The organism is Fusobacterium necrogenes (assembly GCF_900450765.1).
Lineage (GTDB): Bacteria > Fusobacteriota > Fusobacteriia > Fusobacteriales > Fusobacteriaceae > Fusobacterium_A > Fusobacterium_A necrogenes.
In genome coordinates this window covers 749,730-807,400 of sequence record NZ_UGGU01000003.1, presented here as the reverse complement: position 1 = coordinate 807,400, position 57,671 = coordinate 749,730, and the positions used below count along the sequence as shown (strand labels likewise).

At 28.7% G+C, this 57,671-nt stretch carries 50 protein-coding genes (2 of these 50 cut by a window edge); 17 read left to right on the top strand and 33 right to left on the bottom strand.

The features are described from left to right. The 10 genes from DYA59_RS04055 to DYA59_RS04010 all read left to right on the top strand — a co-directional run. Positions 1-381, top strand: the 3' portion of a protein-coding gene (locus DYA59_RS04055; protein WP_115269641.1) for an autotransporter outer membrane beta-barrel domain-containing protein. It extends 525 nt beyond the left edge of the window; the window shows 381 of its 906 coding nt (coding positions 526-906); the start codon falls outside the window, past its left edge; the stop codon is at positions 379-381. A gap of 106 nt (positions 382-487) precedes the next feature. After that, positions 488-670, top strand: a complete 183-nt coding sequence (locus DYA59_RS04050) for a hypothetical protein (RefSeq protein ID WP_115269639.1) — start codon at positions 488-490, stop codon at positions 668-670. 40 nt (positions 671-710) lie between these two features. Next, positions 711-1,571: a deoxyribonuclease IV gene (nfo, locus tag DYA59_RS04045; RefSeq protein ID WP_115269637.1), complete on the top strand. Its 861-nt coding sequence runs from the start codon at positions 711-713 to the stop codon at positions 1,569-1,571. A 23-nt stretch (positions 1,572-1,594) separates the two neighbouring features. Beyond that, a complete protein-coding gene (locus DYA59_RS04040; protein WP_115269635.1) occupies positions 1,595-2,101 on the top strand; it encodes a nitroreductase family protein in 507 nt (168 codons plus the stop codon). A 315-nt stretch (positions 2,102-2,416) separates the two neighbouring features. Then, a complete protein-coding gene (gene argC, locus DYA59_RS04035; RefSeq protein WP_115269633.1) occupies positions 2,417-3,454 on the top strand; it encodes an N-acetyl-gamma-glutamyl-phosphate reductase in 1,038 nt (345 codons plus the stop codon). Between the two features lie 17 nt (positions 3,455-3,471). Next, entirely contained in the window at positions 3,472-3,969 is a 498-nt protein-coding gene (locus DYA59_RS04030) for a GNAT family N-acetyltransferase (protein WP_115269631.1), read from the top strand. A gap of 10 nt (positions 3,970-3,979) precedes the next feature. Continuing rightward, positions 3,980-4,789, top strand: a complete 810-nt coding sequence (gene argB / locus DYA59_RS04025; protein WP_115269629.1) for an acetylglutamate kinase — start codon at positions 3,980-3,982, stop codon at positions 4,787-4,789. An 18-nt stretch (positions 4,790-4,807) separates the two neighbouring features. Further along, positions 4,808-5,980 carry an aspartate aminotransferase family protein gene (locus DYA59_RS04020; RefSeq protein ID WP_115269627.1) on the top strand — a complete coding sequence of 391 codons (1,173 nt, stop codon included), beginning with the start codon at positions 4,808-4,810 and terminating at the stop codon, positions 5,978-5,980. A gap of 18 nt (positions 5,981-5,998) precedes the next feature. Then, complete coding sequence (argF, locus tag DYA59_RS04015) at positions 5,999-6,985, top strand: ornithine carbamoyltransferase (RefSeq protein WP_115269625.1); 987 nt, start codon at positions 5,999-6,001, stop codon at positions 6,983-6,985. A gap of 81 nt (positions 6,986-7,066) precedes the next feature. Further along, positions 7,067-7,399: a cupin domain-containing protein gene (locus DYA59_RS04010; RefSeq protein WP_115269623.1), complete on the top strand. Its 333-nt coding sequence runs from the start codon at positions 7,067-7,069 to the stop codon at positions 7,397-7,399. Positions 7,400-7,439: 40 nt separating this feature from the next. Here DYA59_RS04010 and DYA59_RS04005 read toward each other — a convergent pair whose 3' ends face one another. Then, entirely contained in the window at positions 7,440-10,445 is a 3,006-nt protein-coding gene (locus DYA59_RS04005) for an autotransporter domain-containing protein (protein WP_172606949.1), read from the bottom strand. Between the two features lie 193 nt (positions 10,446-10,638). On the opposite strand from DYA59_RS04005, the gene DYA59_RS04000 reads away from it, so the two are divergent. Continuing rightward, entirely contained in the window at positions 10,639-12,210 is a 1,572-nt protein-coding gene (locus DYA59_RS04000) for a hypothetical protein (protein ID WP_115269619.1), read from the top strand. After that, positions 12,211-12,885: a LytTR family transcriptional regulator DNA-binding domain-containing protein gene (locus DYA59_RS03995; RefSeq protein ID WP_115269617.1), complete on the top strand. Its 675-nt coding sequence runs from the start codon at positions 12,211-12,213 to the stop codon at positions 12,883-12,885. 44 nt (positions 12,886-12,929) lie between these two features. Here DYA59_RS03995 and DYA59_RS03990 read toward each other — a convergent pair whose 3' ends face one another. Beyond that, positions 12,930-13,478 (bottom strand): hypothetical protein, encoded by a 549-nt coding sequence (locus DYA59_RS03990; RefSeq protein WP_115269615.1) that lies wholly within the window; start codon positions 13,476-13,478, stop codon positions 12,930-12,932. A gap of 115 nt (positions 13,479-13,593) precedes the next feature. On the opposite strand from DYA59_RS03990, the gene DYA59_RS03985 reads away from it, so the two are divergent. From DYA59_RS03985 to DYA59_RS03975, 3 genes are all read left to right on the top strand, one after another. Then, entirely contained in the window at positions 13,594-14,274 is a 681-nt protein-coding gene (locus DYA59_RS03985; protein WP_115269613.1) for a pseudouridine synthase, read from the top strand. A 129-nt stretch (positions 14,275-14,403) separates the two neighbouring features. After that, positions 14,404-15,390 (top strand): tyrosine-type recombinase/integrase, encoded by a 987-nt coding sequence (locus DYA59_RS03980; RefSeq protein WP_115269611.1) that lies wholly within the window; start codon positions 14,404-14,406, stop codon positions 15,388-15,390. A gap of 473 nt (positions 15,391-15,863) precedes the next feature. Beyond that, complete coding sequence (locus DYA59_RS03975; RefSeq protein ID WP_115269609.1) at positions 15,864-17,072, top strand: ATP-binding protein; 1,209 nt, start codon at positions 15,864-15,866, stop codon at positions 17,070-17,072. Positions 17,073-17,092: 20 nt separating this feature from the next. Here DYA59_RS03975 and nagA read toward each other — a convergent pair whose 3' ends face one another. The 27 genes from nagA to DYA59_RS03840 all read right to left on the bottom strand — a co-directional run bounded on the left by nagA (position 17,093) and on the right by DYA59_RS03840 (position 43,468). Continuing rightward, positions 17,093-18,232 (bottom strand): N-acetylglucosamine-6-phosphate deacetylase, encoded by a 1,140-nt coding sequence (gene nagA / locus DYA59_RS03970; protein WP_115269607.1) that lies wholly within the window; start codon positions 18,230-18,232, stop codon positions 17,093-17,095. A gap of 66 nt (positions 18,233-18,298) precedes the next feature. Further along, positions 18,299-19,126, bottom strand: a complete 828-nt coding sequence (gene nagB, locus DYA59_RS03965) for a glucosamine-6-phosphate deaminase (RefSeq protein WP_115269605.1) — start codon at positions 19,124-19,126, stop codon at positions 18,299-18,301. A 15-nt stretch (positions 19,127-19,141) separates the two neighbouring features. Continuing rightward, a complete protein-coding gene (locus DYA59_RS03960; RefSeq protein WP_115269603.1) occupies positions 19,142-19,996 on the bottom strand; it encodes a MurR/RpiR family transcriptional regulator in 855 nt (284 codons plus the stop codon). 12 nt (positions 19,997-20,008) lie between these two features. Further along, positions 20,009-20,920, bottom strand: a complete 912-nt coding sequence (locus DYA59_RS03955; protein ID WP_115269601.1) for a TIGR01212 family radical SAM protein — start codon at positions 20,918-20,920, stop codon at positions 20,009-20,011. A 173-nt stretch (positions 20,921-21,093) separates the two neighbouring features. Further along, positions 21,094-21,552 (bottom strand): putative periplasmic lipoprotein, encoded by a 459-nt coding sequence (locus DYA59_RS03950; protein ID WP_115269599.1) that lies wholly within the window; start codon positions 21,550-21,552, stop codon positions 21,094-21,096. Between the two features lie 7 nt (positions 21,553-21,559). Continuing rightward, entirely contained in the window at positions 21,560-22,273 is a 714-nt protein-coding gene (locus tag DYA59_RS03945) for a 2-phosphosulfolactate phosphatase (RefSeq protein WP_115269597.1), read from the bottom strand. A 141-nt stretch (positions 22,274-22,414) separates the two neighbouring features. Next, positions 22,415-23,140, bottom strand: coding sequence for a basic amino acid ABC transporter substrate-binding protein (locus tag DYA59_RS03940; protein WP_115269595.1), 726 nt, complete (start codon positions 23,138-23,140; stop codon positions 22,415-22,417). 198 nt (positions 23,141-23,338) lie between these two features. Further along, positions 23,339-24,067: an amino acid ABC transporter ATP-binding protein gene (locus DYA59_RS03935; RefSeq protein ID WP_115269593.1), complete on the bottom strand. Its 729-nt coding sequence runs from the start codon at positions 24,065-24,067 to the stop codon at positions 23,339-23,341. After that, positions 24,060-24,770, bottom strand: a complete 711-nt coding sequence (locus tag DYA59_RS03930; protein WP_115269591.1) for an amino acid ABC transporter permease — start codon at positions 24,768-24,770, stop codon at positions 24,060-24,062. Before DYA59_RS03930 ends, DYA59_RS03935 begins: the two co-directional genes overlap by 8 nt. 342 nt (positions 24,771-25,112) lie before the next feature. Next, on the bottom strand, positions 25,113-26,309 hold the full coding sequence (locus DYA59_RS03925; protein WP_115269589.1) for a pyridoxal phosphate-dependent aminotransferase: 1,197 nt from the start codon (positions 26,307-26,309) through the stop codon (positions 25,113-25,115). A gap of 106 nt (positions 26,310-26,415) precedes the next feature. Next, complete coding sequence (locus tag DYA59_RS03920; RefSeq protein WP_115269587.1) at positions 26,416-27,174, bottom strand: cobalt-precorrin-6A reductase; 759 nt, start codon at positions 27,172-27,174, stop codon at positions 26,416-26,418. Continuing rightward, the gene (gene cobJ, locus DYA59_RS03915) at positions 27,171-27,902 is read right to left on the bottom strand and encodes a precorrin-3B C(17)-methyltransferase (protein WP_115269585.1); all 732 of its coding nucleotides are present in this window, start codon (positions 27,900-27,902) and stop codon (positions 27,171-27,173) included. The genes DYA59_RS03920 and cobJ overlap by 4 nt, the downstream gene beginning before the upstream one ends. Then, a complete protein-coding gene (gene cbiG, locus DYA59_RS03910) occupies positions 27,895-28,881 on the bottom strand; it encodes a cobalt-precorrin 5A hydrolase (protein ID WP_115269583.1) in 987 nt (328 codons plus the stop codon). The genes cobJ and cbiG overlap by 8 nt, the downstream gene beginning before the upstream one ends. 24 nt (positions 28,882-28,905) lie before the next feature. Continuing rightward, positions 28,906-29,652: a DUF5710 domain-containing protein gene (locus DYA59_RS03905; RefSeq protein WP_115269581.1), complete on the bottom strand. Its 747-nt coding sequence runs from the start codon at positions 29,650-29,652 to the stop codon at positions 28,906-28,908. A 63-nt stretch (positions 29,653-29,715) separates the two neighbouring features. Beyond that, positions 29,716-30,474 (bottom strand): precorrin-4 C(11)-methyltransferase, encoded by a 759-nt coding sequence (cobM, locus tag DYA59_RS03900; protein ID WP_115269579.1) that lies wholly within the window; start codon positions 30,472-30,474, stop codon positions 29,716-29,718. Then, positions 30,453-31,181 carry a precorrin-2 C(20)-methyltransferase gene (gene cobI, locus DYA59_RS03895; RefSeq protein WP_115269577.1) on the bottom strand — a complete coding sequence of 243 codons (729 nt, stop codon included), beginning with the start codon at positions 31,179-31,181 and terminating at the stop codon, positions 30,453-30,455. The genes cobM and cobI overlap by 22 nt, the downstream gene beginning before the upstream one ends. A gap of 38 nt (positions 31,182-31,219) precedes the next feature. Beyond that, positions 31,220-31,780 (bottom strand): precorrin-6Y C5,15-methyltransferase (decarboxylating) subunit CbiT, encoded by a 561-nt coding sequence (gene cbiT / locus DYA59_RS03890; protein ID WP_115269575.1) that lies wholly within the window; start codon positions 31,778-31,780, stop codon positions 31,220-31,222. A 225-nt stretch (positions 31,781-32,005) separates the two neighbouring features. Beyond that, positions 32,006-32,635 carry a precorrin-6y C5,15-methyltransferase (decarboxylating) subunit CbiE gene (gene cbiE, locus DYA59_RS03885; protein ID WP_115269573.1) on the bottom strand — a complete coding sequence of 210 codons (630 nt, stop codon included), beginning with the start codon at positions 32,633-32,635 and terminating at the stop codon, positions 32,006-32,008. After that, on the bottom strand, positions 32,622-33,746 hold the full coding sequence (gene cbiD, locus DYA59_RS03880) for a cobalt-precorrin-5B (C(1))-methyltransferase CbiD (protein ID WP_115269571.1): 1,125 nt from the start codon (positions 33,744-33,746) through the stop codon (positions 32,622-32,624). The genes cbiE and cbiD overlap by 14 nt, the downstream gene beginning before the upstream one ends. Beyond that, positions 33,747-34,394 carry a precorrin-8X methylmutase gene (locus tag DYA59_RS03875; RefSeq protein WP_115269569.1) on the bottom strand — a complete coding sequence of 216 codons (648 nt, stop codon included), beginning with the start codon at positions 34,392-34,394 and terminating at the stop codon, positions 33,747-33,749. A 4-nt stretch (positions 34,395-34,398) separates the two neighbouring features. After that, positions 34,399-35,709 carry a cobyrinate a,c-diamide synthase gene (locus tag DYA59_RS03870; protein ID WP_115269567.1) on the bottom strand — a complete coding sequence of 437 codons (1,311 nt, stop codon included), beginning with the start codon at positions 35,707-35,709 and terminating at the stop codon, positions 34,399-34,401. Further along, the gene (cobD, locus tag DYA59_RS03865; RefSeq protein WP_115269565.1) at positions 35,706-36,764 is read right to left on the bottom strand and encodes a threonine-phosphate decarboxylase CobD; all 1,059 of its coding nucleotides are present in this window, start codon (positions 36,762-36,764) and stop codon (positions 35,706-35,708) included. The genes DYA59_RS03870 and cobD overlap by 4 nt, the downstream gene beginning before the upstream one ends. Then, the gene (gene cbiB / locus DYA59_RS03860; RefSeq protein WP_115269563.1) at positions 36,736-37,722 is read right to left on the bottom strand and encodes an adenosylcobinamide-phosphate synthase CbiB; all 987 of its coding nucleotides are present in this window, start codon (positions 37,720-37,722) and stop codon (positions 36,736-36,738) included. The genes cobD and cbiB overlap by 29 nt, the downstream gene beginning before the upstream one ends. Before the next feature lies 1 nt (position 37,723). Next, complete coding sequence (locus tag DYA59_RS03855) at positions 37,724-39,205, bottom strand: cobyric acid synthase (RefSeq protein ID WP_115269561.1); 1,482 nt, start codon at positions 39,203-39,205, stop codon at positions 37,724-37,726. An 86-nt stretch (positions 39,206-39,291) separates the two neighbouring features. Beyond that, a complete protein-coding gene (locus DYA59_RS03850) occupies positions 39,292-40,848 on the bottom strand; it encodes an ATP-dependent helicase (RefSeq protein WP_245943714.1) in 1,557 nt (518 codons plus the stop codon). 23 nt (positions 40,849-40,871) lie between these two features. Then, positions 40,872-41,828, bottom strand: a complete 957-nt coding sequence (locus tag DYA59_RS03845; protein WP_115269559.1) for a Gfo/Idh/MocA family protein — start codon at positions 41,826-41,828, stop codon at positions 40,872-40,874. 119 nt (positions 41,829-41,947) lie between these two features. Then, entirely contained in the window at positions 41,948-43,468 is a 1,521-nt protein-coding gene (locus tag DYA59_RS03840) for an ABC transporter permease (protein WP_115269557.1), read from the bottom strand. 141 nt (positions 43,469-43,609) lie between these two features. Between DYA59_RS03840 and DYA59_RS03835 the strand changes: the two genes are divergently transcribed. Together DYA59_RS03835 and DYA59_RS03830 are read left to right on the top strand one after the other, a co-directional pair. Next, positions 43,610-44,605, top strand: coding sequence for a DNA polymerase III subunit delta (locus DYA59_RS03835; RefSeq protein ID WP_115269555.1), 996 nt, complete (start codon positions 43,610-43,612; stop codon positions 44,603-44,605). Between the two features lie 195 nt (positions 44,606-44,800). Continuing rightward, the gene (locus DYA59_RS03830) at positions 44,801-45,592 is read left to right on the top strand and encodes a glucosaminidase domain-containing protein (RefSeq protein ID WP_115269553.1); all 792 of its coding nucleotides are present in this window, start codon (positions 44,801-44,803) and stop codon (positions 45,590-45,592) included. A 96-nt stretch (positions 45,593-45,688) separates the two neighbouring features. On the opposite strand, the gene DYA59_RS03825 is transcribed toward DYA59_RS03830, so the two are convergent. The 4 genes from DYA59_RS03825 to DYA59_RS03810 form a co-directional block, all read right to left on the bottom strand. Beyond that, on the bottom strand, positions 45,689-46,471 hold the full coding sequence (locus DYA59_RS03825) for an alpha/beta fold hydrolase (protein ID WP_115269551.1): 783 nt from the start codon (positions 46,469-46,471) through the stop codon (positions 45,689-45,691). A 55-nt stretch (positions 46,472-46,526) separates the two neighbouring features. Continuing rightward, on the bottom strand, positions 46,527-47,858 hold the full coding sequence (locus DYA59_RS03820; RefSeq protein ID WP_115269549.1) for a WG repeat-containing protein: 1,332 nt from the start codon (positions 47,856-47,858) through the stop codon (positions 46,527-46,529). A 137-nt stretch (positions 47,859-47,995) separates the two neighbouring features. After that, a complete protein-coding gene (locus DYA59_RS03815) occupies positions 47,996-48,421 on the bottom strand; it encodes a hypothetical protein (protein ID WP_115269547.1) in 426 nt (141 codons plus the stop codon). Next, positions 48,342-57,671, bottom strand: partial view of a hemagglutinin repeat-containing protein gene (locus DYA59_RS03810; protein WP_172606948.1) — the 3' portion only. 1,815 nt of this gene lie beyond the right edge of the window; 9,330 of the gene's 11,145 nt are visible here — the last part of the coding sequence; its start codon lies beyond the right edge, outside the window; its stop codon occupies positions 48,342-48,344. The genes DYA59_RS03815 and DYA59_RS03810 overlap by 80 nt, the downstream gene beginning before the upstream one ends.

The following is a 57,671-nucleotide window of genomic DNA, read 5'->3' as shown; positions in this document are numbered from 1 at the left end:
AGCAGAAAAACTATATTTTATCCTTATATTTCTTTAGATTGGAATCAATATACCACAAAGGCACATAATAATATAAAAGATAATGATGATAGAATTGGAAGTGGAGCTTTAGGACTAACTTATGTCAAAGAATTTAAAGAAAAATTTTTATTTACTCTTTCTGGAGAATGGGACTATGATTTTTCTAATAGAAAAAGTATTAGGCTTAATAATAATAGAAAAATAAAAGAACTAGAGGTAGGAAGAGATACTGGAGTATTTAATGTAAAGCTTGGATATTATGTATACCCAGATCTTTTATTAAGTTTAGGTTATAATAGTTTTTGGAATAAAGAATATTACTATGATATGCTTACTTTAACTTTAACTCATAATTTTTAACTTGACAAAAGAATATCTCACTGTTATAATGAGATACAACCCTTGGGAAGCTGCCTATATGGACTAGGTGGCTTTTCTTTTTTTATACTAAATGGAGGTAAATATTATGACATTATTTGAAAAATTTAAAGATAAAACTCTTTTTGTAACTGTTCAAAATGGGACTTTATTTCCAACTTATAAAGGAATTATTCTTTCTCAAATTGGTAATTTTATTGAATTTGAAACTGAAAATAATACTATTTGGTTAAATTGTAACTTTATTATTAAATTTATAGAAATAGAATAAGAAAATAAAAAGTTATAATTTTTTTAAGGAGAATTATTTAATGGAAAATAAAAAAATAAATAAATTTATTGGGGCACATGTAACAACTACAGGTGGAGTATTTAATGCACCAATCAATGCTAATAAAATAGGTGCAAAAGCTTTTGCACTGTTTACAAAAAATCAAAGAAGATGGGAAGCAAAACCATTAACAGATGAAGATATAATGGAGTTTAAAAACAATCTTCAAAAATATGGTTACTCTCCAGATTATATATTACCTCATGATAGTTATCTTATCAATCTAGGTGCTGAAGATATGGAGAAAAGAGAAAAATCTCTAAATGCTTTTATAGATGAGATAAAAAGATGTGAACAACTTGGCCTTAAGTATCTTAATATGCATCCAGGTAGTCATCTCAATGAGATAAGTGAAGAAAAATGTATAGAAAATATAGCGAACTCTATAAATAAAGCTTTAGCTGCTACAAAAAATGTAATGGTAGTATTAGAAAATACAGCTGGTCAAGGTTCTAATATAGGATATGACTTTGCTCATATAGGAAAAATTATAGAAAATATAGAAGATAAGACTAGAATAGGAGTTTGCCTAGATACTTGTCATACTTTAGCTGCTGGATATGAACTAAAAGATGAATTTGGATATAATAAAACAATGAAAGAATTTGAAAAATATATTGGTTTTAAATATCTAAAAGGAATACATTTAAATGATGCTAAATTTAACACTGGAAGCAAAAAAGATAGGCATGATAGTATAGGAAAAGGAGTTTTAGGAGAGGAATTCTTTATTAGATTTATGAACGATAGTAGGTTTGATAATATGCCAATTATTCTAGAAACTATTGACGATAGTATCTGGAAAGAGGAAATAGAATATCTGTATAGCTTAATAAAATAAAAATATAGAAAAAGGAGTATATTATGAATTTTTTATCAAGAAGAAGTATCAGAAAGTATCAGAATAGAGAAATTGAAAAAGAAATTATTGAAGAACTGATGAAAACTGCGGTTGTATCACCAAGTGGTAGAAATGGAAGACCTTACGAATTTATTGTTATTACGGATAAAGAAAAAATAAAAAAGTTAGCTTACTCTAAAGAAAATGGGGCTCAATTTGCTGAAAATGCTCCTCTTATGATATTGACAATATGGCATGAACATCCAACAGGAGAAGATGATGCTTGTATTGCTAGTACAATTATTCAATTAAAAGCTCATGAGTTAGGGCTTGGATCATGTTGGATACAAACTAAAGGAAGATTTGATGCTAATGGGAAATCTTGTCATGATAATATTAAAAAGATTTTAAATATACCTGATGATATATATATTAGTAATCTTATAGCATTAGGTTATCCAGCAGAAGAAAAGCCAGCTTATACAGAGAAAGATATGAATATGAATAAAGTACATTATAATAAATGGTAATAAAATGTGATATTAATCAAAAAAAATATAAAAAATATTGACATACAGATTTTTTTTTGTTATACTTCAATAAATGAAAAAGATGAGGAGGTGAATATGATGATTAAATTTTTAAAAAGGACAAGTTATACAAGGGTAAATAAATTGAATAATTTTGTCGTGACTGATTTAATCATCATATAGCCTATTTATATATTATAATAATTAGATTTTGTCAATGACTGTTTTAGTTATTGACTTTTTTATTTAACAAAAAGCTCTATGGGATAAATCCATAGAGTTTTTTTATATATAAAACAGGAGGAAAAGTATAAAATGATAAAAGTAGGAATAATAGGGGTAACAGGATATGCAGGACAACAATTACTAGCTCTTTTAATAAGACATAAAGAAGTAAAAATAGAATTCATATCTTCAAATTCTTACCATGAAAAAAATGTTTCTGAGGTATATTGTAATTATAAAAAATATTTTGATAAAAAAATGATATCACAGAAAGAGGCAGAAAAATCCTTAAAGGAGATAGATGTTTTATTTATAGCTTTACCACATGGTCTATCTGAAAATATAACAAAATTAGCTCTAGAAAATGAAGTGAAAGTTATAGATTTAGGGGCTGATTTTAGATTGGACTCTTCAGCTGAATATGAGAAATGGTATGGAGTTAAACACCTATATCCTAAAATAAATCAAGAAGCTATATATGGCTTACCTGAACTCAATAGTGAAAAAATTAAAATTAGTAGACTAATAGCATCTCCAGGTTGTTATCCAACATCTATAATTTTAGCCTTAGCTCCTTTACTTAGCAGACAACTTGTCATTGAAAACAGTATAATAATAGATTCTAAATCTGGAGTTTCAGGTGCTGGAAGAAGCTTAAAAATAGAATCGTTATTTGCAGAAGTAAATGAGAATTTTAAAGCTTACAGCTTATTTAAGCATAGACATACACCTGAAATTGAGCAAGAATTAGGAAAAATAGCTAAAAATGATGTAAGTATTCTCTTTACTCCTCATCTCATTCCTATAAATAGAGGGATTCTTTCAACAATATATATAGATTTAAAGCAAAAACTAAGTGAAGAAGAAATTTATAGTATATATAACGAGTTTTATAAAGATGCTTATTTTATAAGAATTAATAATACTCTTCCAGAGATAAAAAATGTAAAAAATACTAATATCTGTGAAATTGGAATAAGGGTAGATATTGAAAGAAAAAAAGTAATCATAGTGTCAGTCATAGATAATTTGATTAAAGGTGCTGGTGGACAAGCAATACAATCAATGAATATAATGTTTGGTCTAGATGAAAAAGAAGGACTTGAATATTTATCTATGTATTTATAAGGAGATGAAATAGAAAAATGATAAGAAAAGTAAAACTTACAGATGCTGAAAACATTGTAAATATATATAATTACTATATAAAAGAAACAACAGTGACATTTGAAATAGAAGAACTTACTATAAAAGACATGGAAATGAGAATAGAAAAAACCCTTGACTCAGGTTATCCTTTTATTGTCTATGAAGAAGATGGAAAAATAAAGGGATATGCTTATGTAAAAAAATGGAGAGAAAGAGCTTCTTATAAAAATACCTTAGAAACAAGTGTTTATGTAGATAATAATATGAAAAATAATGGAATAGGAAGAATTTTATATAAAGCTTTGATCAAAGAGTGTAAAGATATAGGTGTGCATGTATTAATTGGAGTTTTGTCAGATACAAACTTTATCAGTAAAAAATTTCATGAGAATATTGGCTTTAAGAAAACTGGACACTTTAGAGAAGTTGCTAATAAGTTTAATAAATTTATTGACGTAGAATTTTGGTCTTTAATATTAAAAGAAGCTAGATAGGAGGCAAAAAGTGAGAGAAAATTTAATAGTTGTTAAATATGGTGGAAATGCTATGACAAATATAGAGAAAAAAAAGGAATTCCTTAAAGATATTGCTAAATTAACCAAAAGTGGAAAAAAGTTAATAATAGTACATGGTGGAGGACCTGAAATAAATAATATGCTAAAAAAAATAGGAAAAGAAAGCTATTTTATACAAGGAAATAGAGTAAGTGATAAAGAAATTGTAGAAATAGCAGAAATGGTATTAGCTGGAAAAGTCAATAAAGGAATTGTAGGAGAATTAAATAATCTAGGTATAAAAGCTGTTGGCTTAAGTGGAAAAGATGCTGGACTCATAAAAGCTCAAAAAAAATACTTAAACATAGATGGAAACAATATAGATGTAGGTTTTGTAGGAAAAATTACTAAAATAAATGGAAATATTTTAAAATTATTATTAGGAAATGGATACTTACCAGTTATATCTACTATTGGCTTAGATGATAATGGAAATACATATAATATAAATGCTGATTATGTAGCTGGAGAAATAGCTGGAAAATTAAAAGCAGAAAAGCTTTTATTTTTTACAGATGTAGATGGAATTTATACAAATTTTGAAGATAAAAATACATTGATTAACGAAATTGAAAAAAATGAGATTCTAAAACTTATAGATTCTGGAAATATAAATGGTGGAATGCTACCAAAAGTAAATGCTTGTTTAGAAACCTTAGATAAAGGAGTATCTGAAGTAGTTATTTTAAATGGAGAAATTGAAAGTATCATAGATAAATATTTTTCAAATGAAAAAGTTGGTACAACAATAAAAGGATAAAATTAAGGAGGAAATAAATTGTTATTAAATGTATATAGTAGATTAAATGTAAATTTTGTAAGTGGAAATGGAGTATATCTATATGATGAGAAAGGAGAAGAGTATCTAGATTTTATATCAGGAATAGCAGTAAATTGTCTAGGACATGCACATCCTACTATATCAAAAGCTCTTAAGGAACAAGGAGAAAAATTAATACATATATCTAACTTATATTATAGTGAGGCTCAAAATAAATTGATGAAAAAATTATTAAATGCTAGCCAATTTGATAGTGTTTTCTTTTGTAATAGTGGAACAGAAGCTAATGAACTAGCAATAAAAATAGCAAGAAAATATGGGAATATGATATCTTCAGAAAAAACAGAGATTATTTATATGAAAAATTCTTTTCATGGAAGAAGTACTGGATCTCTTGCTATAACTGGCCAAAAAAAATATCAAGACCCTTTTAGACCTCTCATACCAAATACAGTAGAAGTTATATTTAATGATATTGATGATTTAAAGAAAAAGATGAGCGAAAAAACTTGTGCTATCATATTAGAACCTATTCAAGGAGAAGGAGGTTTAAAAGAAGTAACTCCAGAGTTTATAAAATTAGCTGAAGAATTATGTAAAAAATATAATTCATTACTAATATTTGATGAAATACAATGTGGTATGGGAAGAACAGGTACTCTATTTGCACATGAACAATTAGGAATAATACCAGATGTTGTAACTATTGCAAAAGCTTTAGGAGGAGGAGTTCCAATAGGTGCTTGCCTAACTAGAGGAAAAACAAGTGAAGTATTAGTTCCAGGAGACCATGGGTCAACTTATGGAGGAAATCCTTTAGTATGTGGAGTGGCTTATGCCGTTTTAACTGAACTAATAGATAATAAAATTATAGATGGGGTAGAGCCAAGGGCTAATTATATAAAAGTAAAATTATCAATGCTTAAAGAAAAATACCCTATTATTGAGGAAATAAGAGGAAAGGGACTTCTAATTGGTATAAAATTTAATAAAAAATTGCCAAATAAGGAGGTTATTAATGAAGCGTTTAATAATAAGTTTCTTTTGGTAGCAGCTGGAGAAAATGTAGTTAGATTTTTTCCGCCTTTAAATGTAACATTTGAAGAGCTAGATAAAGGAATAAAAAAACTTGAAACGGTACTGGAGATTTTATGTAATTCCAATAATTGAAACAAAGGAGAGATAAGTATGCTAAAGAATAAGTCTTTTTTAAAAATAATGGATTTTAGTAAGGAAGAATTGGAATATCTTTTAGAACTTTCTAAGAGTTTAAAGGAAGCAAAGAAAAATAAATGTGAAGAAAAAAAATTAGTTGGAAAAAATATAGCTCTTATTTTTGAGAAAACATCTACAAGAACAAGATGTGCTTATGAAGTTGCTGCCTTTGATCAAGGAGCTAATGTATCATATATAGGACCAACTGTATCTCATATTGGCGATAAAGAATCTGTTGAAGATACAGCAAGAGTTTTAGGTAGTTTTTATGATGCTATACAATATAGAGGTTATGGACAAGATATAGTAGAGACTCTTTCAAAATACTCTGGAGTTCCAGTTTGGAATGGTTTAACTGATGAATATCATCCAACACAAGTTTTAGCTGACTTACTTACAATTCAGGAACATAAAGGAAGATTAAAAGGGATAAAATTAGCATATGTAGGTGATGGAAGAAATAATGTTTCAAATTCTTTAATGATAGGAGCAGCGAAGTTTGGAATGGATTTTAGAATAGCCACTCCAAAAGAACTTTTTCCAAATGAAAATTTAATAGAATTAGCTAAAAAATTAGCAGATCAATCTGGTGGAAAAATTACTATTACTGAAGATCCAATAGAGGGAGTAAAGGATTGTGATGCTATTTATACAGATGTATGGGTATCTATGGGGGAACCAGAAAATATTTGGGAGGAAAGAATAAATAAATTAAAACCATATCAAGTTAATAAAAAATTAGTTAAAAATGCTAATAAAGATTTTATATTTATGCATTGTTTACCAGCTTTTCATGATTTAAAAACAAAGATTGGGGAAAAAATGTTTTCTAAATTTGGTTTAGAAGAGATGGAAGTTACTAATGAAATATTTGAAGGGAAAAATTCAGTTGTTTTCGATGAAGCAGAAAATAGATTACATACAATAAAAGCTGTTATGGTAGCAACTATGTCAGACTAGCTTGTAACATATGTTACTGAAAAAATTTTCTATATGTGATAGTATGAAAATAAAAAGACTTATTTTAGGAGGAAAATAATTATGGAAAAAATTATTAAAAATATAGAAATCTCTAAATCAAGTAGTTTAAAGTCACAAATAGAATATAAAAAAGACTCTATAGAACAACTTATTTTAGCGAAAAATCAAGGAGTTACTATGATTTTATTTTCATTTGATAGAGGGAAAGAGATTCCTAGCCATATAGCTCCAGGAGATGCTTTCGTAAATTGTTTAGAAGGAAAAGGAAAAATTATCTTAAATGGGGTAGAACATATTTTGAATGAAGGGGATTATATTGTGATGCCAGCTAAGGAGCCTCATTCAGTATATGCTCTAGAAAAATTTAAAATGTTACTTACCATTGTAATTTAAAAATAGGGTTGTCGGCCCTATTTTTGAATTACAATGTTTTTTAGAAACGATATTGTAATTGTGTCATGAATATAGTATCAGCCTTTTTATAATCATCCAGTCTTAAGTCAATGTTAAATGATAATTCAAATTTATTGCTTAATTTTTTCCCTACTCCAACTCCTAACCAAGTTGTATTTTGTATTTGCTCTATTCCTTTAAATCTGTGTATGTTTTTACCATCAGTAAAACGTCCTTGGAAACTTAAATCTCTATTACCTATATTTAATTGATGTGTTAAATGACCTGTGAAAGTATAACTTGAAACATTAACCTCTCCCTGTAGTCCAAAATTTAAATTTTGTTTTAGATATTCTTTATTATTTGCTACAATTCCCCAACTTGCTCCATTTTCACTAAATTCTCCTCTTTTTAAATAATCCATAGAATATCCTACAAAAGGAGTTAAATATTTATAATGTTTTCCAAATTCAATATATGATGATAACATTACATCATCATGATTAATCTTTCCTGCTTCTATCTTTCCTTCTCTTGTTAAAAGACTACGTTCAACAGTAGTATCAAAGCTAGTAATTCCAATACGCCCTAAAGCATAAAAATTATTGTCTAAATACTTTTTCCCATATAAAGATAACCCAATCGAATCACTCTTATATCTTCCAGCATATTTTTCAAAATTAGCAGAACCATTTGAAAAAGATATCGCTACTCCTGCTTGAGAATTTCCTATTCTCTTGTCTATTCCGAATTGTCCTCCGTTTATTTTTGTTTTAGCAGAAGCAAAACCATCATCTTTTAATTTTCCATCAGATCCTTGGAAAGAAGCCCACCCTTGCCACTCATAGTCACTATTATAGAAATCTTTTAATGTAGATAGATGATTTGAAATTCCTCTATTTATATTTTGAGATTGAATAAAAGTTAATGCTTGTGCTGAAGCATATATTTCTCCTGAAACAATTTCAGTAGTTTTCTTTACTTCATCTACAGACATAGAAACTATTGTTTTCCCAAGCTCTTTATCATTTTCACTAAGTTTTCCAGAGATAGATTTCTCATCTAATTCTTCTAAAGTAGCTTCTATTTTTTTAGCAGTATCTATTGAGTTTTCTTTGGCATCTCCTAAATAATTTACAACATTTTCCCTAGATATTGTTGCTACTAATCTATTATCCTCTTTATCTATATCTACTTTTCTCATTCCATTTATTCCAATAGATTTTACTTCTCCTTCTATATTTTTAGCTACTAAAATTTCTTTTTCTTCTCCTTTTGGAAGTGGATATTCTTTAGAATAAATATTTACTTCTATACTATCAATATTTGCCTTTCCCAATACATTTAAATGAGAACCATCATTTATATAGAGCTTTCCTCCTTTATTTTCAAAGTTTCCAACATAAGCTTCTTTTCCTTTTAATTCTACTTTCCCCTTATTTGAAAGAGTTTTATACTCTTTAGAAAAATCTCCATAGTCATATTGATAATAACCTACTACTGAATTATTATGTAAAACTAATTTTCCATTTTCTTCTACATCTATTCCATCTCTATGTCTTTTATATATTTCTAAACTTCCATTTTCAACTTTACTTTTACCAGTATATTCATTATTTCCTGTTAAAACTAGAGTTCCTTCTCCACTCTTTTTTAATCCAATATCACCATATATATTATTTTCAAAATATGAAGTTGTACCTGATGGAATATTAGCAGTAAAATAATATTTTTTTTCTTGAGAATCCCAGTTTTTTGAATCAAGTTTTACTAAGTCATACCAAAAAGCTCCTGGTCCTTTTAAAGCTCTTTCAATATTTAGAACTCCCCAGCCATATCTATTCGATGGTGTAGAATAAAGATATCTAATATTTTCATCTAAAGAATCACCTTCACCCACCTTATTAGTAGTAGTAAAAAGTGTTATTCTTACATCATTATTTGTCATCCAATCAAATTTACTTCCTACTTTAACAGCAGCATTACTAACTCTAGGAGCAGCAAAAGAAGATCCTATTCTTCCTTTTATATTTCCTTCAGCAGAAGCGGCTATACTCCATTTACTGACTGCACCTGAATATGCTAAATGTTTAGGATAATCATTATTATTATTTGTTCCATCTATACCAACTACTGATATCCATCCTTTTTCTAATGTACTTCTTATTAATGGAGCTGCACTCTGTAATTGTCCATTTAAAATGGTTTGATTATTAGCATCATAGTTTCCATTTGCCCAAACAAAGAGAGCATTTTTCTCATTTATAGATTTCTCATAAAATTCCAAAGATTTCTCTCCAGACTTTATTATATCTCTTATATCTCCTAATGATACTTCACTAAAAGATGATATAATCTTATATTTTCTATCAGAAGAATTATTAAAAGTATACTTTTCTTCATTTGCATTAAGACTAGCTCCCCACGATTGATTGAATACTTTCAATCTTTTTTTTCTATCAGTATCATTTTTTTCCATTTCAGCCATTATTTTTTCATAATCACTTAAGCTAAATTTTATAATATTTTGTCCATCTTTTTTTTCACCTAAGCTAGACGCTATAACTTTAGGTGTAATACCTTGAAGAAAAATATCTAAAACCTCTTCTCCATGAGTTGTATAAGTAGACTTTAAGTTTTCAAGAACTTCTATTTTTCCATATTTTTCTTTTAACTTTTCTTTGTTCTGAATAAAGTTACTATCTAAAATCCCAACAACTAAATCTTGCCCACTTAAATCTTCTTGTGGGACAACTATATCATCATATACTAAATTTTCTGGTAATTTAGATATTTTTAAAATCTTATCATTTTTATTAATATTTTTAATATTTTCTATTCTTTCTCCATTATTAATATTTGAGCTAGAATTTTCATTGCTAAGATCAGCTTTAAAATTTTTACTACCTGAAAAACTAGTTTTTATAGGTTCTGTATCTCCACGAACATTTCCAGAGACTCCTCCACCTCCGCCACAACTTGTCATTAGTATGACTAAAAATATTTGAAATAGTGGATTTTTTATATATTTTTTATTAACTTTCAAAATTACCTCCAAGATCAGACTTTTTATCATCTCATTATAGCCTAAAAATTATTTTTTTTTCTAATTTTACTTAAAATCTTAATTTTTATACATAAAATTCGACTTTTTATGATTTTATTATAAAAAAACTTGATTATTTATTTAGAATCATTTACAATTTATTAAAATATTATCAAAGGAGGAAAATTTTATTGTGAACTCTCAAGTTTCAAAATATGCTTTTAAAAATTTTATTATTCTTTTAGTTGTAACTATAATTTTTTCAGTTTTTAGCTTACAACTTGCTAAGGAAAAAAAAGATTTCATCTATGTTGTTCCTAAAATAAAGAATTTCGAAGTTCTAAATACTAATATAGGGGATTATTCTCTTGAATCCCTTGACAATAATAATTCTAATCAAAAAATTGAGAAAGTGAATTTTCTTAATGGAAGTATTTTCTATAATGTTCCAAATGGAAATTACAAAGTTAAAGGATCATACCTGGAAGGAAGTGATGAAAAATTCTTAGAGAAAAAAAAGGATTGGGAGAAAGTCTATCTTGACTTAGAGGGAGTAAATTTTACAAATTTAGAAGAAAGATTTCTTAATTTTTTAACTATCTGTCTTATCGTATTTAACATATATCTCTATTTAAATACAAGAGAGAAGTTACCTAAAAAAAGTATACTGAATTTTACTTTTGTATTGTTAACGCTCAAAACTTTTTCTAGTTTAAGAATAGATCCCAGTAATAATTTACTTATTTTATTTGATTTTTTAGTAACACGTATACTTTTTTTCTCTCTTATCTACTATTTTTTTAAAAATATATATCCACCTAAATTTAAAAAATTAAAAAAATTTATTTGGATACTACTAGGAATAATTTATTTATATAATGTTATTATATCTCTAATTATTTATTCTCCACAATTTCTAGTATATTTACTAGAAGAACATTCAGCTATATTATCTTTTATTTCAACATTAAGAAAAAATATTGATTTGAGTAGAACTCTATTTTTACTTTTTGCTTTAGCGTTTTTTAATCAAATAAAGAGAATAAAAATAGAAGCTTTAGTTAATTGGTTTATAATATGGGGAACATACTTTTTACTTGAATTTTTTAAAGAACTTTTCCCTAAAGCAGAGAACTTAATTTATTTTATAGATTTGATGTCTATCTTTTGTGTATACTGGGCACTAGTTTTCTATAATTTTAAAGTTTATAATAAAAATGTAATGAGAACTATCTTATATACTATTACTATCACTCTTAGTTATATTTCGTTTTTTTATTTTAAAAGTATAACTGAAGCTTGTACTCTTATTGCTTCAATAATTATCTTGGACTTCTATGCTAATACTATAAATAAGATTATATATGCTGAAACTAAAAATATCGATATAATTTATAATCGACTTTGTTTAGTTCAAGATATTTCAACTTTTGAAAAATTATTATCTGAAGAAATTAGAAAACAGGTTAACTTAAAGGAGTGTTTAGTAAAAATTTTAATTGATAAGAAAGAATTTCTAAATTTTGTTACTAAGGAAACTAATGATACTAATATCATTCCTAACGACTTACTGAAAAGTGATTATTATGATTTTGCTTACAAAATAGGCTTTAATAAAAATAAAGAAATTGCTCTCGTTTTTATTAAAGAAGGTGAGAATTCACTCACAATAGCTGAACAAAATTTTTTACTTGAACTTTGTAATAAAATTGCTAATATTATTAATAAATTAAGATTAGAAGCTCTTTATAGGGAGTTGAAGTAAATGAAAATTGGAATTAATGTAGAAAATAACTTAAAAATTATATTAGAAGAGATCTTTAACTATGAATTCATTGATTTAAGGGAAAGTTTTATAATATCAGCAGATTTAAAAATAGTTATAATAGATTTTGAAGCAAATAATTTTTATGAATATTTATTAGAATATAGAAAAAATAATCTTAAGATAATTGTCCTGTTAGGAGAAAAAGATATAAAAGAGATGAGAAAACTTTTCCTGAGTGGACTTATAGATGATTGCTTTGCTAAAAAAGATATATTTCAACTTGAAGAAAGTATAATTAATTTAGAAACAAAAACTGAAAATGTTAAAGAATTTTGTTTAACAGATACTTTTAAAAAAGGCTTTTATAATATCTCTGAAATAAACTTTATTACATATTCAAGTGTCAGTAGACGTACAGAGTTCCATTTAAATAATTCAGAAATTTTTGATATAAAGAAAAATTTTTCTGAAATTGAAGAAAAATTAGTAAAAATTGAAGTATTTTTTAAATTAGATAGAGGAACAATTATTAATTTAGAAGCAATTAAAATTTTAGATTATAAGGAAGAGGTAATTATTTTTAAAGATAAAAGTTTTCTCTATACAAGTAAGGCAAAGTTAAAAATGCTAGAAGTAAAATATCTATCTTTAAAAAATAAGTTTTTTATATGAATAATTATGAAAAAGACTGTTACAATAGAAGTTTGTAACAGTCTTTATATATTAATTAATAATTTTCTTAATGCTTTATTCAATTCTTTATCAGATTCAATTTTTTTTACCTTTCCTAATAACCAATTTAGTTCTTGTACATTTAGTGAAAGATTTTTCATAAGATAACTTTCTAGTATTTCTATCTCTTGAGGCAAAAGTAGCTTACGATTACTTTGATTAATTTCTGCTACGCTCCCTTTTCCTTCTAAAAAAGCTATTATCTTATTCCAGTTACTATATAGATCTATTTTTCTAAGTAGCATTATAGTTCTATAGTCCAATTGTGGAATTTCAGAATATCCCTTTCTTTTAAGAAATAATTTTATCTCATCATCTTTTTGTGTACTAATTAATATTTCACCAGCTTTTTTAGCATTCATTATTTTTGGAAGCTTACTATCTTTTCTCTTATTCCTAAGATATTTAGAAAGTGGGATCAATTGTACTACTTTAAAAAATTCCATAAAAAATTCATTATTAGTATACCCTTCTGGAATAATATTATTTTCAATTAACTCTATCATTTCATCTATTTTTTTAAACTCAATCATTTTTTACTCCTTTTCTATGCTATAATAATTATAACATTTAATTAATCAAAAGTAAATTTGAAACTTCTTAAGATATATGGTAATATTAAAGTGAAAAGCAAATAATGGAGGAAAAATGAGATTAGATAAGTTTTTAACAGAGTGTGGATTAGGGAGTAGAAGAGATGTAAAAAAACTCTTAGATAGTGGAAAAATAAAAGTAAATAACATTACAATAAAAAATCCTCAGACTAATATAAAAGAAAATATAGATAAAATATCATATGGTGAAAATATATTAGAATATAAAAAATTTAGATATTATATAATGAATAAAAAAGAAGGATATATTACAGCTACCGAGGATCCTAAAGAAAAAACTGTAATGGAATTACTTCCAGAGTGGGTAATAAAAAAGGAATTAGCTCCAGTAGGGAGATTAGATAAGGATACTGAAGGGTTGTTATTATTTACTAACGATGGTAAATTAGCTCACTCTTTACTATCTCCAAAAAAGCATGTAGATAAAACTTACTATGCTAAGTTAGAAAAGACTATAGGAGAAGAGGCGATTAAAAAATTAGAAGAGGGAATAGATATAGGAGGATATATCACTCAACCAGCAAAAGCAAAGATTACTGGAGAAAAGGAGATAGAGCTTACAATTAGGGAAGGAAAATTCCATCAAGTGAAAAAAATGTTAGAAGCTGTAAACAATAAAGTAATCTACCTTAAAAGATTAACTTTTGGAAAATTAGAATTAAAAGATATGGAATCAGGAGAAGTAAGAGAGGTTAATTTAGATGATATTGTCTAAATTTTCTTATTACTTAAAAAATTAAAATTTTTTATAAATTTTAGTAATAGTTTTAGTCGAAAAGTTTTTTATTTCTTTTCAAAGCTATATGTTTTATAAAAAATATTTTAGGACTTTTTAGGAGAAGATATGGATATTATAAAAAAAGAGGAAACAAGATTAGATACACCTCGTAGAAAAAAAAGAGAGAAAGAAAATAGAAAAAGTATTTTTGAAATCTATCGTTCTCAAAAAACTATAAAGGATTATCTTTTTTATCTTAAAGATTTTTTACAATACATCTATGAAGGTGAGAATATCAGATCAGATGAATTAATCGATTTAATGAAAAATATAGAAAAGCAAGATGTAGAAGATTATCTTACGCATTTAATAGAGGATCGAAAAATGAAAAAAACATCTGTAAATAAAGTTATTTCTGCTTTAAAATCTTTATATAAAGAGATGGAAAAAAATGGATATCCTAATCCATTTAAATATATAGAACTATTTAAAATCTCTAGAAACATTGATAATATATTAAAACTTTCTGCCGAAGACATAAAAAATATTATAGGACAATATATTGTAAAAGGAGAAAAAGAATATAGAAATATAATTATACTTTATACACTTTTTTATACAGGAATGAGAAGTTCTGAATTAATAAATTTAAAGTTTAAGCATCTACTTAGTAGAGAAGGAAGTTATTTTATAAAATTAGAAGAAACTAAAAGTGGTAAAGAACAATATAAATCTATATATCCAACATTAGTAGAAAAGTTACTAGAATATAAAAAATATAAACAGCTATTTTTTTCTATTTCTGATGAAGTTATCGAAGAACAATATATCTTTAATAGTTCTATTGAAAAAAATACAAAATTATCATATAGAGCCCTTTATGATATAATCCAAAATTTTGGAAAAATTATAGGAAAAGATATTAGCCCACACAATATACGTCATGCTGTAGCAACAGAACTTTCCTTAAATGGAGCAGACATATTAGAGATAAGAGATTTCCTTGGACACTCTGATACAAGAGTCACAGAGATATATATTAATGCTAAATCTGTATTAGAGAAAAGAGTTTTAGAAAAACTTCCTGTTTTAGAAAAAAATAATAATAAATAATCTGATAATATTTATTATAAAATATATAATTAATCTTCAAGCATTTCAATTGATATATAATAAATAACTTGAGCTTTATAAAAGTTATTATAAAAAAATTAATATTATTATAAGATAATTTTTAGCAAATTTAATTATTAAAAAATTAATTAATCCAAATATAATTAACATTATATGTGGATTAATTATTATAATTTATAAAATAAAAATTATTTTAAGTAATTTTAGGGAGAAAAACTATTAAACTACTATTCAGAATTTTAATTTTCATCATATTTTGGAGACACATCTTCTATCAAAACTCTTTCTCTTTCATCATTTTTTACTAATCTAAAATTCTATTAGAAGCTCAACATTTTCTATCAGTTGTATCTGATAAAATTTAAGACTTTTATATTTTTATCAGTTATAACTGATAAATTTCTTGAAAAAACTATTTTTATCAGTTATAATTGATAGAAGAGGTGATATAAATGATTGAAAGAAAAAATTATCTCGATAGAATAAAGCCTTTTATTGATAAAGATATTATAAAAGTTTTAACTGGTATAAGAAGATGTGGAAAATCTGTTATGTTAAAACTAATTAAAGAGGAGTTAGTTAAAAATGGTAGAAGTAAAGAGCAGTTTATAACTTTGAATTTTGAAAATTTAAAAAATAAACCTTATTGTACTGCCCAAGCTCTTAATGATTACATTATAGAAAGAGCAAAACCAAATCAAAAAAACTATATATTTCTTGACGAAATACAAGAGGTAGAGGAATGGGAAAAATGTATAAACTCCCTAAGAGTAGATGAAGACTACGATTTTGATATCTATATAACAGGTTCTAATGCCAAATTACTTTCTGGAGAGTTAGCTACATATTTAGCTGGTAGGTATGTAGAGTTTATAATTTATCCATTCTCTTTTCAAGAGTTTATAGAGAGTTTAAAACTATTTCAAGAAAATATTACACCACAAGAAGCTTTTAAAAAGTATATAAAATATGGAGGAATGCCCTTTCTTAATAATCTAAATTATAGTTTAGAGGCAAGTATGCAATATCTAAAAGATTTATATTCATCTATTATTTTAAAGGATATCACTCAAAGAAATAATATAAGAGATACTGATCTACTTGAAAGAATTATATTATATATTCTAATGAATGTAGGGAATACTTTTTCAGCTACATCCATATCTAAATTTTTTAAAAGTGAAAACAGAAAAGCTTCTCCAGAAACAATTTTAAATTATATTAGAGCTTGTGAAGAAGCTATGCTCATATATAAAGTTCAAAGAGATGATTTGATAGGAAAGAAAATTTTAAATATAAATGAAAAATATTATATAGCAGACCATGGCATACGTCAAGCCATCTTTGAAAGTAATGAAAGAGATATCAATCAAATTTTTGAAAATATTATATTCTTGGAATTACTGAGAAAAGGTTATAGTGTAAAGGTTGGAAAACTCAACGACTTAGAAATTGATTTTATCGCTACCAAAAATGAAGAGAGAGTATATATTCAAGTAGCTTATCTTTTAGCTTCTCCAGAAACAATTGAAAGAGAGTTTGGAGTCTTAGAGAAAATTCAAGATAATTTTCCTAAGTATGTTATCTCTATGGATATGTTTGACATGTCAAGGAACGGAATTAAGCATTTTAATATAATAGATTTTTTATTAGATAAATAGGGAGCCTCTGCTCCCTTATTTTAATACTCTATTCCCTTAGCAATTACCTTCTTCAAATTCAAATGTTTATCTAGGAAAACTATATCAGCAAAATATTCTGGTTGAAGTTTTCCATATCTATCATCTATCTTTACAGCTTTAGCTGGATATAGAGTTGCCATTCTTATAGCTTCTTCCAATGTAATATCACAGTGTTTTACTAAGTTTTTTACTCCCATATCCATAGTTAATGCAGAACCACCAAGTGTTCCATCCTCTCCAAAACATTTTCCATCTTTGTAATATACCTTATTGCCTTCAAAATAGAAGTATTCCATATCAGTTCCAACAGGAGAAACAGCATCTGTCACTAAAAATAATCTCTCTCCCATAATTTTTATAGCTGACTTTATAGCTGAATAGTGGCAATGAAAACCATCAACTATTATACCAGCACAGATATCGCTATCAAATATAGCTCCCACTGCTCCTGGATTTCTATGGTTAAATGATGACATTCCATTATATAGATGTGTAGCTAAAGTTACTCCATACCCCTCTTTTTCTTTTAATTCTTCATAAGTTCCATTAGTATGACCTAAAGCTACATTGATTCCAGCTTTATGAAGTTTTGAAATTACTTTTTTATCAGTTTTTTCTGGAGCTAAAGTGATTATTCTTACATTTTCCTTTCCAGCTTCTATTATTCTATCTATAATCTTATCTTCAGTTGCTCTTATAAATTTTGGATTATGTATTCCTTTCTTTTCAACATTGATATATGGTCCCTCTATATGTAAACCTACTACTCCATATTTTTCTTTATCTACATTTTCCACTAAAGATATAGCTTTTAATATATTTTCATCACTTGTAGTAATAAGAGTAGGAGTAAATGATGTACAACCAAATTTTAAATTTGTTTTATACATAATCTCTAATGTTTTTTCACTAATATCATCATTAAACAGTACTCCACCACAACCATTCAATTGTAAATCTATAAATCCAGGGGTAACATAACACCCCTTAGCATCTATAACTTCAATATTTCTGTACTCTTTCTCTAATTCACTTGCATCTAATATATCTACTATTTTTTCATTTTCAAATACTAATACTCTATCTTTATAGAATCTATTTCCTATAAATAACTCTCCATTTACTATCGCTTTTTTCATCTTACCTCCTTACAAAACAGGGAGCCACATTAATAAATGCAACTCCCCAGTTGATTTTAATATCTATTATTTATTCTCTGCATATAAATCTGCTAATAATTTTTCTGAATCTAAGTTATCTTTTTCGATATCTTTGAAATATCTATATGTACTAACTTTTAATTCTGAACAAGCAGCTTCGTCAGAAACTATTATACCACTTCTGTGAAGTTGAAGAGCTGATATTGTCCACATATGGTTTACTCCCTCTTCTACTCCATGTTGAAGAGCTCTTGATTTATTAGCTCCAGTTACCATTATTAATACTTCTTTAGCATCTAATATAGTTCCTACTCCAACTGTTAAAGCAAGTCTTGGAACTTTATTTATATCTCCTCCAAAAAATCTTGAATTAGCTATTATTGTATCCATTGTTAATTCTTTATCTCTAGTTCTTGAAGATAGAGAGGAACCTGGCTCATTAAATGCTATATGTCCATCTGGTCCTATTCCTCCTAAGAACAAATGAATTCCACCATAAGATTTTATTTTCTCCTCATATCTTTGACACTCAGCTTTATAATTTTTTGCCATTCCATCTAATATGTTAATATTTTCTTTCGGAATGTTAATATGGTCAAAGAAATTATGGTGCATATAGTAGTGGTAGCTTTGATCATTATCTGGAGTTAGACCTACATATTCATCCATATTAAATGTAACTACATTCTCAAAAGATACAATTCTATCTTTATTTAATTGAATTAGTCTTTTATACATTTCTAATGGAGTTCCTCCAGTTGGCAGCCCTAAAACGAATGGTCTTTCTTTAGTAGGTTTAAATTCATTAATTTTTTTTGCCACATATGCTGCTGCCCAATCTCCCACATTTTTATCAGTAATGATTACTCTCATTTCTTCCTCCTTAATTTATTTTATTTTGAATCCTTGAACTAACTCAATAGCATCAAAGATATAATTTTGCATATTTTTATTTTCTAACATTAATTTTACATACAACATATCTATTACAGTAAGTTGTGAAATTCTAGGATATAAAGGTGTTGATCTAGAATTACTTTTCATCTCCACTGTATTTAATTTTATATCTGCTAAATCTCTTATTGGATTAGGTGCCATACTTGTCATAGATATAACTTTTACTCCTCTACTTTTAGCTACTTCTACCACATGATACATCTCTTTTGTTTTTCCACTATGTGATATAACAAATAATACATCTTTTTCTCCCATAGTACTTAGACAACTAAGTTGCATATGTGTATCTAACTCTATCATAGCATACTTACCTAATTCTAATAATTTATAGAAAAAATCTTTTGCTACAATTCCAGAAAATCCTATTCCAGCAAGCATTATTTTCCTAGCTTTTGATAACATAACTACAGCTTTTTCTAATTCTTCAAAATCTGCAATTTCATGTGTTTCATTAATAGCTGTAATATTTTCATTAGCTATTTTTCGACCTATGATCTCAAAGTTATCTTCTGGCTTTATTTCTTCATGCATAATATTGATGTGAGATTCTGCTTTTCTATTTCCCAAATCTTGACTTAGAGATAATTTAAAATCTGGAAATCCTCTAAATCCAAGTCTTTTAGCAAATCTTACAACACTAGCCTGACTTGTTTTAGTTACATTAGCTAACTCATAAGTATTTAACTCCTTTATTTTTTCTGGATTATTTAATACATATTCCCCAACTTTTCTTTCAGTAGAACTTATATTATCTAACATACTATTAATTTTTATCAGTACCCCCATAAATAAATCCTCCTACTCTTTTTTTTGAACTCCTTGAATAATATTTTCTTCCTTCATAAATTTATCAATGCTATTCAAAACATCTCTTTTATTTAAGCTCCAAAGAGGTCCTATTAAATTATTTTTATTGCCATCACCCGTTACTCTATGTATAACTATATTATACGATAAATTTGCCAAAATTTTAACTATTTTTTTCACATATTCATATTTTTTTTGTAATTTTATTTCACCTTTTTGATAAAATTCCTCCAATATAGTGTTTTTAAGCACATGTAAAAGATGAATCTTTACTCCCCAAGTTCCACATTTTTCAGAAAATATAGCAGTTTCAAGAGCATCATCCTCTTTTTCATAAGGGAGTCCTACAATAATATGTGTGACAAATTTTATATTTCTTTTATTTAACTCTTCAGTAGCTTTCACATAAGTTTTCAATGGGTATTGCCTATTTATTCTCTTAGCCACCTCTTCATTTATTGTCTGTAATCCTAATTCTACCCAAAGAAAATATTTTTTATTCAATTCATCTAATAATTCTAAAACATCTTCTCCTAAGCAATCTGGTCTAGTAGCAATAGCTAATCCCATAACTCTAGGGTGTGAAAGAGCTTTTGTGTAAATCTCTCTCAAATACTTCACATCACCATAAGTATTAGTAAAATTTTGAAAATATGCTACTACCTCTCCCTCTGGGAATTTTTTCTCAATGAGCTTTAGTTGTTCCTCTATTTGGTTATATATATCATCTCCGCGTTTCCCAGCAAAATCTCCACTACCTTTTTCACTACAAAATATGCATCCCATTCTGCTAAGTGTTCCATCTCTATTAGGACAAGTAAATCCTCCATCAAGAGAAACTTTATATATTTTCTTCCCAAAGGTTGTTTTAAAAAAATTATCTAATGTATTATATCTCTTCATCTTTTTCCCTTTTATAATTTTTAATTTTCTTTTTTATATTATAACATAATTTATAATTTCATTCATCTTATTTAAAAATAATTAAAAATATGAAAAAGTAAAGAAAAATAAGAAGAGAGGCTTCTACAAAAATAAGTAGTCAAAAGCCATCTTGTAAATTTTATTTTAATTTTTTATTTCTTATAAGAAAAAATTTTCTCTATTCCACTTTGGAAAATTTTCTTTACTTCTACTTTATCTTCACTTACTGATATTATTTCATATCTATTTCCATTAGAAGTCCAAGTTTTTCCAACTACTAGAGGAGCTTTTAATACTACCTCTCCAAAATTTATGTCAAGTTTAGACAAATCGGCCACTTGAGCTTCCCCTGTAAATAATAATAGTATCTCATCATTGTCTAAGTAATATACTCTTTGAACAGTTGTAGCTGTATCTGTTGTATCTTCTACTAAGAATTTTTTACCATCTAATTCTACTATTTTTGAATCTACTTTATAACCAGCATTTTCAAATCCACCTGTATAAGTTTGAGTATTTTCTATAAAAAAATCTTCTACTTTAGGCTGTTGAGTATTTGAGCAACCTAAAAGTAATAAACTCCCTATAAAAATTACTAATTTCTTTTTCATACTATCACTACTCCTTTACTATTATTTTCCCATCATTATAAAAAGGTAAAATATCATACTTATCCATTGTAAAACAATGCTCCATATCTCCTGTAAATCCAATAGATTTTAGATATTCATAGTGCTTTGTTCCCTTTAATGTAGTAGGAATATTTTTTGAGTTTTCTGCTATAAACTTTAGCCCTATTGCCATATCAGATAACTCTATACCTTTCTCTTTAACAGCTCTTTTTATTATCTCACCAGCACAAAGAGCATCATCTAAAGAAAAATTATCATCTGTACCAGAACATACAATTACTACGTCTCTATTATCTTCTACAATTTGTTTTGTCACTCTTCCTACATTTAAAAAAGCTGATATATATATTATCTCTGCTCCATCAGCACTTTTTTCTATTGCCCTTGTCCCATTACTAGTAGTCATATACATATTTCTACCCTCTACTAACTCTCTTGGATATTCTAGTGGAGAATTTCCACAATCAAATCCCTCTATCTTAAGTCCTTTTCTCTCTCCACATAATAGTGGATTCTTATCCAACTTTGAATTTTTTAGTACACTCTCTATATCTTTATATGGGTAGATAGCCTTTACTCCATTTGCTAAAGCTGTTGTTATAACACTTGTAGCTCTTAACACATCTATTATAATAACTGTTTTTCCTTTCACTTTTTCTTGAGTAATATTTCCAGCTACATCAATTATATCTATTCTCATCTCTCTACTCCTTATTTTATTTCTTTAATATTATCATATCCTATCCTCATTTAGTAGTCAAATAAAATATTATATAATAGAAAAGGAGAAGAAATTTAATAAAATTTCTTCTCCCTTAATTAAGTAATTTTATATTAGATTTTAGTTAAAATATTTCTCTAATAATTTATCATAAGTTCCATTAGCTTTTACTTCTGCTAGAGCTTTTTCTATTTTTTCTAATAACTCTCTATCATTTTTTCTAAGAGCGATAGCATACTCTTCTTGAACTGCATCTGCTTCAGCTATTTGAAGTCCAGCATTTTGTTTTACATAGTTTTTAGCTGGCTCAGAATCTAATACAACAGCATCTACTTTATCAGCTTTAAGAGCCATTATTCCAGCATAAGCAGCGTTGAATCTCTCAACTTTTACTCCTTCTATTTCACTTACAACTGTATCTCCAGTAAATCCTAACATAACTCCAACTCTTTTACCTTTTAAATCGTCAAAAGAATTTATAGAATTATCTCCCTCTTTTACTATTATAACTTGGCTAGCTGTATAGTAAGGTTGTGTAAAAGCAACTGTTTTCTTTCTTTCTTCAGTAGCTGTCATTCCTGCTATTACCACATCTACCTTTTTCATTTGTAGAGCTGGAAGTAATCCATCAAAAGCCATATCTTGTACTTTTATTTCAGCATCTAAAACTTTTCCCATCTCATTCATTAATTCAATATCAAATCCTGTAATCTCACCTTTCTCTAAATATTCAAAAGGAGGAAATTCTGCATTTGTCCCCACATAGATTTTTTCCTTAGCTAGTGCTGTTGCTGATAAAGATAAAACCATCATTCCAATTAAAGCTTTTTTAAATAATTTTTTCATAACTGTACTCTCCTTCTACCTTAATTTATTATATCACTTACTAATAATTTAAAAATTGTGGAAATTATGAGAAGAAGTTAGATTAATACAGCGAAATCAAACGCTAAAAAACACAACTGTTTGAACGAAGTGAGTTTTGTGTTTTTAGTGAGATGAGCATAATTAATCAACTTCTTTGAATATGAAGCAATTTTTAAATTACTTATTTAACACCTTATTTAAGAATTCTTGTGTTCTCTCATGCTTAGGATTAGTAAATAACTCAGTTGGTGTAGTATCTTCTAATATAGTTCCTCTATCCATAAAGAAAATTCTATTAGCTACATTTTTAGCAAATCCCATCTCATGTGTTACTATAAGCATAGTCATTCCCTCTTGAGCTAGCTCTCTCATTACATCTAATACCTCTTTTATCATCTCAGGGTCAAGAGCTGATGTAGGCTCGTCAAATAACATTACTTCTGGCTCCATTGCTAAAGCTCTTGCTATTGCTATTCTTTGTTTTTGTCCTCCAGATAACTGATTAGGATAAGCAGTTGCCTTATCTTTTAGCCCAACTTTTTGAAGTAGTATTAATGCTTTTTTTTCAGCTTCATTTTGAGAAATATTTTTTAATTTCATAGGTGCTAATGTTAAATTTTCCATAACTGTCTTATGTGGAAATAGATTAAAATGTTGAAACACCATTCCTACCTTTTGACGAATTAGATTAATATCTATATTATCTGACATTATATCTTGATTATTTATATATATATGTCCACCTGTTGGTTCTTCTAATTTATTTATACATCTTAAGAATGTAGATTTTCCACTTCCTGACGGACCTATTATTGCTATTATATCCCCTTTATCTACTTGAGCATCTATTCCCTTTAAAACTTCTAAATTATCATAACTTTTATAAAGTTTTTCAATCTTAATCACTTACTTTCAACCCCTTTTCTACTCTTCTCATAAACTTAGTAAATATAGCTGTCATTATTAAATATATAAGTCCTACAGCTAATAACGGCTCCACTCCCCTATATGTTTGACTTGTAATAATATTAGCTGAACGTAGTAGGTCTACTCCTCCTATAAATCCTACTATAGAAGTTTCTTTAAGCAAAGTTATAAATTCACTTACAAGAGCTGGTAAGATTTTTTTTATGGCTTGTGGAATTATTATCTCTTTCATAGACTGTGCGTAATTCATTCCTAAAGCCCTTGCTGCTTCCATTTGTCCCTTATCAAGTCCTTCTATTCCAGCTCTGATTATCTCAGCAACATATGCTCCAGAGTTGATACCAAATGAAATAGCAGCTATCACTAATATAGGTGTATCTCTTAAACTTCCAACAAATATTAAGTTAGCTAAAATCATAAGTTGAACCACTGCAGGTGTTCCTCTTATTAAATCTACATACCCAAAAGCTAATTTAGAAAGTGGATTAAATTTTTTCCAGCCTTTATGATGTTTGAATGGATAAAAATGTGAAAGCTGCAACAATGCTATAAATATTCCCAAAACAATCCCTATTATAGCAGCTAAGGCAGTTGTTCCTATTGAGAATGAAAGTCCACTAAGTACATATTTATATCTTTCACCTCCTATAAAAATATCTTTTAATAGTGCTAAGTACTCCATTTTTCCTCCTTAATGTATTGTATAATCTAAATTTATAAAAAAAATACAGACAATGAAATGTCTGTATTACACACTAGAACAGATCAACTAAGAATCTTCCATAATTTTATTCGTAGTTACCAATTTTATACTCATGGAAAATTATTTTCCAATCTTTTCAAGAAATAAGATGTAATTCAGGCAATTTTAAAGACAAGGCTAAAAATTATTATATTGTTTATTCATCCTTATCCTAAAACTCCTCACCATATTTTTCCTCCTTTTTTATGATATTTGATTATACTCTAATTTTTTATAGTTGTCAATTATTTTTTAGCTTAATTTATGAGCATAATTAAACTATTATTTTGATATTTTAGAATATTCTTCTAAGGCTCTTCTTAGAACAATCATAGCATTTTCTATATCATCTACATTTGTACAAAATGAAAATCTTACTTCCTTTTCTCCTTTACCTTCTGTTTGGTAAAAACCTGGTCCAGGTGCTATAAGTATAGTCTTTCCTTCATACGAATAATCTGTAAGTAACCACTTAGCAAATTTTTCTGCATTATCTACTGGAAGTTTTGCAAATATATAAAAAGCTCCTTGAGGTTTAGAACAAATTACTCCTGGTATCTTATTTAAATATCCATATAATAAATCCCTTCTACTTTTATATTTTAATTTTACATCTTCAAAATAACTATCCATAGTATTAATTAGATTAGCTGCTGCATGTTGTTCTATTGTTGAAACACATAATCTAGCTTGGCAAAATTTTAAAATATAATTCATAAGTTCATGGTTTTTACTAGCTATGAGTCCAATTCTAGCTCCACAGGCACTATAATGCTTAGAAATACTATCAACAAGTATTACTCTATCTCTTAAATGGTCCATTTTCATAACAGAAGTATAAGGTATATCATCATATACAAATTGTCTATATACTTCATCAGCTATAATATATAAGTCATATTCTTTAGCTATATCCCCTATCATTTTTATCTCTTCTTCAGTATAAATTGTTCCTGTTGGATTTACAGGATTAGAAAACATTATAGCTCTAGTTCTAGGAGTAATTAATTTTATGATTTCTTTCTTATTTGGTAGATGAAAATTATTTTCTATGGTAGTAGATATAGGTACTACCTTTGCTCCAGAGAATGTTGAAAAACTAGAATAATTAGAATAAAATGGCTCTGGAACTAATATCTCATCTCCTTCATTACAAATAGACATAAGAATAAATAGTATGGCCTCACTTCCACCTTGTGTAATTAATATATCATCTACATCTATATCTATTCCACTTGCCTTATAATTTTTTACAAAACTCTCTCTTAATTTCAAAATTCCTTTTGAATCTGAATAAGTAACAATTTTCTCTTGATAGTTATGTAATCCTTCAAAAAATGAATCAGGTGTTACAATATTAGGCTGTCCTATATTTAATTTATATACTTTAATTCCTCTTTTTTCAGCTTCATCGGCTAAGGGTATTAACTTTCTTATTGGTGAAAAGTTCATTTCTATTGCTCTATTTGATATTTTCATAGTTCTCCCTCTTTTAATATATTTTAATTTATTTATTTATTTTATCATACCTTTAAAGAAAATTCAAAATATTTATTATATAAATAAAAAATTGAACTTAAGGTTTCTATTTTCTATGATCATTTAAAATTTTTTTAACTAACTTCTCAATACTATTATAACAATTTGGATAATTTATATGTGGGCGAATGAGGAAAATTACCTCTATCTCTAACTCATCAGCAGCTTCTATCTTTTCTCTTTCTCCTCCTGTATCCCCAGCTTGTTTAGTTACAAGATATTTTATATCATATTGCTCTATCATAGCCTTGTTTATATTTTTAGAGAAAGGTCCTTGCATAGCAATTATATTCTTAGGAAGTATTCCTATATCTTCACACTTTTTTACCATATCCCATTTAGGTAAGATTCTAAAATAAAAATTCCCTAAATTTTTAAGTTTAGAAAAATGAGGAATATTATTACTTCCAAGAGTAACTAATATATTTCCCTCTACTCCCTCTAAATATTCTACTAGACTTTCTATATTATCAAACTCTGTATATTTTTGTGGGAGAAAAGAGATTTCCTCTCTTTCAAATCTAAAATACTCTATTTGTAGCTCCTTACTTACCTCAATGGCATTCTGTGAAACTTCTATAGCATACGGATGAGACAAATCAACTATCTTATCTATAGAATTTTCTTTTACAAAATCTAACATCATAGAGTAAGTCAATTTTTTACATAGAGTTTTTACTGGTAGATTTTCTAAAAGTTTTCCTCCATACTCGGTAGCCGTTGTTACAATTATATCAGTAGTACTCTTTACAATCTTTTCCAGAAAATCTCTAGAATCTTTTGTACCACCTATTACCCAAATCATAGATGATATCCTCTAGGAGTTATCATTCTCCCCTCTTTTACATATGTTTTAGAGTTTCCAACTATAACCACAGTAAACATATCTATTTCATGGTTTAACATCTCATCTAAATTAGTTAAAGTATAGTTCTCATCCTCTCTACCTACATGTCTTAATAGAGCCACTGGAGTGCTAGGAACCTTGTATTTTAACATAATCTCTCTTGCCTCTACTATCTGCTCTGTTCTTCCCTTACTCTTTGGATTATATAGAGAGATTACAAAATCTCCCTCACTAGCTCTATCTATTCTCTTAGTAATAACTTCCCAATCTGTAAGTAAATCACTTAAACTTATTATAGCTTGGTCATGCATAAGCGGTGCTCCAACTAATGAAGCCCCAGCTATTGATGATGTAATCCCTGGGATAACTTCTACATCTATTCCACTTCCTAATGCTACCTCTATCATTATTCCAGCCATTCCATAGATACCAGCATCTCCACTACTTATTAGAGCTACTATTTTTCCCTCTTTAGCTAACTCTAAAACCTTTTCACATCTATCTATCTCTTTTTTCATTCCAGATACATAGAACTCTTTCTCCTTAAATTCATCTTTTACTAAGTCTATATAGGTTGTATATCCAGCTATTACATCTACATTTTTTAAAGTCTTATAAGCTCTTACACTTATATCTTCCATATTTCCAGGTCCTATCCCTACTACATATATTTTCCCTTTACTCATCTCCAAATTTCTCCTCATAAATTGATATTGTTATTCCACTTTGAATATATTTTTGCTCTAAAAATTTACCATCTCCATTAGAAGCTAGTAGAGCACAAGGTTCAGATACACAGCTAACTCCTATCTGTTTTTTTACAAATTCAGAGCCTACAAATCTATCCTCTACCTTTTTTATATCCTCTCTGGATATAATTATAAGTTCTCTATTTAAACTTTGAGCTAACTCTATAATTCCATTCTCATCAGCCTTTATATCCACAGTGGAAATTTTTTTTATACTCTCATAAGCAAGATTATGTTTTCTCATTATTTCATCTAATGCTTTTTCTATCTCCTCTTTAGGAGTTCCTCTCTTACAACCTATACCTATAATAATATTTTTAGGATATAATCTCATTATATCTATATTTTTTTTATTTGATACTATTACTACTCCAGAGGAATTTTTATTCTTTCCTAATTTTACATTATTAGGAAGTAGTATATCTACTTTTTTATTATCCACTATTAAAGATGTAAGCTCTTTAGCTTTACTAAGAGATTCCATCTCACAATTTAATTTTTGTGCTATTGTGTCTATTGCTATCTTTCCTGTAACATCTGAACTAGTAGTTATAATAGGAAGTAAAGAGCAAGATTGAGCAATTTTATAAGTTAACTCATTAGCTCCACCAATATGACCAGAGAGAAGAGAGATTACAAAATTTTCTCCCTCATCTATAACTAATACAGCTGGGTCAATATCTTTACTCTTTATAAGTGGTGCTATCTTTCTAATAACTATTCCTGTTGCCATAATAAATATATGCCCATCATAATAGCTGAATTTTTTTTCTAACTCTTCGCTAAAATTTTCTATTTGAATACTTTCCTCTATATTAAATTTTTTTAGAGTATATATATCTCCCTCTACTTTTTTACCAATTCTCTTAGCTACCTCTCCAGCTCCTCTTGTTACACTCCAAAATGCAATCTTCATAATTTTCCTTTCTTAAATTTAATTTTAAACAATATCATCTATCTCTATTTTTGAATCAATAAAAGTTGAAAAATTTTTGATATCACTATTTCTTTCTTCATCACTATAATTAGATATAAGTGTTATAGTCGGACTATATCCATATAAGATAAAATCATTTTTTAAATTAAATTTTATAAAGGTTAATTTCTTAGCCATTTCTCTATTCATTATATTAAATGGCGAATCTACCTCATCAAATAAAAAATAATTTCCTTGTAAAGAATCACAATGTTGACAGCAATTAGCATACTCTTTCCTTTTAGTTGTATGTGAATATTTTAGTTTATAATTATACCTCTCTTTAATTAAATCTAATATTTTTTCTGAAATATCTCCTAAACTTATTATTTCATAACTAAAAGTATCCTCTATATCAAATTTATCCTCTGAAAACTCAAATTTTTTATAATTATACTCTTCACTTTCTATATCAAATTCTCCATCTTCCCATCTATACAATGGAAGATTTCTAAATTCTATCCTTTGAGGAATACATAAAGCAATAACTTCGGTTTCTTTTTTACATTTCCAACATTGCTGTTTTGAGATAACTAAATAAATATAATCTTTTACTACTATTGCATCTTCAAAATCTTTCAATATATATTGTGCAAATCTTTTATACTCTTCTTTCTTTTCTACATACCATTTTTTTATTTCTGGATTCCACCTTGCACCTAATCTTTTTACTTTATCCTTTATATCATAATCAACCTCTAAAAATAACATATTCCCTCCAAAAATTTTTAAATAAATTTTAAATTTTTTTATTATTTTTTCTATTTAATAAGGCTACTCTACTCCCTTTCTAAACTCATGAGTAAATGTTTTATCATATAACTTAGATTTTTCATATTCTTTTCCTAAAAAATCCCCAACTAATATTTGAGCTGTTTTAGATATTCCTGCCTCTTTTACTTGTGCCTTTATTGTTTCTAGAGTTCCTACTACTATTTTTTCATCTGGCCAGCTTGCTCTTTGTACCACAGCTATTGGAGTAGTCATAGGATAAGAAGTAGCTAGTCTTTTTACTACATCTCCTATCATATGAACAGATAAAAATATTGCCATAGAAGCTCTATGAGTAGCTAGGCTCTCTAATGATTCCTTCTCTGGTATAGGAGTTCTTCCCTCTAGTCTTGTACATATTACAGTTTGAGAAACTGAAGGAAGTGTAAACTCCTTTTTTACGGCAGCAGCTGAAGCTAGGAAAGAACTTACCCCAGGAATAACTTCATACTCTATTCCATGCTTATCTAAAATATCCATCTGCTCTCTATGTGCTCCAAATATTGCTGGGTCTCCTGTGTGTACTCTAGCAACTTTTTTCCCTGCTTTTATTCCACTAATAGTTACTTCCATTACCTCTTCTAGTGTCATTGAAGCTGAGTTATAAATCTCTGCTCCCTCCTTATGACAATTTATTACTTCCTTTGGTACCAATGATCCAGCATATATAATTATATCAGCTTCTTTTACAATTTTTTGTCCTTTAACTGTTATTAACTCTGGGTCTCCAGGTCCTGCTCCTATAAAGAAAACTTTTTCCATTCCTCAAATCCTCCCTTTTTAAAAATCATAGTAGTGAAATAAGGAATATCTTCTTTATTTAAGTATGTGATATCATAGAAAACCTCTTCTGTATTCTTTCCACTATTAGATACCATTATTATATTATTCATATTGTTAGTTTTTATAAGAGCCTCTTTTAATTTATTAAAATTTCTCATAACTTTCATAAATACTATATTCTCACTATCTGCTAACTCTTTCTCTATATCTGTATCTTCATTTATAGATATTATTTTTAATGACTCATCTCCCATTACTATTGGAAAGTTAAATCTTGATGACATATCAGCAAAAGATGAAATTCCTGGGATAGTCTCTACCATCGATTTATATCTGTCTTCCATATTTTCTAAAAGATATACATATGTACTATAAGTCATAGTGTCTCCTATTGTAAGAAATCCTACATTCTTTCCTTCATCAAGTAATTTTTCTACCACTCTTGCATTAGCTTTTCTTCCTTCTATTCTATCCAATGGATTTTTTAACATAGGAAATTCCATAAACACTATTTCTATATCATCTTTTAAATACTCCTTAGCTATCTCATATGCAGTACTTCCCTCTGCTTTTTTTGCCTCTGGTACTATTACTACATCTAATTTTTTTAAAGTATTTACTGCCTTAATTGTAATTTGCTCTGGGTCTCCTACTCCTACCCCTATACCATAAAATTTATTTGTCATTCTTTAAAGTCCTCCTTCATTTAAATAAAGAAAACTCTTTACTTATTAATTGCTATAATATAGATAGGATTTTCACCATACATCATTGTATAAGGTCCTACCTTTTTTCCTCTTGATACCATCATATTTACTACTTCTATATCTTTAAATCCATACTCTTTAAGTAGAGCCATAGTATCACTTAAACTCTCTAGTGTAATTGTATTTATAACAAGTCTTGCATCATTTGTAGAATAATTTATAAAATGTTCTAATATACTTCTCATACTTCCTGTTGAACCACCAATAAACATTCTATCATAAGCTATATTAGGTATAGACTCTGGAGCTCTTCCATGTATCAACTCATAATTAGTTAGATTGAATTTTTTTACATTCTCTTTTATAGTTTCTAACCCTTTTTCCTCTTTCTCTATCCCTATTACCTTTCCATCTCTAAGATAAGTGGCACACTCTATTCCTATTGTCCCTGTTCCTGCTCCTACATCCATCAATATAGAGTTAGGTTTTAGTTGAAGCTTAGCAACAGTTACAGCCCTTACCTCTTGCTTTGTCATAGGTAACTCTCCTTGGATAAACTCTTTATCATATATATGCAAGTTTTTCTCTCTCCTTCCTTCTCTACTTTTCTAAAAAACTAAAATTTTTATATTACAAGAAAACTAAGAATTGCTCCATACTACAAAAAGTTGATTAACTATGGCTCATCTCACTAAAAACACAAAACTCACTTCGTTCAAACAGTTGTGTTTTTTAACGTTCGATTTCGCTGACTTAATCTAACTTTTCTCCGTAATTTCCGCAACCTTTTGAGTTTTCTCTCATCAAGATTTTTTCCTTACTATCATTAAATTTATAAAAAACTCTCTATTAAGTTTTTTATACTCCTTTATATCTACAAAGGTAATTTTTTCATCTGGATAAGAGAGTTTCTCTCCTACTATAATCTCCACATCTCTATATCCAGCCTCATAGATATTCTTAGCTATTACATATGGAGTATTTATATTATCAGTAAGGAGTAGAATTCCCTTTTCCTTTGAAAAAATCTCTACATACTCAGCCTCTCTTCCGTGCACACTAAGAAGTTTATAATCTTGCCACACTTCTCCTATACGAGAGAAAAGATATTGATAAGAAGATATTCCAGGTATTACATTCAATTCCTCTTTAGAGTAATTTTCTCTCAAAAAGCTAAGTAGACTATAAAATCCTGTATCTCCAGATACAATTATACAAATTTTTCTATCTCTATTTTTATTAATAAACTCTATCAAATCAGAAAGCTTAGCTAGAGTATATTTTTCACAAGTAGATAGGAGTAGAGAGGAAATCTCCTCTAATTGTCTTGCTCCCCCTATAGCTATCTCGCATTTTTTTATACTCTCTATTCCAATCTTAGTTATATAATCTATATTCCCTGGTCCAAGTCCAACTACATCAATTTTTTTCAGCTAACTCACCTGCCATCTGATAAAATCTCTCACTATATCCAAGAGTATCTCCCTTAAAAGAGAAAAGTAAAACCTCACATTCTAACTCTCCTCTTGAATACTCCTCTACTCTTTTTTTTACCTTATTAGCTATAAATGGGAAAAACTCTTTTTTCTCTATATAATCACAAGCTTCTTCCACAGTATTAGACTCCATTATCTTATGAATATTTTCTGGGCTCTCTCCACATAAAAAAGCATTAGCTCCCATTATCTCCACACGAGCATCAGCCACTCTACTGTGGGTATTAAATATTCCTCCAGCTATTTTTATAGCCTTTCCTATATGTCCAAGAAGTAGAATTTTTCTAAATCCAAGCTTTACAGCAGAGTCTACCATAAATCCTACATAGTTACTTATGACTATTGTTTGCTCCAAATCAAGTCCCAACTTTTCACAATAGTTTTTACTATAATTTCCAAAGGTAAATATACACCAATTCCTATCTTTTGCCATTCTCAATACTTTAAGTTCCACAAACATAGAATCTTTTAGAGCTTCCTCACTCATAGGTTTTACTATTCCAGTAGAACCAAGAATTGATATTCCACCTACTATCCCAAGCTTTGGATTAAAAGTTTTTTTAGCCTTCTCTCTTCCCTCAGGAACATATATGGTAATTATAGCCTTTTTCTCATTTTCCTCTAAAAATTTATCTGCTACCTCTTCTATCATCTTTTGAGGACCAGGATTGATAGCTGGTTTTCCTATATCTACTTGCAATCCAAGCTTGGTAACTTTCCCTACTCCTTTTCCTCCAACTAAGGCAAAATTCTTAAAATAGATTCCATTTTCTATATCTGGTAATTTATCTACTAATTTTATCTTAGTACATATATTTATTCCATTAGTTACATCTGGGTCATCTCCAGCATATTTAGTAACAGCCACACTTACAGAGTTTTTTCTTACCTTTATCTTATATATAGGTACAACTATTTTTTCTCCATTAAGTGTTTTAAATTCAAGTTGTTCTAAGTAATTCTTATTTATTAGAGCCTCTAATCCTGCTTTTATACCTACAGCAGAACAAGTTCCAGTAGTGTATCCACACTTCAAATTATCAGACATTTAAAACCCCTCTCTTTTATACATCTGATAAAGTATTCCGTGAAGAATAGATACAGCTACTGTACTTCCCCCTTTTCTTCCATTTATAGTAATATATGGAAGTCCTAACTCCTTAAATGCCTCTTTTGATTCAGCTGCCCCTACAAATCCAACTGGAACTCCAACTACTAGAGCAGGCTTTTCAATCTCTCCTCTCTCTATCATCTCTTTTAGTTGATATAGAGCTGTTGGGGCATTCCCTATTAAAAATATTTTTGTATCTCTATCTTTTCCAGCTTTTTCCATTCCTACTATTGAGCGAGTAACCTCTCTCTTTTTAGCCTCTTTTACAACTTGTTCATCAGATACTAAACAATAAGCTGAAGACTTAAATTTTCCTAAAACTAGTTTACTAAGGCCATTTACTATCATATTGGTATCACAGTAAATTTTACAACCACTCTTTAAAGCTTCCATAGCACTGTCCACAGCCCCATTTTGAAACTCTATCAAATCAGCATACTCAAAATCTGCAGTTGTATGTATCACTCTTTTTACTATTGGGAGAGTTTTCTCATCAAACTTCTCTCTCTTTTCTCCCAATTCCTCTCCTATTATCTCAAAACTTCTTTTTTCAATATCTTGAGGAACCTTTATATATGCACTCATCTTTTTACTCCTTTACTATCTTCTCTAAGTAATCTAAACTTTTAAAAAAATGTATATGTGGATAACCAGCTCTACAATTTTTTTCTTTAAAGACACAAGCCCACTCTTTACCATTAGGTTTTACAGCCCTATACTCTCTACTATCATCTTTTATATCGTATATTTTAGAGTAGTGAAATTCGTGTCCTCTTCCTAAAATTTTTTCTTTGTCATAAAGAGATATATAACCAAATCTAGAAATATCTAATTTATCTCTCATTTCTACACTACATTTTATAATATCACACATAGGGAAATATTTTCCATCTAGTAATTTTATTCCAGAAGTAAGGTACATAAATCCTCCACACTCTCCATAAATTTTTCCACCTTTACTTTGATACTCTCTTATACTTTCTATCATAGTTTTATTACTAGAAAGCTCCTTAGCATAATTTTCTGGATAACCTCCTCCAAAATATAGTAAATCTACTTCTGATATTTTTTTATCTCTAATAGGAGAAAAAGGGAGTAGGTTCATTCCCAAATCTTTCATAAGCTCGAGATTATCATTATAATAAAAACTAAAAGCTTCATCTTGGGCTATTGCAACCTTTACTCCCTTATATTTACTTTTCAAATTTTGAAAAGGATTTTCTATTTTTTCTCTATCTCCAAGTTCTGCGATTTCAAGTAATCTTTTTATGTCAATAGTTTTTTTCAACACTTCCTTTAATATTTCTATTTTTTCTTTTAAATTATTTATTTCCATTGCTTGTAAAAGTCCAAGGTATCTACTTTTTATCTCAAAATTTTGATCTTTTGGAAGATAACCTATACACTCTACACCAACATATGTTTCAATTGCCTCTTTATAATACTTATACATAGTTTCTGTTGTTCTATTAATTATTACACCAGCTATATTTACTCTCTGATCTAATTTTTTATAGCCAAGAACTTCTGCAGCTATACTAGTACTTTTTCCACCACCATTAACAATAAGAATAACTGGTAAATCTAAAATTCTTGACAGATGTGCAGAACTATTATTATCTAAACTATGATTTATTCCATCATATAGTCCCATTACTCCCTCAACTATAGAGATATTTTTATGATGTTTATAAAAAGAGTATTTTAAGCCTTCTTCTCCCATCATAAATAAATCTAAATTATAACTTTTATTTCCTGTCACAAATTCATGAAAGGTGGTATCTATATAATCTGGTCCAACTTTGAAAGGTGATACATTCTCAAATAATGACATAAGTCCCATTGAAACAGTAGTTTTTCCAATGCCACTGTTCACTCCAGCTATCATAAATCCTTTCATTTTAGTATCTCAGCCAAAGTATTTAAAACTTTTTTATTTTCATCTCTAGTTTTTATAGCAATTCTTATATAATGATTATCTAGACCTACAAAATTAGACGCATCTCTTATAAGTATACCTCTTTCTATCATCTTTTCCTTTACTTCAGAAGCTGTTTTATTTTCAACTCTCATTAACATAAAATTAGTATTTGTCCTATATGGTGTCAAACCAGCTATTTTTAAAGCTTTATCATAAAACCAAATTTTTTCTTCTTCAATCCACTTCTCAGTAGCTTCTATATATTCATTATCTGTAAGTATTATTTTTCCTGCCATATCAGCAAAAGTATTTACAGTCCATGGTTCTTTATAATTTTTCATTTTTTCTATAATCTCTTGGTTACAAGTAAGACCATAACCTAATCTCAGACCAGGAATAGCAAAAAATTTTGTCATCGATCTCATTACAAAAATATTTTCATCTTTTAAATTAACAGCAGAAAACTCTCTCCAATCTTTCATAAACTCTATAAAAGCTTCATCTATAAAAAGTTTGATTCCTCTTTCTTTTAAATTTCTATTTACTTTAGCTATCTCTTTTAATGGAATAAATGAGCCAGTAGGATTATTAGGATTACATATTATCACAAGATCACAATCTGGAATAGATTTTAAAAACTCATCTGTATCCATTAAAAATTTTTTGTTTGGAAGAAGTGGATAATAAACTATCTCACAATCTATAGCTTCTAAAGCTCTTCTATACTCTGCAAAAGCTGGTGCTACTACCATAGCTTTTCTAGGTTTCAAAGCCTTTACATATAGGAAAAGAACTTCAGTTGCTCCATTTCCCACAACTATATTTTCTATTTCCATATTATTAAATTTACCTATACTCTCTCTTAACTCTACATAATCAGGATCTGTATATCTTTCTAAAAGATCAAAATTTTCTATAGCCTTTTGCTTAAATTTTTTTGGTACTCCTAAAGGATTTATATTTGAACTATAGTCCAATACCTCCCCTCTTCCTTCTCTTTTTAGTTTATATGTATTTCCACCATGTAAATCCATTTATCATCACTCCCATTAAATTTAATAAAATTACAAATATAACTAATCCTATCCAAGACGACATATACAAAAGCTTAATCCCTTTTTCTACATCTTGAATGGAAAAATGCCTTAGTTTATCTCCAATAGTAGGTTTGTCGTACCATTTTCCAAAGTAGCTAGTTCTTCCACCAAATTGTACTCCCAATGCTCCTGCAAAAGCAGCTTCAGAGTGTCCAGAGTTTGGGCTAGAATGATTTAGTCTATCTCTAAAAAATATTCTCCAAGCACTTTTATAGTCCATTCTTAGTAAAAAAGCTCCTATTGGGATAATAAACCCTCCAGCTATTCTAGCAGGAATAAAATTTGCCATATCATCTATCTTAGCAGATACCATTCCAAAATCTATATATTTATCATTTTTATATCCCACCATAGAATCCAGAGTATTTATCGCCTTATATCCCATAGCAAATGGAAGAGCAAATGATATCCCCTCAACATTAAAAAAGCTTCCCATAAAAGCAAAGAACATAGGAGCAATAACTCCATCTACTGTATTCTCACTTATTGTTTCTAATATACTTCTTACTATTTGAGTGACATCCATATTGTTTGTGTCCCTACTTACTAAATAAGCTAACTCTTTTTTAGCTTTTTCCATATCTCCCTCTACTAAAACTTTACAAACTCTAAATCCTTCATCTGCTAAACTTTTAGTAGCTAGTGTAGTATATAGAAAAAATATCTCCAACATAGGTGATAACTTAGCTAAATAAAATGATACTAAAAAAGTTATTCCAATAGTCAGTATAGCCAATACTCCCCCAGTAATTTTTTTACAACTAAATCTGTACAATAATTTTTCAAGTAAAGTTATAAGTTTTCCTATAAATCTAACCGGGTGTGGAAACCAATATGGATCCCCTATTATTAGATCCATTATATATGCTACACTATATTTTAATAAGAAATTCATCTCAGCCCCTCAATATTTTATAAATCTTTTCCATATCTATATTTTCTCTAAAAATTTTTTCAAGCTTATCTAACTCTTTTTTTCGATACTCAGCAAATGTCATTCCCTGCTTTTGAATAGTCAAACCTTTTTTCTCTCTAACTTTATTAAGTATATATCTTGTTACTTTTTCGTTATCAAATATCCCATGTATATATGTACCAAAAATATTTTCTCCCTTGATAACAGCTACAACTTTATCATCAGCAGTAACTTTTTTTTCTAGCCCAAAAGTAACTCCTTGATGGATTTCATAACCTTTTATCTCCTCACCATCTAGTCCTTTTAGTAATCCAGAACAATTTTGAAGTTTTCCTTTGTATTGTAGGGTATTTTTATTTTTTTCTATAGTTGTTCTCACTTCTAATAGTGCAAGTCCAGAAAGCTCTTTTATATCTCCTTCTATACAATATCTGTCTTCTATTTTTTCTCCCAACATTTGGAACCCACCACATATGCCTATTATAATTTTTCCAGCTTTAGAAGCTTTCACAATTTCTGTAGCTATCCCATTTTCTTTTATTTCTTTTAAATCTTCAATAGTATTTTTAGTTCCTGGGATAATTATAATATCTTCTTCTCCTAACTCATCAGCAGAAGTAATATATTTTATATTCACATCAGCTAGCATTCTTAATGCATCTATATCTGTAAAGTTAGATATATGCTTTAACTTAATTACAGAGATATCTATTCCTCTTTTTTTATTATATTTTTTAAATTTTTGAGTAAGGGTATCCTCATCTTCTATATCTATATCTAAATAAGGAATAACACCTATTATCGGAACTTTTGTCAACTTTTCTATCTGATTCAAACCAGGTTTTAATATATTTACATCTCCTCTAAACTTATTTATAATTACTCCTTTTACTCTTTCTCTCTCCTCTGGAGCCATAAGCATGATAGTTCCATATATAGAAGCAAAAACTCCTCCTCTATCTATATCAGCTACAAGTATCACTGGAGCATCAGCCATCTCTGCCATCTTCATATTAGCAATATCTTCACCTTTGATATTTATTTCAACAGGACTTCCAGCTCCTTCTAATACAGATATCTCATAATTTTGCTTGATATAATTATAGGCTTTCATTATTTCAGGCTTGAGAGAGATTTTAAATTTTCCATACTCAATCCCACTCATGTTTCCAATAGATTTCCCATTGACAATAACCTGAACCTTTTTATTTGTAGTAGGTTTTAAGAGGATAGGATTCATATATATCTCCGGTTCTATTCCACAGGCATACGCTTGTACCACTTGAGCTCTTCCCATCTCTAATCCAGCTTTGGTTACAAAAGAATTTAATGCCATATTTTGAGATTTGAAAGGAGCCACCCTATATCCATCCTTTGTCAAAACTTTACAAAGTGCAGTTACAACTATGCTTTTTCCAGCACCTGAAGAAGTTCCTACCACCATTATGTTTTTATGCTTCATTCTTACCTCATACAATTAATCTTTATTTACTATATCATTATACTCCATTAAAAATACTTACGTCAAGAAAAGAAATAATCAAAGTTCTAATAGTCTAAAAACCTAGACTTTTTGTCAAAATAGCCGAGTTTTTCATAATGAAATTTTGGATAACTTAAGTAAAGATAATTTTTAGCCCTACTACACCCTACATAGTAAACTCTTTTCTCTTCTTCAAAATTTTCAAATTCAATACTACTAGGAAATACACCATCTAAAAGTGTAGGTATAAAAACTATTTCCCATTCTAATCCTTTAGAAGCATGTAGGGAATAAAGAGCTACTCCTTTTTTCTTCTCCGTATCTTTTTTATAATATGGTATTTCATACTCTATTAATAATTTTTCCAACACTCTTACTGTATATTTATTTCTAAATAGTATAGCCATTTCCTCAAAAGGAAAGCTTTCTCTATAAGTCAAAATCTTTTCACAAATATATCTTCCTTCTTGTTCCTCATCTTTAAAAGAGTTGATGTGTACCCTCTCACCTTTTCTTTTTGTTCCACAAATTTTTTTACTATATTTAATCTTAAAATTATTAGAAATTCTTTCAGTATATGCGATTATCTCCTCACTACTTCTATAATTTTTCTCTAGCTTAATCAATTTTGCCTTTGGGAAATCTTCTCCAAATTTTAAAATATTAGTGAAGTCTGCTCCTCTAAATCCATATATACTTTGATAGTCATCTCCTACTACCATAAGATTTTTATCTTCTCCTATAAGGAGTTTAAGCAACTCTCTTTGAGCTAAGTTACTATCTTGATACTCATCTACTACAAGATAATCTATCTTATCTCTTATAATTTTTAAAAACTCCCTATTCTCTTTAAATTTTTTTATAACAATCTCAATCAGATCATCATATTCATAGAGATTTTTTATTTTTTTATATTTTTTATACTCGGACTTAATTTTTATAATATCATCTATATACTCTTTAGGAAAAATATCTTCTAATTTTAATCTTCTATTTTTTAATTTTTCTAATCTATTTGATAACTCTTCTACATCATAAAATTTTTCTTTATATTTTTTACTAAGTTCAAACCTCTCTAATATTTTTAAGAGAATCTTTTCTCTTTCCCCCTCTTCCATTATATCTATATTTCCTACTTCAAAAAGAGCTTTATATTTAAAAATAAGTCTCGCACAAAAAGAATGAAATGTAGTTACTACTGCTTTTAACTCTTCTACATTTAAAATATTTTTTAATCTCTCTTTCATCTCTTCACTAGCTTTTCTAGTAAATGTTACCATCAAAATTTTTTCCTCTGGTACTCCATTTTCAATCAACCAAGCTGTTCTATATACTATTGTCCTAGTTTTTCCAGAACCTGCCCCAGCTATTACTAAGTATTGTCCCTCTGTTGAAAGCAGTGCTTTTTTCTGTTCCTCATTGAGTAGAGAGGAGTAATCTATTTTATAACTTTTAGATAAAAGAGAGGTATCTACACTCTCTACCTCTCTCCTCTCCAAATCTCTTATGCTCTTTCTCAATAAAGTTTCCTCATCTGATTTTTCTACTTTTCTCTCTCTAATTTTTATTCCTTTATCTTCTCTCTTCTCTTCCTTTACTAATTTTTTTAATACTTCCCACATATTTCTCCCTAAATACTATAATATTATCTATTAGCAAGAGTTTCCATTATCTCCACACATTTTCTTGAAGTAGTAAAGCTATTTAAAGTTGATTCTACTTTTCCCTCTTCTATAATTTTTACAAACTCCTCTATTTCGTATCTCATATCATTTTCATAGGTATCTATTTCTATTTTTTCCTCTCTACCATCTCTATACTTAATTGTTATTCCTTTTACAGCAGAGACCTTATTTATAACAATAGAACCATCTTCTCCTATTATCTCTGATGGAGTTTTTTCATCTGTAATTTTTGAATAAGATATTACTCCTATCTTGTCTGAATATTTTAAAAGAATTGTTCCACAACCATCTACACCACTACTTAATAGATAATTACTTCCAATATACTCTTTTGGCTCTCCAAACATAGCTAAAGTAAAATATAATGGATAGACTCCTATATCATATAGTGCTCCTCCAGACATATTTTTATCAAAAATATTTCTAACTTCTCCAACTTTCAATAAATCATATTTTGATGAATATTGACAATATTTTAACATCACTTGCCTTATTGCCCCTATTTTATATAAGTTTTCTTTTATTAATTTGAAATTTGGATTAGTAGTAGGACGCATTGCTTCCATAAGTACCACTTTATTTTTTATAGCTATCTCTTTTAATATATCAAATTCTTTTACTGTTGGAACTATTGGTTTTTCACAAATTACATTTTTCCCCGCTTCCAATGAAAGTTTTGCTTGTTCAAAATGTTTTCCATTAGGAGAAGCTATATATACAGCCTGTATATCCTTATCTTTTAACATCTCCTCTATATTAGTATATAATTTTTCTATTTCAAATTTTTCAACAAATCTCTTTCCTTTGTTTTTATCTCTTGAAAGAAGGGCATAAGCTTCACAACTTTTTGTACTCTTTAATGCATCTATGAATTTTTCACTTATACTACTTGTCCCTATTATTGCAAATCTCATCATCTGATTCTCCTCTAAAATTTTTATAATTTCTAATTTGAGTATAACTTAGACTATATAAAAAATCAAGTGCCTGTTACAACTACCTATATTCCAATTTAATGATCCTTTAAATTATAGATTCACTCTTTTTCTTTAAAATACTCACCTAATAAAAAAGCACTTAAAACTATGAATAAAACAATAGCTGAAAAAGCAGAACTCTCCATATATTTCTTATTGCTCACCAAGGAATAATTTACAAGAGAAGCAATAGGAATTATATCTCCTAACTGCATAGTATATACCACAGTGAACTCTCCAAATATTACAGCAAAAATTTGAAGAAAAGAAGAGATAAAAATATTTTTTAAAATTGGAAACTCCACATATCTAAATCTTTGATAAAAATTTTTACAATCTAATTCTGATACTTCTAATATTTCTACCGGAAATTTTTTTATATACTGATACATAAAGGAATATCCAATCGGTATAGCACCTATGAGATATCCCACACCTAAAAGTAGAATTAATGGAATATCAAATAAGATATTCATATAATACAAAGTTATAGCAAGAAAAGCCCCAGAGATACCCATATTAGAAAATATAATTATATCGGTTATTCTACTATAATTTTTTATGATTAAATATATTATGAAAACAGTTATAATACTCACTATCATTGAGATCATAAATGAATTAGCTATAGCACTTATCACACCAAACTCTTCATTAAAAGGTTTAGAAAATAGATTAATATAGGCCTTCAATGAAAACTCTCCAGTGAATTGGTTTAGAAAAGAAAATAAAAAAGCTAGTACTACCACTCCATATTGAAATATCAGATAAATTAAGGAATATATCTTAAAGATTAAACCAAGTTTTTTCTCCTGCTGATCACCTGAAATCTCGTACTCCTTTACAAATATACCAAAAGAGTTTAATATAAGTAAGATTAAAAACTGGAGTCCACCTAAAAGCATAGCCTTAGAAAAATCTGCTCCTCCCATTAAAGTATTTGCTATTTCTACCTCTATATTTGAATACTTTATTCCACCTAATGAAAGAATTATTCCTAATCCTAAAAAACAATAAGTAAATACTAATACAAAGGCTCTAAATATCTGAGGTAAAATCAGAGAAAATTGAATTTTAATAAAAATAATAAAATCATTTGCTCCATCTATCCTCATAGATTCTTCTAACTCCTTTGGTATTTTTTTTAACCCTTCACTTATATATTTTACAAATATAGGTGAGTTATAAAAAACATTAGCCATTATTATTCCCTTTAATGTATATAGGATATTTAATTCTTTTACTATTGGAAGATTAAATATCAAGGAAAAAATAGTGACTATTGATATTACTGGAAAGAAAAAAGGAATAAATACTAAACTTCCTATAAATTTTGAGAGAATATCCCTACTATATGCTGAATAATATGCCGGAATTATTCCTACTAATAAAGCTATTACACTAGAGTAAAAAGCTTGTTTAATAGAAAAAATAGTGATTTCTTGAATATAATTTTCTTTTAAAAGCTCTAAACTAGACAAATCAAAAAAATCTCTTATAAAAAAGTAAATTGGTACTAACCATAAAATTCCATAACAAAGATTTAATAAAAACTTTCCTAATATTTTTCTTTTTAACATTCTTCTCTTTTCCTCTTAATCGTTTTAAAATTTATTTTTAATTATAACAAATTTTCTTTTTCTTTTCTATTCTCCCTTTTCTTTTTTTATATTTTATGCTATGATTTTACATAAGGTCAAAACTAAAAAAGGGTGGATTTTATGATATATTTTTTACATGGAGATACAGCTCCATTACAACTTAAATATGAAGAAATCATCGATAAAATTAAGAGTAATAATCTAGGTATTCCAGAAAAAATATTTGACGCTTCTTTAGATGAGATCACTCAGTTTTTTGACTCCGTATCTAGCAATTCTATATTCTCTCCAAAAGAATTAATAGTTTTAAAAAGAGCTGAAAGTTTAAAAAATCTTGACTCAATCTCAAAATCTTTAAAGATGTATAATCTCACTCAAAAAGAGGTCGTCATAGTTTATGAAGAATTTTTAAATGACTTTGGAAAAATAAAAAACCCTCTCCCTAAAAAGATTTTAGACAGTTTTAAGGAGATAGCTGACATAATATGTTTTAGAAAGGAAAACGAAAGAAGAGCTATTATCTTTTATCTTCAAGAAAAACTAAGTATTTCTGAATATGAAGCAGAAATGTTTGTGGAATTAGTTGGAAATGATTTTTTTAAAATAAAAAATGAGATAGAGAAGGTAAAAAATTTTCTTAATGGAGAAAGTTTTAATTTAGAAAAGATTCGACATTTACTATCTGTCAATGAGGAATTTAATTTGAAAAACTCAATAGAAAATTTTCTTCACAGCAAAGATAATAAGATACTTCTTCAATTTTTAACCAAAGAAAAGTTACATAATAATTTTATGTATACTATAGCTGATGAATTAATTTTCTATTTAAAACTCTCCTCTATTTCTAAAACAGGGATCTTAGATAAAAATATCTCTTATAAAAAATTTAATGAGAATGTCTTTGAACATATTAAAGAGTTTTTTCTTACAGAAAAGGGTTATCCTCATGCTTATACGTTATTTTTAAAGTTGAAAAATATAAATAATTTCGAAGAGGAGTTTTTAAAAATAAAAATTAAAGAATTAAATATTTTAGAATATAATATTAAAAGTGGTAATATAGATTTAGAGTTAGGAATTGAGATGTACATATTAAATTTTTTTGCTTCTGAATGAGTTATAATTAAAAATATAGAGTATTCTATTGAAAGACTGATAATTTATCAGTCTTTTTTTAAATTTTTTTTATTTTTATAAATTTTATATTATAAAATAATTATAGGACTTTATTGTATGATGGGTATATAAGCTTTACTTATAACATCTAAATATGATATACTATTAAAATAATTTTATTTTGAGGAGTTGAAAATGAAAATAAAAAATATTTTTATCTTTATTTTTTTATTCATCTTTGGAGATACAAATTATGCACAAAATTCTATTCCTAAAGTCGAATATGAAAAAGTAGTAATCAATAGCTTAGAAGATATTAATAAGTGGAAAAACTCTAATAAATTATATACCTTTACTCAAGTAAATATCGATTTAAGCAAACTATCAGCCAATAAAAGGAAAAATATCTTCATTGATATTTTGATACCAGCTATAAGAGTTGTAAATGCTGAGATAAAAAATAATAGAGAAATTGTTAAAAATCTATCACAAAAAGAGATTTTGACTATGGAGGAAAAAATTTATATTGAAAATCTTTTTAAAAAGTATAGAGTAGAATATAAAAATTGGTTGGAACTCACCTCTCGGCTTATTATTTACCCAACATCACTCATTCTTACACAAGGGGCTATTGAAAGTGGTTGGGGAACTTCTAGGTTCTTTAAAGAGGGAAATAATCTCTTTGGAGTATGGTCATCTGATCCAAGTGAACCTAGAATAGCTGCAAAAGGAAAAAGAAAAAATGGTTTTGTGCCTTATTTGAGAAAATATACTAGTGTAAAAGATTCTGTTGCTGATTTTGTATTAAATCTTTCAAGAAATAAAAACTATACAAAGCTTAGAAAATTAGTAAATGAAAACAGATCCCCAGCAACTATTGCTACTGGTCTTATAAATTATTCTGAAGAAAAAGAATTATATGTGAAAAAAGTTATCAATACTATGAATTATAATAACTTTACAAAATATGATAAGCTTATAAATTAATAAAAAAAACTACATCCAATATCTATCGATATCAGATGTAGTTTTTTACTTATATGTTTTTTAATTTTAGGTATAAAATCATACTTTATTTCATAATTACAAATTCTGTTCAAGAATTAAATTAACTTTTTCAATATTTTCTAAATTAGATATATGTCCAGCATTTTCAATCTTGAATAGAAGTGAATCTTTTTTTATTTTTGACATCTCTTCTGACTCAGAAAAAGGTCTTGGTATATCATATTCTCCAGCAATAAAAATCATAGGAGCTTCTATCTTTTTTAACTCATCTAAAAGGTTTTTTCTTTCATTTATAGCCTTTCCTATTTTTAAAATTGTATTTATTCTACTTCTAGGCATATTTATAAGTTGAACAAAAAGTTTTTTGTATAATTCATGTTTCAAATGAATAACTTTCTCTGAAAAAAACATTGGAACTATTTTTTCAGCAACTTTAATTGATATTGCTCCATCATTCTCAACTTGCTTTAATATATCAGAATATAAAGTTTTAGCCGCAATATTTTCCTCTCCTAAATATGAATCCATTACTATCATCTTTTTTATTTTATCTTTATCTATTTTATATAGTGGTACTGATAGCATTCCACCTATAGATAAACCAACATAAGTATATTTTTCTATCATTAAATCTGAAAGTAATTCTGAAATGAAGGTAGCTATCTTCTCCATAACATTCTCAGTTTCAATATCTTTTAGATTTGGTGATTCTCCATGTCCTGGTAAATCAATCGATATACATCTATATTTTTCTTTTAAATAATCTATTTGTGGCCTCCACATCTCTTTATTCCAAAGATAAGAGTGTACAAAGACTAATACTTCTCCTTCCCCTTCATCTATATATCTTAAATTCAAGTTTGCCTCCTTCAAGTATTTCTCAATTGATGTCTTTTAATAATTTTTCTCTTCACTATTTTCCTATTTCCATATACCCTGATTCATTTGCTTTTTTGTAGAACAATACATTTCCATCAATTGCTCCTAAATCATCATAGGCAACTGGTAATATTTCATTTCCTGATAGATCCAATAGTCCTTTTTTATTATCCATTGTTACATAGACATAACCAGACTGTATATAAATATCATCATAAATCATTGGAATTACTATCTCATTTTTCTTATTGATAATTCCAAATCCACTTTCTATTCCTACAATTGCGTATCCTTGTTCAAAGCTAGTTGCAGATAGATATTGTGGAGTAATCTTTTCATCTCCATTTTTATCCATATATCCAAATTTATCATTTAACAAAACTAAAGTATATTCGTCTTTATTTTCTCCTATATCATTATATGGCAATTCTTTATATAATTTACCATCTTTATGTATTAATTTCCATTTACCATCTTCTTTTACTTGTAAATATTCACTTTCACTATCAGCCTTAAAAGCTCCTTCATACTTATTAGGGATAATTTCTTCTCCAATATCATTAATATATCCTAATTTATTATCTTTTAGAGTCAGAATTAATCCTGCTCCCTCTTCACCAAAACTATCATAATCTACTAATTCCTCTATTTTTTTTGATAAATTAATCAAATATTTTTCATTACCCTTATATCCAATAACTACATCTTTTTCATTTAATCTCAAAAAGTTATTATACTTAGGTTCTACTAGAACATCACCATTTGGAGTCATTATACCTAATTTATTATCTTTTACATTATATAAATAATTTCCTATTCCTAATAATACTTTTTCAGCACCTTTTAAATCAATTTTTTTCATGTTTATATCATAGAGATCTATCTTTCCATCTTTAACTACTGTTATATACTCTTTATTGAATTCTAAGTAATCGTACTCCATTGGAATAACCCAATTTAAGTCTTTATCTACTACACCAACTTTATTGTTATACATTATTTTTAAATATTCTTCAGAGATTTTTCCAACTTCATTAACCTCTACCACTTTATTATTGACAATATTTTTTATAACTCCCATTCCAGCTTTTTCTAAATAATAACAATTTTCTAAAACTCTTATAATCTTGTCATACTCTATGTTTTCAATAATCTTTCCATCAAGATCTTGAATTCCATATTTATTGTCTATTTCTACTATAATCTTTCCATTAGAGATAGGACTTACTCTATCTATCTCACTATTCAATTTTTTATAAACTTTTGTTGTAGCTTCTTGAGAAGTCTGATTATCATTTTTACAACTTGCTAATCCTAAACATAAAGCACATCCTAAAAGCATTAATAATTTTTTCTTTTTACTCATATACTACTCCCTTTCTGGATAAAATCCATATTTTAATTTATATAGTTAGTAAATCTATAAACATTATTTCTGTAAATAGTCTTTATACAATTACCAATAATTATTTTTAAATTAGAGGGGGTTTCCCCCCTCTAATTTTATTTTTTATTTAATGATTCACCTCTTGGTGGAACTGCTGGTCCTTTATCACCTAGATCTTTTTGAAGTTGTGCTAATTCTTTTGCTAAATCTTTTTCAATTTGATCAAGTTTTCTTTTGTCGGCATCAGACAATTCACCTTTTGAAGTCAGTATCTCTTGTTGCTTCATTAAATCATCTATTTTTCTAGCAGTCTCAGCTGTTAATGATTCATCTCTTTTTGGTGGTTTTGGAGCTACATCTCCTCCTCCTCCAGAACCTTTAACTTGAGTATAGATTGTATCACTACCTCCATGTATTACTCCTGATCCTGCACCTAAATTTAAATCTGCATATACAACATCATCAGAATTTTGTCCATTTTTTTTGTGGCTTCGGTGGTAATGGTGGTGGTCCTGATGTAATATTAGAGTAAATTGTATCACTACCTCCGTGTATTACCCCTGATCCTGCACCTAAATCTAGATCAGCATATACAACATCACTTCCTCCTTGAGTTCCAGGTATTGGTACTTTAACATCTGGCTTAGGAGTATCTGGTAATGTCTCTGGAGTCTTTCCAGTAACTGTCTTAACTGGTGGTGCTGGTGGTGTTAAAGATCCTCCAACATTAGATTTTGAGTTAGCAATAGTATTTTCTAAAGTTTTTATATCTAGTTCTATTTCATTTAGCCTATCTTTTTGTTCAGCTGTTAATTGCTCACCTCTATTTACCTTATCCATCAATTGTTGTCTCTCTTTAACTAAATTAGCCATCTCCTCAGGAATTCTCTCATCGTCTGGTCTATCTGCTTTGTCACGTCCAATAGCATCTACTAATTCATCATTTAAAACTGCTAAATCTTTTTCTAATTGATTTAATTTTTCCTGCTCTTTTTTAGAAAGTTTCTTTCCTGAGTTTTGCTTATCTGTTAATTTTTTTTGTTCACCTAGTAATTTATCAATATCCTTTGAGATTTCTGTTGTATCCCTTGCATCATCATACGGTTTTCTTGTAGAATCATTCTTTGGAACATATCCTACTTCTATATTTCCATCATCAAAACTTACTTTCTTTTGAGAATTTCCAGTACCTTGTGATGTTGAAGGTGATTTAAGAATTCCTCCTTGATTATAATCTGCTGGTGGCAATGGTAATTTTACATCTCCTCCTTGATTATAATCTACTGGTGGTAATGCTGGTCTTCCATCTCCTCCTTGATTGTAATCTGCTGGTGGTAATGCTGGTCTTCCATCTCCTCCTTGATTGTAATCTACTGGTGGTAATGCTGGTCTTCCATCTCCTCCTTGATTGTAATCTACTGGTGGTAATGCTGGTCTTCCATCTCCTCCTTGATTGTAATCTGCTGGTGGTAATGCTGGTCTTCCATCTCCTCCTTGATTATAATCTACTGGTGGTAATGCTGGTCTTCCATCTCCTCCTCCAGCTCCTGGAATTGGTACCTTTACTTCTGGTCTTGGTACATCTGGTATTGGCGCTGGCGTCTTCACTGTTGTTGTTATTGGTGCTGGTGCCGGTGGCGCTAATACTGGTTCTTCTGCCTTCTTCTTAGACGAATTACTTCCTGTATTTTTTGTCGCTCCATCAGTATTTTTATTACTTACTGTTCCAGTTCCTGATGTATTCTTTGTTGCTCCATCAGTATTTTTATTACCTACTGTCCCAGTTTCTGATGTATTCTTTGTCGCTCCATCAGTATTTTTATTACCTACTGTTCCAGTTCCTGATGTATTCTTTGTTGCTCCATCAGTATTTTTATTACCTACTGTTCCAGTTCCTGATGTATTCTTTGTTGCTCCATCAGTATTTTTATTACCTACTGTCCCAGTTTCTGATGTATTCTTTGTCGCTCCATCAGTATTTTTATTACCTACTGTCCCAGTTTCTGATGTATTCTTTGTCGCTCCATCAGTATTTTTATTACCCACTGTTCCTACTGTATTTCTATTTGTATTATTATTCATTGGAGCACTAATACCATTAGATTCACTAGCTTTTCCACCTATTGTAACATCTCCAGGTTGATAAGTTGTTTTGTGCCAGTTTCCATTTTCATCTTTTATGTATTTTCCTTCATATTGAGGTGGTTTTACTGGTTTCTTATCATCTCTATTAGGTACTTGTGTTTCACCTTTAATTAAACTCTTAACTCCGTCTTGATATCCTTTTAATCCTCCAGAAGTTAATCCTCCACCTGTAAGAGCTGCTCCCATTCCCTTACTATAAGCTGGAACCCATTTTCCATTTTCATCTTTTACATATCCTCCAACTACTGGTTTCTTAGGTGGGTCTGGATCTGGATCTGGTTTTGGTGGAATTATTTCTGGTTTTTGAGGTTTTGGTAATTCTTCAATTACTGGATAGTGAACCTCTGGTCTTGGTATTTTTCCAAATTCAGGAATTATTGGATCCGGATCTGGATCTGGATCTGGTTTTGGTGGAATTGGTATTGGTTTTTGTGGTTTTGGTAAATCCTCAACCACTGGATATTGAATTTCTGGTCTTGGTATTTTTATAACTTTATGCTCTTCAGGTATAGGAACCTTAACAGTTGGTTTTGGTATATCAGGTAATGTTGGTATATCCACTTTCACTGGTTCTGGATCACGACGAATTGGTGGTGGTGGTGGTTGTTTTCCATCAGGTAAGTCATAGCTTCCACTATCTGTTTTCTTACCAGGAAGTTTACTAGCTGTTCCACTGAATGTTCCTCCTCCTTGAGAAACATCTTTATCTACTGTTATGCTTCCATCCATATCAGTATTTACACCTTCTAACTTATCGTCACCTGTATTTGTCTTACCATTTACAGTTACATCTCCACCTACAGTGATATTATCTTTGTTAATTCCAATTGTTCCTTTAGCAGTTTTCTCTAAGTCAACATTGTCTCCAACTTCTCCAAGGATTCCTCCTCCTTTAGTTCCTCCGTTAACTCCAACGATTGCTCCGCCTTCTTCATAATTAGATTTAACATCTTCAACATTGACGTCTCCTTTAACTGTTAAGCTTCCATCTCCAGTATCTGAACCTACAACTCCTCCTTTTAAGTTTAAGTCTCCATCAACTGTTACATCTATCTTATTCTTAGCTGTAATTCCAGCTTGGTTATTGATCTTATCACCACTCTTAGTGATACTTCCTCCTCCTGCTGAAATTCCTGCATCTCCAGTTACTATTGTATTAGAAGCAACTCCTCCAGATAGGTCTCCTCCAGCCCATCCTTCAGTTCTCTTCTCGTCAATATTATCTGTTTCAGTCTTAATATTTAAGTCTCCTCCAACATCAACAGTTACATCATTTCCTGAAACGTTACTTCCTATTACGTTAGTATCTCCTCCAGATTTGATAGTTATATTGTTTCCGTTGATTGAGCTTCCAGTATTAGTTTGATTATTCTTATCATTTTTCGATACACTTACATTTCCAGTTACTCCAACTTGTGCATTTGCTCCATCAATAGTTCCTACTCCTGCACTTACTGTTCCTCCAACTGAAACATTAACTCCAGTTGAATGTTCTACTTCAGTTTTCTTAGCACTTGAAATATTGATATCCTTAGCTGAATCTAAAGTAATATCATTACCATCCATTTCTACACCTTTTAAGTTGATATCTCCACCTGTTGTTTTGAAATTAATATCTCCTCCAGATGTAATATTAGTAATGTTCTCTTCAGTTGTTTTAGAATATGAATTATTATATCCAAATTCTCCAGTAACTGAAGTTACATTTCCTACAAGGTCTCCAAAGATAACGTTACTTACAGTACCAGCAACTTGTGCACCTACAAGAGCACCATTTACACTATTATGCTCTGAATCAGTTGCATTTTCATGTATTTGCATTCCTTTATTAACAGCATCTGCAATAGAACTTGTTGTATTATTTCCTACTTTTACTCCAACATTGAATCCACTACTTGTTTCTTCGATTTCATCAGTATATTTAGTAGAGTCAATATCGTTAGCAGTAATATTGAAATCACCTTTTGAGTTAAAGTCTGATCCTCCTATATCTGTAGTTCCACCAGATTTGATATTAATATCTCCTCCTGTATTTACACTTCCTTCTGTCCAAGTTGTTTCCTTCTTGTGTTTGTTTTGGATTGAAATTCCTATAGTTGCATCTGCTTTAGCTAGAGAATCCATATAGTTCTTACCACTCTTACCTACTTTATTCATATCATTGATAGTTTGATCACTAGCTTTTCCATTTACAACTTCACTGTAACCACCGTTATTAATATCCCATCCTGCATTTGCACTAGCTCCTCCAGCTCCTACTCCTGCATTTCCACTTATTATTCCTACTCCAAAAGAGTTGCTCTTTTCTTCATATTCATTTTTACCAGCTTCAAATTTTACATTTCCAGTTGCATCAATATTAGTATCTCCTAGTGAGTTGAATTCTCCTCCAACTGATGTTACATCTCCACCAGATTTAATATTAATATTTCCACCGCTAGTTATGCTACTTCCTTGAGAAGTACTTGATTTTGTCTCGCTGCTCTTCTTAGTGTATGAGATAACATCATAACTTGATGAACTTGATTTTGTCTCTTCAGTATTTTTACCATCAGTTATATTTACATTTCCACCTGCTATAACATTAGTATCTCCACCTGAAATAACGTCACTACCTTTAATATTAGTATCTTGTCCAGACTTAATAGTTACATTTCCAAGTCCTCCTACAGTACTTCCAGCTGAAGCTGAAGCTTGTGTTTCAGAAGTACTTGAACCAACATTAAGTTTATAGTTCATATCAAATCCATTAGTTTCAGTTGTTGTTTTTCCATAGTAATGATTTTGTCCATCAGTAATATTTACATTTTTACCTGCATCTAATGATAAATCATTTTCAGCTACAACTCCACTACCTTTGATGTTAATATCATTTTCAGCATTAATAGAAACATTTTTTCCGCCGATTTCTGATCCCACAGAAGTAGAAGCTGTATAACTACTTTCTGTCTTACTGATTCTATCAGAATCAAAACTTTGTCCACTACTTATTAGGTTTTGATCTTCAATATTTACATTTTTACCTGTTAAAGCTACATCTCCTTCACTACTATTTATAGTTCCATTTTTAATAGTCGTATCTCCGCCAGAATTAACAGTTACATCTCCTTTAGCAGTAATTCCTGCTTTATTAGATATAGTTTGATTTCCTAAGTTTCCTCCTAAAGTAGATTCAATATTGATATCTCCTCCAGTTTCAACACTTACTCCACCATCAGTTGAAGTGATAGTTCCTCCTATCATATCAAGGTCTCCACCAGCTTTAAGAGATATATCTCCTCCTGCAGAAATTCCACCTTGGAATCCTCCTACTGCACTATTAGTGATATCACCGGTTACATCCATATTGATATCTCCACCTGCAACTATGTTTGCATTTGTATTGCTTACACTTCCACCTTTAATATCAATATTTCCTCCGGCTTTAATAGTAGAACCATATCCTCCACCTTTATCACCTTGTGCCATTTCTATTCTTGTTTCTTTTCCAAAGTATACTTGAGGTACAAGAACTTTTTCTCCATCCATTTCTACTTCTACATACCAAATAATATCTTTTTCAAGACTATTAATTTGATCTGGTGTTAATGCTTTTCCTACTACTAATCCTAAATCTCCTTGTGTTTCTGCTGCACTATCAAGCATAGTTTTTATGTAGTCAGCTGTAACTTCTCCAGTATATCCTAAAGCTTCTTTAATTACTTTATTTATAAGTTGTGTTTCATAGTAAGCATCTCCTATAACTGTTGAAGTTCTATCAGGATCATATCCTATCTTACCAAAGAAGTACTCAGATCCAAAATACTTAGATGGATCTATAAAGTCAATATTTGTCTCAAACTTATATTGAATATTTTGTCCTGGTCTAGGATCTGCTGGTCTAAATATTCCATTATCTCCTTTAGGAATTTCAATATATCCAATTGGATTAATTGTTCCTGCAACTGCAATAGCACTTATTAATCCACCAGTTGAAGCATCTATTGTTACACCATTTATTGTTACACTACCTTTTATAACTTCGACTCCATCTGGATATTTTATTCCATTAGTTTCAGTTATGTCATTAGGATCAGTTATACTTACATCTAAATTAACATCAACAGTTCCAACATTTTCACTACCTACTTTAACGTCCACACTTTGGTTTTTTATAATATTATCAGCTCCATTTACTACTTCAACACCGTTTAAAGTTATATCTTTACCTGCTAATATTTTTGCTGAGTTTTTAGCAGAATATATTGTTGTTTCTACTTTTGCTAACTCATTTGTATTTTTTATTCCAAGTTTTTTGTTAGGTTCAATTTTTCCCCCACTTGCTTTATATAGCATATCATACAAGTTTTTCATCTGAGTTCCTTGCCAATTATGTCCACCTGCATTTTCATCTAAAACTTCAGCTAAAACTATAAGGACTGGATTATAATTTAATATTCCCCCTGTATTGTTTGGTAAATTTGCATTTATTCCATCATAAAATGTTCCAGCAAATACAATTACTTCTTTCGCTGGTTTAGTTTCTCTAATAGTATCTTCAACTCTTATTAATGTATGTTTTAGATATTCCTCAAGAGATATTTTACTTTCCAAACTTTTATTAATTACTTGACCAGCTCCACTAATATTTAAATTTCCACCGCTTCTTATTGTTGCAACATCATTTTCTAATTTTTCTTTAATTTTTATTCCTAAATTTCCAGTTGCTTCTATTGTTGCTTGGGCTTGTACAGCTCCAGTATCAACTATCTTAGGAAACCAAATCTCAATCCTTGTAGAGTTTTTAGTTCCACCAATATTATTTACATTATCAAATGCATCTCCCCATATTTGAGTATCATTAGGATCAATACTTGGTTTCTCTAGATAGATTTTTCCTTCATTTACTATACTTTTATTTATCACAGTTTTAGTATCTATGTTTAAATTTCCACCAGATGATATAGTTCCACCTTCATTTAAAAGTGTTCCATTAGTTGCTGTAAGAGTCATATCTCCTTTAGATTTTATAGTACTATATTGATAGTTATTAATATCTCCAGTTTCTGATGTAATAGTGATTTTCTTTTCACTCCAAATTGTTGAACCAGTACCATTTTTTTCTCCATTAGTTACACTTTCTTTAGCTCGTAAATTGATATCTCCAAGACTTAAAATCATTCCTTTATTAGTAATTGCTTTTCCAGCTTGGAAATCCAATCCTCCTATGTTTGAGAATTTTCCTTCGTTACTAATATTTCCACCTGTTTTTAATGTCATTGTATCTTTAGAAGACATTTTTCCAGATTTTCCTAAGTTTATATCTTTTTTATTACTTCCCAAATCTACTGTTAAAGTTCCTTCACTTGCTATAGTTCCAGAATTTTCAAAATTTGTACTTAAAGTAGTAGCTGTTCCATCTATCAATATATTTTTTGCAGCTATCTCTCCATTTGCTTCATTATTGAAACCAGAAGTAACAACTATATCTAAATCATTTTCAGCAGAAACTTTACCAGATCCTTTATTAGTAAAAGTTCCAGTAGTTATTAATAAATCCCCAGATTGTAAGGTTCCATTAGCTTGAGTAGCTGTAGTAGATTTTCCTACTTTTATTTCTCCTGAATTATTTATACTTTCTTTAATATCTATCTTTCCTGAACCTTGTACTAAAATTTTACCAGAGTTATTAAGTGTTTTTTCTCCATCTATATCAAGATTTCCTTTAGCCTCTATACTTCCTTGGTTTGTTATAGCATCTCCAGCTTTTAAAGTAAAATCTGTAGTATTGATCTTTGCATTTTGTTTATTTGTAAATGATGTTGATTTAACATCAAATCCTTGTCTTGCAACTATATCTTTACTATTTTCAAATGCTCCAGTTGATGTTACGTTAAGTTTTTCTTTTACTACCATTTCACCACTATTGGTAAATGATGATGATTCAACATTTAATCCTTTTTCTGTTACTATATTTCCACTATTCGTAAATCCATTTGTTTTTATTGTAGCATCTTGATTTACACCTAAAGTTCCAGTATTTTCAAATTTAGCACTATTATTTCCATTTTTATCTACATTTAAGCTTCCTTTTACAGCAGTTTCAGCTTTATTTATTAAACCTCCACCTGTAATACCAAGATTTCCAGTTATATTTACTTTATTAGATGTACTACCATCTTTTCCAAAAGTAACATTACCTGCACCATTCTCTTTTAAGGTTATATTTGCATTTTCACCTACTTCTAAATTAGTAAATTGAGCATTTTTAGCTGTAACGTCCATACCCTTTACTATTTTTAATGATTCACTTTCTAGCTTATCTTGAAGTGTTGCTGTAAATTTTCCTCCAACAGTCATTGCATTATTAGTAAAACTATTTCCACTTATATTCGCATTATTACCAACGGCAACATTTCCAGTATTAGTTATATCACTACCATTTCCTTGAGCTTTCAATGTTAAATCTTCTGATGTTACTATTATTCCAGCATTACTTAAAGGTCCATTAGTAGTTGTTATATTTACATTTTTAGATTCAATAGTACTTAATCCAGTTCCATCTTTACCATTTTCTAATTTTTCTGCTAAAGAAGATATTTTTGCTTTTAATGCTGCTAACTTTTCTCTTTCTTTAATCAAATTATCTATTTGTGTTTTTACACTTTGTAAGTCGGTTCCTGTACTAGATTTAAGTTGTGCTTCTAAGTCAGCTATTTTTTTATTTAACTCATCTAACTTAGCATCTCCTCCAGCTGTACTAAAATCGCTAAGTGTAGTTGCATAATCTGTTAGTAACTTATCACTTCCTGTAGCTTTAAAACTCTTTCCTGTGATGTCTATCTTGTTCCCAGCATATATTCTTTGAGAGTTTACTATGTTCCCTTTTGCTTCTAAAGTAACATCTGTGCCTGCTTCTAATATACCAGTATTATTTATTCCATCTTCTGAAGCTATTTGTATATCATTATTAGCTTTTATAATACCATTATTTTGAGCAAGTTTTTTAGTAGTAATGTCTATAGAATTAGCTGACATTGTTCCAATATTTGGTAAAGTTTCTAATGATGAATTAAAATTCTTTAACTGTTCTTTTAAATCTTTAAATAGATCAATTTTTTGTTGAATAAGTTGTTTTTCTGTTTCAGTAGGAGCGTTTTGCAATTGTCCTTCTAATTCTCCAATAATTTTATCTATTTCTTTAGTTCCATCTTGACCTAAATTATAAAAAGCTTCCAAATATTTTTTTAATCCATCCGAACTTCCATTATTTAATAATTCACTAACTATTACTAGTAACTTTTCTGCTGCATAAATTTTCCCACTATTTTCTAATTTTGCATTTTCTGCCGTAATAGTTACATTTTTAGCTGCTCCAATTGATGAGCTTCCACCTTCATTTCTTATAGACGCTCCTGTTGATGTGATGTTTACATCTTTTTCAGCATAAATTTCTCCACTGTTAACTATTTCTCCTTTAGATGTAATAGTTATATTTCCTCTTTGTGCTATAATATGTCCTAATATATTTGAAAGAGTTTCGACATCAATGGTTATATCATTTTGAAATCCAGATCCATATGACTGAATTAACCCTTTATTCTTTAAATCTTTTACTTTTATAGTAATTGATCCTTGACCTAAAGGATAATCTACAGTAGAAGCAAC

Excerpts from the sequence above, each read along its gene's own strand:
- DYA59_RS04050 (WP_115269639.1), top strand. The coding sequence starts at position 488 with ATGACATTATTTGAAAAATTTAAAGATAAAACTCTTTTTGTAACTGTT.
- nfo (WP_115269637.1), top strand. The coding sequence starts at position 711 with ATGGAAAATAAAAAAATAAATAAATTTATTGGGGCACATGTAACAACT.
- DYA59_RS04040 (WP_115269635.1), top strand. The coding sequence starts at position 1,595 with ATGAATTTTTTATCAAGAAGAAGTATCAGAAAGTATCAGAATAGAGAA.
- argC (WP_115269633.1), top strand. The coding sequence starts at position 2,417 with ATGATAAAAGTAGGAATAATAGGGGTAACAGGATATGCAGGACAACAA.
- DYA59_RS04030 (WP_115269631.1), top strand. The coding sequence starts at position 3,472 with ATGATAAGAAAAGTAAAACTTACAGATGCTGAAAACATTGTAAATATA.
- argF (WP_115269625.1), top strand. The coding sequence starts at position 5,999 with ATGCTAAAGAATAAGTCTTTTTTAAAAATAATGGATTTTAGTAAGGAA.
- DYA59_RS04010 (WP_115269623.1), top strand. The coding sequence starts at position 7,067 with ATGGAAAAAATTATTAAAAATATAGAAATCTCTAAATCAAGTAGTTTA.
- DYA59_RS03995 (WP_115269617.1), top strand. The coding sequence starts at position 12,211 with ATGAAAATTGGAATTAATGTAGAAAATAACTTAAAAATTATATTAGAA.
- DYA59_RS03990 (WP_115269615.1), bottom strand. The coding sequence starts at position 13,478 with ATGATTGAGTTTAAAAAAATAGATGAAATGATAGAGTTAATTGAAAAT.
- DYA59_RS03985 (WP_115269613.1), top strand. The coding sequence starts at position 13,594 with ATGAGATTAGATAAGTTTTTAACAGAGTGTGGATTAGGGAGTAGAAGA.
- DYA59_RS03980 (WP_115269611.1), top strand. The coding sequence starts at position 14,404 with ATGGATATTATAAAAAAAGAGGAAACAAGATTAGATACACCTCGTAGA.
- DYA59_RS03975 (WP_115269609.1), top strand. The coding sequence starts at position 15,864 with ATGATTGAAAGAAAAAATTATCTCGATAGAATAAAGCCTTTTATTGAT.
- nagA (WP_115269607.1), bottom strand. The coding sequence starts at position 18,232 with ATGAAAAAAGCGATAGTAAATGGAGAGTTATTTATAGGAAATAGATTC.
- nagB (WP_115269605.1), bottom strand. The coding sequence starts at position 19,126 with ATGAGAGTAATCATTACTGATAAAAATGTGGGAGATTGGGCAGCAGCA.
- DYA59_RS03960 (WP_115269603.1), bottom strand. The coding sequence starts at position 19,996 with ATGGGGGTACTGATAAAAATTAATAGTATGTTAGATAATATAAGTTCT.
- DYA59_RS03955 (WP_115269601.1), bottom strand. The coding sequence starts at position 20,920 with ATGAAGAGATATAATACATTAGATAATTTTTTTAAAACAACCTTTGGG.
- DYA59_RS03950 (WP_115269599.1), bottom strand. The coding sequence starts at position 21,552 with ATGAAAAAGAAATTAGTAATTTTTATAGGGAGTTTATTACTTTTAGGT.
- DYA59_RS03945 (WP_115269597.1), bottom strand. The coding sequence starts at position 22,273 with ATGAGAATAGATATAATTGATGTAGCTGGAAATATTACTCAAGAAAAA.
- DYA59_RS03940 (WP_115269595.1), bottom strand. The coding sequence starts at position 23,140 with ATGAAAAAATTATTTAAAAAAGCTTTAATTGGAATGATGGTTTTATCT.
- DYA59_RS03930 (WP_115269591.1), bottom strand. The coding sequence starts at position 24,770 with ATGGAGTACTTAGCACTATTAAAAGATATTTTTATAGGAGGTGAAAGA.
- DYA59_RS03925 (WP_115269589.1), bottom strand. The coding sequence starts at position 26,309 with ATGAAAATATCAAATAGAGCAATAGAAATGAACTTTTCACCAATAAGA.
- DYA59_RS03920 (WP_115269587.1), bottom strand. The coding sequence starts at position 27,174 with ATGATTTGGGTAATAGGTGGTACAAAAGATTCTAGAGATTTTCTGGAA.
- cobJ (WP_115269585.1), bottom strand. The coding sequence starts at position 27,902 with ATGAGTAAAGGGAAAATATATGTAGTAGGGATAGGACCTGGAAATATG.
- cbiG (WP_115269583.1), bottom strand. The coding sequence starts at position 28,881 with ATGAAGATTGCATTTTGGAGTGTAACAAGAGGAGCTGGAGAGGTAGCT.
- DYA59_RS03905 (WP_115269581.1), bottom strand. The coding sequence starts at position 29,652 with ATGTTATTTTTAGAGGTTGATTATGATATAAAGGATAAAGTAAAAAGA.
- cobM (WP_115269579.1), bottom strand. The coding sequence starts at position 30,474 with ATGGAAAAAGTTTTCTTTATAGGAGCAGGACCTGGAGACCCAGAGTTA.
- cobI (WP_115269577.1), bottom strand. The coding sequence starts at position 31,181 with ATGACAAATAAATTTTATGGTATAGGGGTAGGAGTAGGAGACCCAGAG.
- cbiD (WP_115269571.1), bottom strand. The coding sequence starts at position 33,746 with ATGTCTGATAATTTGAAGTGTGGATACACTACTGGAACTTGTTCTGCT.
- DYA59_RS03875 (WP_115269569.1), bottom strand. The coding sequence starts at position 34,394 with ATGAGTGCATATATAAAGGTTCCTCAAGATATTGAAAAAAGAAGTTTT.
- DYA59_RS03870 (WP_115269567.1), bottom strand. The coding sequence starts at position 35,709 with ATGAAAGGATTTATGATAGCTGGAGTGAACAGTGGCATTGGAAAAACT.
- cobD (WP_115269565.1), bottom strand. The coding sequence starts at position 36,764 with ATGGATTTACATGGTGGAAATACATATAAACTAAAAAGAGAAGGAAGA.
- cbiB (WP_115269563.1), bottom strand. The coding sequence starts at position 37,722 with ATGAATTTCTTATTAAAATATAGTGTAGCATATATAATGGATCTAATA.
- DYA59_RS03855 (WP_115269561.1), bottom strand. The coding sequence starts at position 39,205 with ATGAAGCATAAAAACATAATGGTGGTAGGAACTTCTTCAGGTGCTGGA.
- DYA59_RS03850 (WP_245943714.1), bottom strand. The coding sequence starts at position 40,848 with ATGTGGGAAGTATTAAAAAAATTAGTAAAGGAAGAGAAGAGAGAAGAT.
- DYA59_RS03845 (WP_115269559.1), bottom strand. The coding sequence starts at position 41,828 with ATGATGAGATTTGCAATAATAGGGACAAGTAGTATAAGTGAAAAATTC.
- DYA59_RS03840 (WP_115269557.1), bottom strand. The coding sequence starts at position 43,468 with ATGTTAAAAAGAAAAATATTAGGAAAGTTTTTATTAAATCTTTGTTAT.
- DYA59_RS03835 (WP_115269555.1), top strand. The coding sequence starts at position 43,610 with ATGATATATTTTTTACATGGAGATACAGCTCCATTACAACTTAAATAT.
- DYA59_RS03830 (WP_115269553.1), top strand. The coding sequence starts at position 44,801 with ATGAAAATAAAAAATATTTTTATCTTTATTTTTTTATTCATCTTTGGA.
- DYA59_RS03820 (WP_115269549.1), bottom strand. The coding sequence starts at position 47,858 with ATGAGTAAAAAGAAAAAATTATTAATGCTTTTAGGATGTGCTTTATGT.